At 63.6% G+C, this 53017-nt stretch carries 45 protein-coding genes and 4 pseudogenes; 17 read left to right on the top strand and 32 right to left on the bottom strand.

The window, feature by feature from the left end; all coding sequences use genetic code 11:
- Positions 1-205: 205 nt before the first annotated feature.
- Positions 206-841 (bottom strand): TetR/AcrR family transcriptional regulator, encoded by a 636-nt coding sequence (locus AC5ZGW_RS32765; RefSeq protein WP_130231299.1) that lies wholly within the window; start codon positions 839-841, stop codon positions 206-208.
- A gap of 371 nt (positions 842-1212) precedes the next feature.
- Between AC5ZGW_RS32765 and AC5ZGW_RS32770 the strand changes: the two genes are divergently transcribed.
- The 6 genes from AC5ZGW_RS32770 to AC5ZGW_RS32795 are packed head-to-tail and all read left to right on the top strand — an operon-like array spanning position 1213 to position 7905.
- Positions 1213-2061, top strand: coding sequence for an ABC transporter ATP-binding protein (locus AC5ZGW_RS32770; protein WP_130231297.1), 849 nt, complete (start codon positions 1213-1215; stop codon positions 2059-2061).
- Entirely contained in the window at positions 2058-2864 is an 807-nt protein-coding gene (locus AC5ZGW_RS32775; protein ID WP_130231295.1) for an ABC transporter ATP-binding protein, read from the top strand. The genes AC5ZGW_RS32770 and AC5ZGW_RS32775 overlap by 4 nt, the downstream gene beginning before the upstream one ends.
- The gene (locus AC5ZGW_RS32780; protein WP_130231293.1) at positions 2851-4794 is read left to right on the top strand and encodes an AMP-dependent synthetase/ligase; all 1944 of its coding nucleotides are present in this window, start codon (positions 2851-2853) and stop codon (positions 4792-4794) included. Before AC5ZGW_RS32775 ends, AC5ZGW_RS32780 begins: the two co-directional genes overlap by 14 nt.
- Positions 4794-5666 (top strand): branched-chain amino acid ABC transporter permease, encoded by an 873-nt coding sequence (locus AC5ZGW_RS32785; protein ID WP_130231291.1) that lies wholly within the window; start codon positions 4794-4796, stop codon positions 5664-5666. Before AC5ZGW_RS32780 ends, AC5ZGW_RS32785 begins: the two co-directional genes overlap by 1 nt.
- Positions 5666-6712, top strand: a complete 1047-nt coding sequence (locus AC5ZGW_RS32790; RefSeq protein WP_130231289.1) for a branched-chain amino acid ABC transporter permease — start codon at positions 5666-5668, stop codon at positions 6710-6712. The genes AC5ZGW_RS32785 and AC5ZGW_RS32790 overlap by 1 nt, the downstream gene beginning before the upstream one ends.
- 32 nt (positions 6713-6744) lie before the next feature.
- Positions 6745-7905 (top strand): ABC transporter substrate-binding protein, encoded by a 1161-nt coding sequence (locus AC5ZGW_RS32795; protein WP_474419004.1) that lies wholly within the window; start codon positions 6745-6747, stop codon positions 7903-7905.
- Between the two features lie 23 nt (positions 7906-7928).
- Here AC5ZGW_RS32795 and AC5ZGW_RS32800 read toward each other — a convergent pair whose 3' ends face one another.
- The 7 genes from AC5ZGW_RS32800 to AC5ZGW_RS32830 form a co-directional block, all read right to left on the bottom strand.
- On the bottom strand, positions 7929-9116 hold the full coding sequence (locus AC5ZGW_RS32800; protein WP_130226830.1) for an enoyl-CoA hydratase-related protein: 1188 nt from the start codon (positions 9114-9116) through the stop codon (positions 7929-7931).
- 49 nt (positions 9117-9165) lie between these two features.
- On the bottom strand, positions 9166-10476 hold the full coding sequence (locus AC5ZGW_RS32805) for a TRAP transporter large permease (RefSeq protein WP_130226829.1): 1311 nt from the start codon (positions 10474-10476) through the stop codon (positions 9166-9168).
- Positions 10473-10976 carry a TRAP transporter small permease gene (locus AC5ZGW_RS32810; protein ID WP_130226828.1) on the bottom strand — a complete coding sequence of 168 codons (504 nt, stop codon included), beginning with the start codon at positions 10974-10976 and terminating at the stop codon, positions 10473-10475. The genes AC5ZGW_RS32805 and AC5ZGW_RS32810 overlap by 4 nt, the downstream gene beginning before the upstream one ends.
- Positions 10977-10983: 7 nt before the next feature.
- A complete protein-coding gene (locus AC5ZGW_RS32815) occupies positions 10984-12030 on the bottom strand; it encodes a TRAP transporter substrate-binding protein (protein ID WP_165435287.1) in 1047 nt (348 codons plus the stop codon).
- Between the two features lie 416 nt (positions 12031-12446).
- Positions 12447-14015: an acyl-CoA synthetase gene (locus AC5ZGW_RS32820; protein ID WP_130226826.1), complete on the bottom strand. Its 1569-nt coding sequence runs from the start codon at positions 14013-14015 to the stop codon at positions 12447-12449.
- A gap of 340 nt (positions 14016-14355) precedes the next feature.
- On the bottom strand, positions 14356-14913 hold the full coding sequence (locus AC5ZGW_RS32825; protein WP_245474780.1) for an aromatic-ring-hydroxylating dioxygenase subunit beta: 558 nt from the start codon (positions 14911-14913) through the stop codon (positions 14356-14358).
- Position 14914: 1 nt separating this feature from the next.
- The gene (locus tag AC5ZGW_RS32830; RefSeq protein ID WP_130226825.1) at positions 14915-16171 is read right to left on the bottom strand and encodes an aromatic ring-hydroxylating oxygenase subunit alpha; all 1257 of its coding nucleotides are present in this window, start codon (positions 16169-16171) and stop codon (positions 14915-14917) included.
- Positions 16172-16341: 170 nt separating this feature from the next.
- Between AC5ZGW_RS32830 and AC5ZGW_RS32835 the strand changes: the two genes are divergently transcribed.
- Complete coding sequence (locus tag AC5ZGW_RS32835) at positions 16342-17553, top strand: NAD(P)/FAD-dependent oxidoreductase (protein WP_130226824.1); 1212 nt, start codon at positions 16342-16344, stop codon at positions 17551-17553.
- A gap of 31 nt (positions 17554-17584) precedes the next feature.
- Here the strand turns inward: AC5ZGW_RS32835 and AC5ZGW_RS32840 are convergent, their stop codons facing one another.
- Entirely contained in the window at positions 17585-18289 is a 705-nt protein-coding gene (locus AC5ZGW_RS32840; protein WP_165435286.1) for a TetR/AcrR family transcriptional regulator, read from the bottom strand.
- A 426-nt stretch (positions 18290-18715) separates the two neighbouring features.
- Between AC5ZGW_RS32840 and AC5ZGW_RS32845 the strand changes: the two genes are divergently transcribed.
- Positions 18716-19792, top strand: a complete 1077-nt coding sequence (locus AC5ZGW_RS32845) for an MBL fold metallo-hydrolase (RefSeq protein ID WP_130226822.1) — start codon at positions 18716-18718, stop codon at positions 19790-19792.
- Here AC5ZGW_RS32845 and AC5ZGW_RS32850 read toward each other — a convergent pair whose 3' ends face one another.
- The 15 genes from AC5ZGW_RS32850 to AC5ZGW_RS32920 form a co-directional block, all read right to left on the bottom strand.
- Entirely contained in the window at positions 19793-21013 is a 1221-nt protein-coding gene (locus tag AC5ZGW_RS32850) for a CoA transferase (protein ID WP_130226821.1), read from the bottom strand.
- 1 nt (position 21014) lies between these two features.
- Entirely contained in the window at positions 21015-22619 is a 1605-nt protein-coding gene (locus tag AC5ZGW_RS32855) for an acyl-CoA dehydrogenase family protein (protein ID WP_207231050.1), read from the bottom strand.
- A complete protein-coding gene (locus AC5ZGW_RS32860; RefSeq protein WP_130226820.1) occupies positions 22616-24025 on the bottom strand; it encodes a phytoene desaturase family protein in 1410 nt (469 codons plus the stop codon). The genes AC5ZGW_RS32855 and AC5ZGW_RS32860 overlap by 4 nt, the downstream gene beginning before the upstream one ends.
- A gap of 144 nt (positions 24026-24169) precedes the next feature.
- A complete protein-coding gene (locus AC5ZGW_RS32865) occupies positions 24170-25708 on the bottom strand; it encodes a 3-hydroxyacyl-CoA dehydrogenase (RefSeq protein WP_130226819.1) in 1539 nt (512 codons plus the stop codon).
- Complete coding sequence (locus tag AC5ZGW_RS32870) at positions 25705-26499, bottom strand: enoyl-CoA hydratase/isomerase family protein (protein ID WP_165435285.1); 795 nt, start codon at positions 26497-26499, stop codon at positions 25705-25707. The genes AC5ZGW_RS32865 and AC5ZGW_RS32870 overlap by 4 nt, the downstream gene beginning before the upstream one ends.
- Before the next feature lie 4 nt (positions 26500-26503).
- Positions 26504-27706 carry an acetyl-CoA acetyltransferase gene (locus AC5ZGW_RS32875; protein WP_130226817.1) on the bottom strand — a complete coding sequence of 401 codons (1203 nt, stop codon included), beginning with the start codon at positions 27704-27706 and terminating at the stop codon, positions 26504-26506.
- On the bottom strand, positions 27699-29195 hold the full coding sequence (locus AC5ZGW_RS32880) for a 3-oxoacyl-[acyl-carrier-protein] synthase III C-terminal domain-containing protein (RefSeq protein WP_207231049.1): 1497 nt from the start codon (positions 29193-29195) through the stop codon (positions 27699-27701). Before AC5ZGW_RS32880 ends, AC5ZGW_RS32875 begins: the two co-directional genes overlap by 8 nt.
- Entirely contained in the window at positions 29192-30118 is a 927-nt protein-coding gene (locus AC5ZGW_RS32885) for an alpha/beta hydrolase (protein ID WP_245474779.1), read from the bottom strand. Before AC5ZGW_RS32885 ends, AC5ZGW_RS32880 begins: the two co-directional genes overlap by 4 nt.
- Positions 30115-30855, bottom strand: a complete 741-nt coding sequence (locus AC5ZGW_RS32890; protein WP_130226816.1) for an SDR family NAD(P)-dependent oxidoreductase — start codon at positions 30853-30855, stop codon at positions 30115-30117. The genes AC5ZGW_RS32885 and AC5ZGW_RS32890 overlap by 4 nt, the downstream gene beginning before the upstream one ends.
- A gap of 4 nt (positions 30856-30859) precedes the next feature.
- On the bottom strand, positions 30860-31684 hold the full coding sequence (locus AC5ZGW_RS32895) for an enoyl-CoA hydratase/isomerase family protein (protein WP_130226815.1): 825 nt from the start codon (positions 31682-31684) through the stop codon (positions 30860-30862).
- A gap of 249 nt (positions 31685-31933) precedes the next feature.
- On the bottom strand, positions 31934-33100 hold the full coding sequence (locus tag AC5ZGW_RS32900; protein ID WP_130226814.1) for a CaiB/BaiF CoA transferase family protein: 1167 nt from the start codon (positions 33098-33100) through the stop codon (positions 31934-31936).
- 72 nt (positions 33101-33172) lie between these two features.
- Positions 33173-34327, bottom strand: a complete 1155-nt coding sequence (locus AC5ZGW_RS32905; protein WP_130226813.1) for an acyl-CoA dehydrogenase family protein — start codon at positions 34325-34327, stop codon at positions 33173-33175.
- A gap of 145 nt (positions 34328-34472) precedes the next feature.
- On the bottom strand, positions 34473-34967 hold the full coding sequence (locus tag AC5ZGW_RS32910; protein WP_130226812.1) for a hypothetical protein: 495 nt from the start codon (positions 34965-34967) through the stop codon (positions 34473-34475).
- Positions 34964-36070, bottom strand: a complete 1107-nt coding sequence (locus AC5ZGW_RS32915; RefSeq protein ID WP_130226811.1) for a phosphotransferase family protein — start codon at positions 36068-36070, stop codon at positions 34964-34966. The genes AC5ZGW_RS32910 and AC5ZGW_RS32915 overlap by 4 nt, the downstream gene beginning before the upstream one ends.
- Positions 36040-37593: an acyl-CoA synthetase gene (locus AC5ZGW_RS32920; RefSeq protein WP_130226810.1), complete on the bottom strand. Its 1554-nt coding sequence runs from the start codon at positions 37591-37593 to the stop codon at positions 36040-36042. Before AC5ZGW_RS32920 ends, AC5ZGW_RS32915 begins: the two co-directional genes overlap by 31 nt.
- A 262-nt stretch (positions 37594-37855) precedes the next feature.
- Here AC5ZGW_RS32920 and AC5ZGW_RS32925 point away from each other — a divergent pair, with 262 nt between their 5' ends.
- From AC5ZGW_RS32925 to AC5ZGW_RS32935, 3 genes are all read left to right on the top strand, one after another.
- Entirely contained in the window at positions 37856-39085 is a 1230-nt protein-coding gene (locus AC5ZGW_RS32925) for an ABC transporter substrate-binding protein (RefSeq protein ID WP_130226809.1), read from the top strand.
- A 46-nt stretch (positions 39086-39131) separates the two neighbouring features.
- On the top strand, positions 39132-40247 hold the full coding sequence (locus tag AC5ZGW_RS32930) for an Rv3169 family protein (protein ID WP_130226808.1): 1116 nt from the start codon (positions 39132-39134) through the stop codon (positions 40245-40247).
- A 132-nt stretch (positions 40248-40379) separates the two neighbouring features.
- The gene (locus tag AC5ZGW_RS32935) at positions 40380-41276 is read left to right on the top strand and encodes an acyl-CoA thioesterase (RefSeq protein ID WP_165435284.1); all 897 of its coding nucleotides are present in this window, start codon (positions 40380-40382) and stop codon (positions 41274-41276) included.
- Between the two features lie 968 nt (positions 41277-42244).
- Here the strand turns inward: AC5ZGW_RS32935 and AC5ZGW_RS32940 are convergent.
- The 3 genes from AC5ZGW_RS32940 to AC5ZGW_RS32950 all read right to left on the bottom strand — a co-directional run bounded on the left by AC5ZGW_RS32940 (position 42245) and on the right by AC5ZGW_RS32950 (position 45169).
- A complete protein-coding gene (locus tag AC5ZGW_RS32940) occupies positions 42245-43132 on the bottom strand; it encodes a tripartite tricarboxylate transporter substrate-binding protein (RefSeq protein ID WP_245474781.1) in 888 nt (295 codons plus the stop codon).
- 277 nt (positions 43133-43409) lie between these two features.
- Positions 43410-44522: an isocitrate/isopropylmalate dehydrogenase family protein gene (locus AC5ZGW_RS32945; protein ID WP_130226804.1), complete on the bottom strand. Its 1113-nt coding sequence runs from the start codon at positions 44520-44522 to the stop codon at positions 43410-43412.
- A 23-nt stretch (positions 44523-44545) separates the two neighbouring features.
- Positions 44546-45169: a GntR family transcriptional regulator gene (locus AC5ZGW_RS32950; protein ID WP_245474778.1), complete on the bottom strand. Its 624-nt coding sequence runs from the start codon at positions 45167-45169 to the stop codon at positions 44546-44548.
- A gap of 365 nt (positions 45170-45534) precedes the next feature.
- Here AC5ZGW_RS32950 and AC5ZGW_RS32955 point away from each other — a divergent pair, with 365 nt between their 5' ends.
- The 5 genes and pseudogenes from AC5ZGW_RS32955 to AC5ZGW_RS32975 all read left to right on the top strand — a co-directional run bounded on the left by AC5ZGW_RS32955 (position 45535) and on the right by AC5ZGW_RS32975 (position 49340).
- Positions 45535-46437, top strand: a complete 903-nt coding sequence (locus AC5ZGW_RS32955; RefSeq protein ID WP_165435283.1) for a LysR family transcriptional regulator — start codon at positions 45535-45537, stop codon at positions 46435-46437.
- A 101-nt stretch (positions 46438-46538) separates the two neighbouring features.
- A pseudogene (locus AC5ZGW_RS32960) lies at positions 46539-46790 on the top strand (NAD(P)-binding domain-containing protein); the annotation flags it as partial.
- Between the two features lie 49 nt (positions 46791-46839).
- Positions 46840-47157, top strand: a pseudogene (locus AC5ZGW_RS32965) (NAD-binding protein); the annotation flags it as partial.
- 48 nt (positions 47158-47205) lie between these two features.
- Positions 47206-47985, top strand: a pseudogene (locus AC5ZGW_RS32970) (IlvD/Edd family dehydratase); the annotation flags it as partial.
- Complete coding sequence (locus tag AC5ZGW_RS32975; RefSeq protein ID WP_130226799.1) at positions 47985-49340, top strand: NAD(P)H-dependent oxidoreductase; 1356 nt, start codon at positions 47985-47987, stop codon at positions 49338-49340. The pseudogene AC5ZGW_RS32970 and the gene AC5ZGW_RS32975, both read left to right, overlap by 1 nt.
- Before the next feature lie 278 nt (positions 49341-49618).
- Here AC5ZGW_RS32975 and AC5ZGW_RS32980 read toward each other — a convergent pair.
- Positions 49619-49940, bottom strand: a pseudogene (locus AC5ZGW_RS32980) (ISL3 family transposase); the annotation flags it as partial.
- A 328-nt stretch (positions 49941-50268) separates the two neighbouring features.
- Positions 50269-50685, bottom strand: coding sequence for a hypothetical protein (locus AC5ZGW_RS32985; protein ID WP_130226798.1), 417 nt, complete (start codon positions 50683-50685; stop codon positions 50269-50271).
- A 254-nt stretch (positions 50686-50939) separates the two neighbouring features.
- Here AC5ZGW_RS32985 and AC5ZGW_RS32990 point away from each other — a divergent pair, with 254 nt between their 5' ends.
- On the top strand, positions 50940-51413 hold the full coding sequence (locus AC5ZGW_RS32990) for a TRAP transporter small permease (RefSeq protein ID WP_474418833.1): 474 nt from the start codon (positions 50940-50942) through the stop codon (positions 51411-51413).
- A 45-nt stretch (positions 51414-51458) separates the two neighbouring features.
- Here AC5ZGW_RS32990 and AC5ZGW_RS32995 read toward each other — a convergent pair whose 3' ends face one another.
- The 3 genes from AC5ZGW_RS32995 to AC5ZGW_RS33005 form a co-directional block, all read right to left on the bottom strand.
- On the bottom strand, positions 51459-51653 hold the full coding sequence (locus AC5ZGW_RS32995) for a hypothetical protein (RefSeq protein WP_130226797.1): 195 nt from the start codon (positions 51651-51653) through the stop codon (positions 51459-51461).
- A gap of 70 nt (positions 51654-51723) precedes the next feature.
- Positions 51724-52146: a type II toxin-antitoxin system VapC family toxin gene (locus tag AC5ZGW_RS33000; protein WP_130226796.1), complete on the bottom strand. Its 423-nt coding sequence runs from the start codon at positions 52144-52146 to the stop codon at positions 51724-51726.
- On the bottom strand, positions 52143-52397 hold the full coding sequence (locus AC5ZGW_RS33005; RefSeq protein ID WP_130226832.1) for a FitA-like ribbon-helix-helix domain-containing protein: 255 nt from the start codon (positions 52395-52397) through the stop codon (positions 52143-52145). The genes AC5ZGW_RS33000 and AC5ZGW_RS33005 overlap by 4 nt, the downstream gene beginning before the upstream one ends.
- Positions 52398-53017: the final 620 nt, after the last annotated feature.

The following is a 53017-nucleotide window of genomic DNA, read 5'->3' on the forward strand; positions in this document are numbered from 1 at the left end:
TCAGAACGCATCGATCCTTGAACAAGGACGCGCCGATTTCTCGCCCGGTTCAGCGAACCGGTGCGATCAGTTCACGCGCCATCCTGGGCGGACTTCATCACCACTACGCCCGAGCTTAAGTTTTCGGTACACACACGGCTCGCTTTGAGCATCGGAAAGAAGAGCTTCCAGACGACGATGGGCACCGCCCCGCCGTACGAGGTGCTCACGCGCCTTGCCGAATGGTGTTCTTCTTTAGCGCTTGAGACGTGGGCGCGACAAATCCATACAAGAACAGGTCCACGATCATATCGGCGAATTCGGTCGGAGTTATGCCGCCGGCCGGGTCGAACCAAGTGTGGCTGAAATTCAGGATGCCGAACAGCATCATCGTGTAGATCTTCTTGGTCCGCTTGACGATCTTGCCTTCCTTGTCCAGCCGGATCAGGAGATCGGAGACGATATCGACGATCTGCCGCTCGAGCGACTTGATCATGGCCTGCTCGGATTCGCTCAAGAACGACAGGTCGTTCAGAATCAGCCGCTGCTCGTTCGATGAGCGGGCATTGAGCTCGACGATGGCGCGGATGGCGGCGCGAAACTGATCCAGCGTCGTGGACTTGCTGGCGATCGCGGCTTCGACGTCCGCGATCATCCGCCGGACATGCGCATCGAGGATCGCGAACAGGATCGCTTCCTTGGACTGGAAGTAGTGGTAGAGGGCGCCCCGCGAAAGCCGGCAGGCTTCGGCCAATTCAGCGATCGAGGCACGCATGTAACCCTGCTGAGCAAACAGCTCGCAGGCGGCGGTCAGAATGCCATGCTGGATATCGTCGTAATTCTCAGAGCGAGTCCGCGCCATCGCAACCTTTAGTTCCGTCCGTGAATTTCAGAGGAATCGAAATCAAATTCCCCTACATTTTTGGTTACTTCCGACCCCGGCGAGGCGCAATGATATTCGGCCCCGGAGAGCACGATATCCTGCGAAATCCATCCAAAAATTGTTTGAACGGCCGGTCGGATTATATTATATTGCGAGCCAATAGCAATTTGACCGGCGGATCCCACCGCAGGCGCTGCTTTGGGGAGGGATGTCGTGCGGAAACTCGAGCGAAATGCCATTGCGATCGACGCTGTGGCGGGCGGACCTGACATGGCCGCGCAACCCGCTGGCGGCGGCGATGTTTGCCGGGCGCGGCCTGCCTGCACGCTCTGATCAGGCAGCCTCCGGTCATGACGATCTCCACCCAGGCATTCCCGAGCAGCGATCCGGCCCCATTGGCGCAAGAGGGCCTGCTGGAATTCCGCAACGTCCGCGTCGTCTATGACAACGCGATCGAGGCGGTCCGCGACGTGAGCATCGCGGTGCCGGCCGGCGGCATCGTCGCCCTGCTCGGCTCGAACGGCGCCGGCAAATCGACGCTGCTCAAGGCGATGTCCGGGATCCTGTACACCGAGGAAGGCGAGCTCGAAAACGGCTCGATCAGCTTTCGCGGCGAGAGCGTGGGCCACCTTGCCCCGGACGAGCTCGTCCGGCGCGGCATCGTGCAGGTGCCGGAGGGCCGCCGCGTCTTCCCCGCGCTCACCATCGACGAAAACCTGCAGATGGGAGGGTACACGCGAAGCGCCGCCGAGACCCGCACACAGCGCGAGAAGGTGTTCGCCCTGTTTCCCCGCCTCTACGAGCGACGCGACCAGATCGCGGGCTACATGTCGGGCGGCGAGCAGCAGATGCTGGCGATCGGCCGCGCGCTGATGACAGGCCCGGTGCTGCTGGCGCTCGACGAGCCCTCGCTCGGGCTCGCGCCGCTGATCATTGACCGCATCTACGAGGTGATCGCGAAGCTGCGCAACGAGATGAAGCTGACAGTGCTGCTCGTGGAGCAGAACGCACAGCGCGCGCTCGACATCTGCGACTATGCCTACATTCTCGAAACCGGACGGGTCGTGCTCGACGGCACGCCGCGCAAACTCAGCGCCAACGAAGACGTGCAGGAATTCTATCTCGGCGTGTCGGGCTCCGGCAGGAAAAGCATGCGTGATGTCAAGCACTACAAGCGGCGCAAGAGGTGGCTCTCGTGAGCCCCCTGCTCTCGGTCGAAAACCTCAGCAAGAGCTTCGGCGGACTCAAGGCCGTCGCCGACATCAATCTGTCCGTGATGGCCGGTGAGATCTGCAGCGTGATCGGTCCCAACGGCGCCGGCAAGACGACCCTGTTCAACATGATCAGCGGCGTCCTGCGTCCGAGCGGCGGACGCGTCGTGTTCGACGGCACGGACATGTCCCGCGTATCGCCCTCGCGCTTCGCGGCCATGGGCATCGGCCGCACCTTCCAGAACCTCGCCCTGTTTAAGCACGGCACCGCCGTCGAGAACATCCTCACCGGCCGCCACACCCACCTTCGCTCCACCGTTCTTGATGCCGTGCTCTACTTCGGCCGCACGCGCAACGAGGAGATCGAGGCCCGGCGCTACGTCGAACGGATTATCGAATTCCTCGAGATCGAGCATATCCGCGACGCCGTCGTCGGCACGCTCTCCTACGGGCAGCAGAAGCGCGTCGAGCTCGCCCGCGCGCTGGCCTGCGAGCCGAAACTTCTGCTGCTGGACGAGATGGTGTCCGGCATGAACCAGGAGGAGACCGAGGACATCGCGCGTTTCGTGCTCGATATCCGCGACGAGCTCGGTATCACCGTCGTCATGATCGAGCACGAGATGCGGATCGTGATGGACATCTCCGACCGCGTCCATGTCCTGAATTTCGGCCGCAAGATCGCTGGCGGCACGCCCGACGAGGTGCGGCGCGATCCGGCCGTCGCGGAGGCCTATCTCGGCGGACATCGCTCGCAGGCGCCGGCAAAGGCGGATTCCCATGTCGGTGCTTGATATGCTGCGGACGGTTCATTCGGCGCCATCTATGGATGCAAAGTGCGGTGCCGGCGCCCGCGAGGCAACATCACTCGCAGGACTGGAGCGCGCGCTGCAGAACGCGGCCATCACCATTCCGCAATTGCTGCGCGAGCGCGCAGCGCTGCAGGGCGACGGGCTGGCGCTGCGCGAGAAGGAATACGGTATCTGGAACCGCTATTCCTGGCGCCACTATTACGAAACCGCCCGCGCGGTCGCGCTGGGCCTGCTCTCGCTGGGCATCAAGCCGGGCGACCGGGTGGCGATCGCGGGCGAGGATACGCCGGAATGGTTCTATGCCGACCTCGGCACCCAGATGATCGGCGCCATCGCGGTCGGCATCTATCCGACCAACCCGTGGGTCGAGCTGCAATATATCGTCCGGCACTCCGGCTCCCGCATCGTCGTCACCGGCGACCAGGAGCAGACCGACAAGGTGTTGGAGGCCATGGCGAAGGAGGGCGGCCTGCCCGCGCTCGAGGCGATCATCTGCATCGACATGAAGGGGCTGCGGCACTACCGCCAGGAGCAGCTCGTGTCGTTCGACAAGCTGTGCGAGCTCGGCCGGACCTATGCCGCCGAGCATCCGGAAGCGAACGCGACGCTCGAGCGCCTGATTTCGCAGGGCGCGCCCGACGACACCTGCATCCTGGTCTATACGTCCGGCACCACGGGCCCGCCGAAAGGCGCGATGCTGACCCATCGCAACCTCATCTACTCGGCCTACACCTATGCCGGCGCGGTCGGCATCGCCGACAAGCAATTCGAATCCGTCTGCTACCTGCCGCTCTGCCACGTTGCCGAGCGCTGCTACTCGGAGGTGATGCAGCTCGTGCTCGGCGGCATCGTCAGCTTCGCCGAATCGATCGACACCGTCGCGCTCAACATCCGCGAGATCGGCCCGACCATCTTCGTCGGCGTTCCCCGCATCTATGAAAAGCTGCAGCAGAACTTCCTGTTCAAGCTCGGCGAGAGCGGACCCCTGCGCCAGCGCATCACGCGCGCCTGCCTCGCGCTCGGCCGCACGCTGTCCGACCGCCGCCAGCAGGGGCAGAGCTCCTGGACCGACCGGCTGCTTTACGGCGCGCTCTACCTCCTGATGTTCCGCAACCTGCAGCGGCATCTCGGGCTTGCCTTCAGCCGCCACCGGCTTTGCGCCGGCGCCTCGATCTCGCCGGAGACGCTGCGCTTCTTCGACATCATCGGCCGGCCGGTGTCGCAGGGCTACGGCCTGACCGAATCCGGCGGCGTCGCCTTCATCCAGAACGAGACCCATCACCGCATCGGCGGCTGCGGCGTGCCGATGGTACAGACCGAATGGAAGCTCGATTCCGACGGCGAGATCCTGCTGAAGAATCCCGGCGTGTTCAAAGGCTATTTCCTCGACGAGAAGGCCTCGAGTGCGTCGATCGAGCCGGGCGGATGGCTGCGCACCGGCGACATCGTCGAGGTCATCGACAATGGCGAGATCACGGTGGTCGACCGCAAGAAGGCCATCATCATCACCGCCGGCGGCAAGAACATCGCGCCCTCTGAGATCGAGAACACGCTGAAGGATTCCGAGTTCGTCAAGGAAGCGATCGTGGTCGGCGAAGCCCGCAAGTATCTCGGCGCGATCATCCAGATCGACTACGACAATGTCGGGCGCTGGGCGCGCGATCGCGCCTTGCCCTACACCAATTACAAATCGCTGTCGCAACTGCCGGAGGTGCATGAGCTCGTGGAGCGGATCGTTAGCGAGACCAACAAGCGCTTCGCCCGTGTCGAAAACATCCGTCGCTTCGCTATCCTGGAGAAGGAGCTCGACCACGACGACGGCGAATTGACCGCAACGCAGAAGGTTCGGCGCGCCATGATCGAGAAGAAGTTCGCGCGCGAGCTCACGATCATCTATCCGGCGGAGGGCTGATGCAGTACCTGATCCAGCTTCTGATCTCCGGGCTCGCCATCGGCGCCATCTACGGGCTGATCGCGATGGGTTTTGCGGTGATCTACAAGTCGACCGGGCTCGTCAATTTCGCGCAGGGCGAGATGACGATGATCGTCGCCTATGTCGCCTGGACCATCTCGACCACGATCAGCGGCAACGTCGTCGTGGTCGCGTTCGGCGCGATCGTCGCGGCGGTCCTGCTCGGCCTCGTCATCGAGCGCGTGGTGATGCGGCCGATGCTGGGCGAGCCGGTGTTTTCGACCGTCATGGTGACGATCGGGCTCGCCGTAATCCTGCGCTCGTCGATCAACTTCATCTGGGACGCCTATCCGCACGCGCTCGATCTCGGCGTCGGCCGCGACGTCGTCCGCATCGGCTCCATCGGCGTGCGCACCGGCCAGATCGCCGTGATCGCGACCCTGCTGCTGCTGCTCGCGGGCATTTGGGCCTTCTTCCGCTACTCCAAGTTCGGCGTGGCGATGCGGGCGGTGGCGGCCGACGACCGCACCGCGCTCTTGATGGGCATCAGCGCGCCGCGCGTCCATGGCTTCGCCTGGGCAGCCTCGTCGGCGATCGCCGGCATCGCTGGCGTGTTCTTTGCGATGTCCTACGATCTGTCGCCCGCGATGTTCCAGCTCGGGCTGAAGGCCTTCCCGGCCACCATCCTCGGCGGCCTCGACGCGGTGCTCGGCTCCGGCCTCGGCGGTCTCTTGATCGGCATCACCGAGAACCTCGCCGGCGGCTATGTCAGCTCCGGCATGAAGGAGGTGGCGGGCTTCCTCATGATCATCATCGTGCTGATGATCCGCCCCTTCGGGATCTTCGGCGAACGCGACATCGAGAGGGTCTGATGCGCACCGGCGATTTCAAGCAAACCTATGGCGAGCTCGTCGCGTTGACCGATTCACCGCCGGTGTGGCTGTGGTCGGCCGTGCTGCTGCTCGCGCTCATCCTCGCACCCTACGTCCTCAACACCTACGCGCTGTCCTTCCTGATCATTATCCTGATCACGGTTGTCGGGGCGCTCGGCCTCAACATCCTGACCGGCTATACCGGGCTAATCTCGCTCGGCCATGTCGGCTTCCTCGTCACCGGCGCCTATGCCTACGCGGTCGCCGTGTCGAAATTCGGTCTGCCTCCGGCCGCGGGCTTCGTCGCCGCGGGCGTCGTCCCAGCCATCGCGAGCCTCGTCGTCGGGGCGCCCTCGCTGCGGCTGAAGGGGCTTTATCTGGCAATCACCACGCTCGCCTTTTCCTTCATCATCAACACGCTGATCCTGGAGGCGCGCTGGCTCACCAATGGCGCGCGCGGCATCTCGGTGCAGCGCCCCACCCTGTTCGGCATCAGCTTCGAGAGCGACGCCGCCTTCACCTGGCTCTGCCTCGGCTTTGCCCTGGCCGCCCTGTTCGCCACGCTCAACATCCGGCGCAGCCGTGTCGGGCGGGCCTTCGTCGCGATCCGCGACAACGACACCGCCGCGCGGGTCATGGGCATCAACCTGCATGCCTACAAGCTGCTTGCCTTCGTCACCTCGGCCTTCATCACCGGCCTCGCCGGCGCGCTCTACGGCATCTATCTGTCCTTCGTCAGTGTCGAGGGCTTTCCGTTCCTCCTGAGCATCGAGGCGCTCGCGATCCTCATCGTGGGCGGACTGGGCTCCGCGCTCGGCGCCGTGCTAGGCACCATCCTTATCGTGCTCCTGCCCGAGGCCACGCGGCTGCTCTTCAACCTGTTCAGCGCGCAGATGGACGCCATGTTCACGACCGGCGCGCAGGAGCTGAAGAGCATGCTCTACGGTCTCGTCATCATCCTGTTCCTGCGCTTTCAACCGCGCGGCCTGGTCGGCACCTGGCACGACATAAGACGGTTCTGGGTGCACTGGCCGCTGCGCTACTGAAACAACGACGCAAATCGACGAGGGAGGAAAGCATGATTAAGACATTTGCCGCAGCCATGCTGCTGGCGACCGCCATCCACGCCGGAGCCGTCGGCACCGCCGCGGCCGAGCCGGGCGTCACCGACACCGAGATCCTGATCGGCGACGTCGAGCCCCTGACCGGACCGCCCGCGCTGCTCGGGGTCGCGGCCTCGCTCGGGCACAAGATCGCGATCGCGGAGGCCAACGCGGCGGGCGGCATCAACGGCCGCAAGATCAGATACGTCCTCGAGGATGACGGCTACGTCACCGCACGGACCATCCAGGGCACACGCAAGGTCATCGACGTCGACAAGGTGTTCGCCCTGGTCGGTCTCTCCGGCTCCGGCCAATCCATCGCGGCGATGCCGGTCCTGGAGAAGGCCGGCATCCCGACGGTGATCGACGTGGCGCCGGTGAAGCCGCTCTGGGAGCCGCCGCGCAAGAACGTGTTCATCGTCGGGCAGTCCTACGAGGAAGGCATCAAGCACCTGGTCGCCTTTCTCGCCGACAAGAACCCGGGCAAGAAATGGGGCCTGATCACGCAGGACGACGATTACGGTATCGCCGTGCATGACGGCTTTGACGCCATGGTGAAGCCGAAGAAGCTGAGCGTCGTCTACAGCGGCAGCTACAAGAAGGGTCAGCAGGACTTCTCGTCCGAGATGCTCCAGCTCAAGGACGCCGGTGTCGAAGTGTTCCTGGCTGGCGGCATCATCGCGGAGAACGTGGCGATGATGAAGGAGCTGGAGAAGCTCAACGTCAAGCCGGTCACCGGCATCTTCTGGCCGGGCCGCATCGAGCCCGTGCTGAAGCTGATGGGGCCGGCCGGCGACGGCATCTACGCGGTCGACTATGTCGAGCCCTTCGCGAGCGAGGCCGGCAAGGCGTTCCTCGAAAAGGCCAGGTCGCTGGTGTCAGAGGCGGAGTTCAAAGGCATCAACCGCTACACGATGACCGGTTACGCCGCTGCCAAGGTGCTGATCGCCGCCATCGGACGCTGCGGCAAGGACCCGACCTGGGCCTGCACCGTCACTGAACTGGAGAAGACCTCGAACGTCGAAACCGGCGTGATGGCCCCCGTTAGCTTCGGTCCCGGCGTACGCTTCTCCAACCAGAAGCTGAAGATCATGCAGGCGGATTTCTCCAGCCTCAGCTTCAAGCCGGTCGACTAGGCCACCGGCCGTCGAGACCCCGGTCAGCTTCCCCGGAATTGCGGGCGACGCTTGGCGGCGAAGGCAGCTATCCCTTCCCGCGCGTCGTCCGTTCCGGCAGCGACGACGATCGAATCGACCTCGGCCAGGAGCTGCTCCGCAAGGCCGGTCTCGAACGACTGACGCAGCATGCGGCGCATGGCGCCGAAGGCCCGCGTCGGGCCGGCGGCGAGCTTGGCGGCGATGCCGGCAGCCTCCGCCTCGACCGCCTCGTCGGGAACGAGTCGCAAGACCAGCCCGTAGTCAAGAGCCTCCTGCGCGGAGAGACGGCTGTTGAGCAGGAACAATTCCTGCGCACGTCTCAGCCCGACCATCCGAGGAAGAAACCAGGTGTTGCCGCCGTCCGACGTCAGGCCCAGCGCACCATAGCCGAGCGCGAACCGCGCATCGGCCGCGGCGATAACGATGTCGGCGACATAAAGCAGACCGAGACCGCCGCCGGCCGCGGCGCCGCGAACCGCAGCGACGACCGGGGCATCCATGCTCGTCAGCCGCTCGATCGCCAGATGATACGCGTCGATCATGCGGCGAAGCTTGTGCGGCAGCCGTTCAGGAGGGGTCCCTGCGAACAGGCTGACGTCGCCGCCCATGGTGAAGTTAGACCCATTGCCCGAGATTATGACAGCACGAACACCGGGGGTCTCGACGATCTGTGACACGGCCTCGGCCAGATCCTTGGTCATCTCCTCGTTGATGGCGTTGCCCTGGTCGGGGCGATTGAGGCGCAGCGTCGCGACGCCGTCATTGACATCGAGCAGGACCGTTCGCAATGGGCTGGCGGCATCGCGCCAGCGCGCCGTATCGGTGTATTGCTCAAGCGCGCGGATCCGTCCGTCTTCGAAGGTCAGGAGATGCGCAAAGGCCGCATCGAGGGCGGTGCCGCCCTGCCTACCCTCGCCGCGATAGCGCCCCGTGACGAGCAGGCGGTCCGTTCCGATCTCGAGAAAGCGCTCGGGCTCGGCGCGCGCGGTGAAATGCCGGGCAATTCCTCCCCAGCCATTGCGCCGCATCGTAGATGGGCTCTCGTGCCGGCCGCCGATGCCGAACGGCATGCCTTCGGCGATCTGGCCGACGAACTCGGGATGAAGCAGGGCATCGAGCTGCTCCCGATCGCCCGCGGCGAGGGCCATGTAGAGAGACCGCGCCAGATCCTCGGTTGATCGTGCTTGCATTGGCGACGCCTCCTTCAATTTGACCCACTCTCCGACCGCTACATTCCGTTCACGGCGAGACCGCCGACTTGAACAGCAGGTGCGGCAGCCACAGCGACAATGACGGGAACGCCGTGATCACGACGATCAGCGCCAATATCGCGACGATAAAGGGAATGACGCCCAGCACGAGCTCCATCATCGCGATATCAGGCACGACTGATCGCAGCACGAACAGGTTGACACCGATCGGCGGATGGATGAGGCCGATCTCGATGACGAGCGCGAGCAGGACACCGAACCACACCGGATCGTAGCCGAGTGCCTTGACGATTGGAAAGAAGATCGGAACCGTCAGGAGGATCAGCGACAGGCTCTCCAGCACGCTGCCGAGGAGAATGTAGAGTCCCACCATGAGCATGATGACGCCGAACGGCGGCAGCCGGCTGCCGCCGACAATCCGCAACAGGTCTTCGTGGATCCCGGTGAGATTGACGAACTCGCCGAAGATGCCGGCGCCCAGAATGATCGCAAACAGCATGCCCGAGGTCTTCGCCGTTTCGACCAGGATGGCGTAGATCTGCGCCGGGGTCAGCGACCGGCGGATCAGCGTCAGCGCCATCGCGGAGGACGCGCCGATGCCTGAGGCTTCGACCGCGGTGAACAAGCCGCCGTAGATTCCGCCCATGACGACGGCGAAGATGAGCGCGATCGGCCACAGCGAGCGCACGAGCTTGACGCGATCCTGCTTGGCGACGGGCTCGGCGAGCGGCGCGACCGCCGGATTGCGCCAGACCGACCATTGCACCGCGAGCACATAGGCGAGCATGGCCAGCACGCCGGGCACGATGCCGGCGGCGAACAGCATGCCGATATGCGTCTGCGTCGACACGCCGTAGACCACCATGATGATGCTTGGTGGAAGCAAAACGCCCAGTGTCCCGCCGACCGCGACGGACGCTCCGGAGAGCGAATCGGCGTAGCCGAATGCGCGCATCGAGGGAATGGCGACCCGCCCCATCGTCGCCGAGGTCGCGACGCTCGAGCCGCTCATCGCTGCAAAACCGCCGCAGGCGACGATCGTGGCCATGGCGAGACCGCCCCGACGCCGGCCGATGAACATCTGCGCGGCCTGGAACAGGTCGCCCGAGATTCCCGCCGCAGCGACCAGATTGCCCATCAGCACGAACAGCGGCAGCACGATCAGCGAATAGGACAGCGTGCTGCTGGTGGTGATGGTCGCCACCATGCTCAGCGCGGGCTTCAACCCGTTGAGCGCGACATAGCCGCCAAAGCCGACCACGGACAGCGCGGTCGCGATCGGCACCTGAAACAGGATGAACGAGAAGGCGATGAGGAAGCCCACGAGTGCGGCGATCACGACCGGGTCCCCTCTGCGGCGTGGGGCTGCGTTACGAGCCACAGCGCACGCCTGACAGCGGCGGCGGCGAAACCGACGGCTGTTACCGCGGCGAGCGCGCTCATTCCGGCAAGAACATCCACCAGCGGAATGCCGAGAATCGGCGACGCCTCACCATAGTCCATGGCGCGAAGCACCTGCCTGCCGACGCACCAGGCGATCAGCGCGAAGGCGACGACGCCGAACAGTGCTCCAATGAAACGCTGCAGGCGTTGTCCCACCGGGCCGACCTGGAGGAGGTCGACCGTGATGTGCTTCTCGCGGAAGCCGAGGATCGGGTAGACCAGGAACACCATCGCAGCGACCACGATCTCCAGCACCTCGGTCGCGGCGCTCAGCGGGCGATTGAAGAGATCGCGTCCGACGACGTCGACCAGGACGATCAGCATCAGGGCAAGCAGGCACGCCGCGCTTGCGGCTTCGAGCACCTGCTCGAAGCGTCGGGCAATGGTCGTCAGCATCGCGCGCTCATTTGCTCGCGGCGGCGATGTCGGCGCGCAGGTCGTCGATCAGCTTCTGCGGATCCGCGACGCCCCGCTTGCGCGCCTTCTCGATCCAGGCCGTCTCGACCGGCTTGAGCGCCTGCCTGACCTCGGCGACGAGCTCGGGACTGGCGGTCTCGATCGACTTGCCGCCCTTGCGCATAGCCTCCCAAGTGACCCGGTCGCCATCCAGATAGGCGCGCCCGACGGCACGCGCGAACAGATCGTCCGAGATGCGCGTGATCGCGTCCTGGTTCTCCCTGGAGAGCGCGGCCCATTTGTCCTCGTTGATGCCCAACGTCAGGATGGTATTGTAGAGCGCGCCGGGCACGATCGTCGCGTAGGGCAACGAGTCGATCAGCTTGAAGGAGCCGACGGATTCGGGAACGAGCAGCGTTCCGTCGATCACGCCGGAGGAGAGCAGTTCGTAGAGCTCCGATGCCGGCTTGGAGACGGGAACGGCGCCGAGCAGGTTGAGGCTCTGGGTCACGCCGGGCTGCGGGCTGCGAAGCTTGAGGCCCTTGATGTCGGCGAGCGCACGGATCGGGCGCTTGTTGTTGAAGAGCTGTCCGGTCCCGATGACGAACACGCTGAGTGGATGCACGCCCCTGTATTCGCCGTATTGGGCAAGGTGCGTCCGGTAGAAATTGTTGACGACGGCGGCGTAGAGCTCGGCATTGTCGCACATGAAGGGAAGTTCGGCCACCTCCATCACGTCGAAGCGGCCCGGCGTGTAACCGTTGACGAAGATCGTGATGTCGGCCTGGGCGTCGCGCGCGACGTCGAACTGGGCCGGCACGGAGCCGATCACCTTGGGCAGCATTTCGATCTTGACGCTGCCATTCGTGACCTTCGCGACTTCGGCGATCCAGGGCTCGACCACCTTCTCGCGCATCACGTTCCCGACCGGCAGCCAGTTCGAATATTTGAGCACGGTCGCGGCATGGCCGGGAGCGCCGCCGGCAACCAGCAGGCTCGCAGCCGCCAGCACAAGCACAAGCACAAGCACAACAAGTCGCACGAAATTCGCCAAGACCTTTCCCTCCCCGGTTCTTGTGCGCGACGGCCTTCGCTGAATGAAGGCCGCCGCGACAGGCATCATTTATAATCCGACGCGTTGGTCTATAAATGACATAGCTGTGCCGACGGTGCAAGGCGGATTTTCCGCGCAGCGGCGCAAGCGGAGATTGGCGCTTCTCTTGCGGCGCTCACGCCCGACATAGCTTCGCCTGAGCTTGCGCGCCCGCTCTCCTGCCGCATCCTTCGGGAAGGAGGCCGTTGCTCGTTTCGCAATCGGGAGATGACGCTTGGGATGGCTCGCGGATAGCGGCAATGGCTGGCGCCGCCGCGGACAGTCGGGCTGCGGCGGCACAGCCGCAATCGCGCTGCGCCACGCACATCTGTGTGCCAGCGCAGCGGCCGCCCGCGAAACGGAAGGCCTAGCCGGGATCAGCCGACGTTGCGGCTCTTGCCTTCCCAGTAGGACGCGCGCAGCTCATGCTTCAGGAGCTTGCCGGCACCGGACAGCGGCAGCGCATCGCGAAACTCGACGCTTGCCGGACACTTGTATCCGGCGATGTACTCGCGGCAGTGATCGCGCAATTCGGCGGGGGTCGCCTGCATCCCCTGGCGCAGCACGACCACGGCATGGACCTGCTCGCCCCAGCGCTCGCTCGGAATTCCGATCACGGCACAACTGGCGATGGCCGCGTGACGCGCCAGCGCATTTTCGACCTCAGCCGAGTACACATTCTCGCCACCGGAGACGATCATGTCCTTGAGGCGATCGACGATGAATAGATAGCCTTCGCTGTCGACATATCCCATGTCGCCGGATCGCAGCCAGCCGTCGCGGAACGCGTCGCGCGTTTCCTTCTCGCGATTCCAGTATCCCTGCATGACACCGACGCCACGCGCCACGATCTCGCCGACCGTTCCGACCGGAACCTCCGCGCCGTCAGCGTTGGTGATGCGCATGTCGACGCCCCAGGCCGGACGCCCTGCAGAGCGCAGGCGCGCACGCTCGGCCGGTTTCGAGGAGCGGTGACATGCCGCGGGCAGGATGGTGTACGGACCTCCCGTCTCGGTCATGCCGTAGCCCTGGTAGAAGTCGACGCTCGGTAGCGCTTCGAGAAGCCGGCCGAGCAGGCTCTCGTTGATCGGTGAGGCGCCATAGACGATCTTGCGCAGGCTGCTCGTGTCATACGTCGCGAAATCCGCATGCTCGATCAGCCGCTGCAGCATGGTGGGAACCAGCAGCGTGAAGGTCGTCCGTTCATGCGATATCGCGTGCAGCACCTTGGCGGGATCGAACGATTCGACATAGACGGATCGGCAGCCGCGCACCAGGGCACGGATGAGGATGCACATTCCGGCCTGATGGAAGATCGGCGAGACCGCGAGGATCACCTCGTCATCGGCATAGTTGACGTCAAGCAGATTGCAGATCGCGTTGCCGATAAGCGCATTGTGGCTCAGCATGACGCCTTTCGGGAAGCCCGTCGTTCCGCCCGTATAGAACACGCCAGCGAGGTCCTCACCACCGCGCCGGACGTCGGGTTGCGGTCGCGCATCCTTCATCAGTTGCCCGGCGTGCAGCGTCCCTTCCGGAGCAGTATCGCCCTCGCCCACATAGATGATGGTCCGCAGCGAGCGGCTGCGGGAGCGAAGCTCGCCGCACCAGGACGCAAAGTGATCGTCGACCAGCAGGATGCGCGTGTCGCAATCATCGAGGGAAAAGGCAACCTCGGCGGCACTCCAGCGCGTGTTGGCCGGATTGAGCGCACCCCCGCCCCACCAGACGCCGAGCATATATTCGAGATAGCGGTCGGAGTTGAGAGCGAGCATCGCGACGCGGTCGTTCTGCGCCATTCCCGCATCGCGCAGCACCGCAGCCAGGCGCGCCGTGCGATCCGCGAGCTGGCGCCAGGTCTGGCGACGATCGCCAAAGACGGTCGCCACGGCATCCGGCCCACGGCGCAACTGCCGGTGCAATCCCTCGGTTAACTGAAGCTCCATTTCTTCCCTACTCCCGCAGACATTCAGGTCGTTGGCCTGTGCCGGCCTCTGCGTTGTGATTATCTTATAACAATCCGACACGTCGGATTATTAAGTCAATGAAAAATGGTTGGTCAAGCAGGAGAGGAGCCAGTTGCGAAAGTCCTCGCGACCTCATCGAACTTGCGATCAACCAAAGCGCGCAAGCGCCAACTGCAATCGACAGCGGCAACGCTGTGTCCCGTACCGACCTATCATGCGGCGCGTCATAGAATCGCGCCGCCTTCTTGATTGCCGGGCATCCTGGTCCTGGCAGACCTCCGGAGCAGGATCAAAGCGTGCGCGCCGGAGATCGCCGTTCTCAGATGAGAAAGGAGACCGTGTAGATCGCCTTGTTGTTGTTGACGAGCACGACCTTCTTGTAAGTCATCTTCAACTCGCCCTGCACCCGACGCAGCCTGTAGACGCATCGCGCGGCCCACATCGTGTCACCGCGCAGGTTGGTCTCGAAGATCTGCGAATTGCAGGCGACGCCGATGTCCGCGCCGTCCGCACGCAGCAATTCGACGTTCGCAATGATCCTGGCAAGCTGGGATGGCGGCGTCTGGGAATGACGCCGGCCGGTCTTCAACTGACGAATGCGCAGCGCAATGCGGGAGCGGTTGTCGTAGATGAGCGACATCTCGCGCTCCGGATCGGTGTCCGTGCCGTTGGCAGGAACCCAGTACACGCCGTCGTCGGTCCAGAGGGATTCCCACGCATCATATTCGTGCGTGTCCTGAAGCCTCGCCTCCCGATAGAGAAATTGCGTCACCTCGTGATGCAGATCGTGGTCGAAGGTCGTGGCGTAGGACAATTCCTTGCCCGTCCATTCCTTCAGGATATCGGGCTGGGCGATCGTTTCGGTCATGGCATTCATGTCAGCGCGCTTCCATCAGAGAACGGTAATGCTTCCAGATTTCCCGCGACGGCAGGTCGTCGGTCGAATGGCCGATGAGATAGCCATCCTCGTCGCGCCGCTCGCGATGCTCACCGCGCTTCAGGTAGAGATATTCGGGATTCCTGATCTCGAGCCCGCGCTGGTTGCGCTCGTACATCTCGGTGTCATCCGCGAGCAGGAAACCGGCGGGCCCGACGGAGCCCATGGTCTGCTGCCGCAGCCTACGATTGATCTCCGGCGAGTCCTTGAACTGGATCGCCGTCACGTGCTGGATCGACTCGGTCGCGGACACCGGCTGGATCACGAAAATCTGGATCTCGGCGATGAACAGGTTGGGGAAGATCATGACATGGGGCATGCCGTCGATCATGATCTCCCGGGCGCGCTGCTCGCCATAGGCCGCGTTCATCTGCGCGACGTAGTCGGGCAGCTTGTCGACGGTGGTGCCGAACCAGCTCATCGGCTTGTCGCGGCGGCGGAATTCCGGGCGCGGATCGACTTCGGTGTGGCCATTGCCGAAACCGCGGGTAATGGCGACGGCATCGGCGCCATAGAGCGAGCCGATCGCGCTGTCGGCGACCGAGAAGATCGACGAATGGACGAAGCCTGGATGATAGCCATCGCACTCGTTCTCGAGGATGAACTTCCAGTTGGCGCGGGTGCGGTGATGCAGAAATCCCGCGCTAAGATCGAGCTCGCCGGTCGGTGAGTTGTCGCAGGCCTGATCGAGCGTGCGCGCAGCTCCGCCCAGATGTTCGGCCAGCGTCTGCCCTTCCGTCGCCATGGAGGCGAACACGAAGCCGCGATAGCTCGCCACCCGCGGGACCTTCGAGAGACCAAGCTTGGACTTGTCGGCGCCGTTATAGCCTTCCGGAAACGCGTAGTTCATCAACGTGCCGTCGTTGGCGAACGTCCACGAATGGTAGGGACAGGTGAACGACGTGCGGTTGCCTTTCTCTTGCACACACACCGCATTGCCCCGGTGCGGACAGCGGTTGAGCAGGAGATCGATGTCGCCCTTGCGGTTCCTCACCATCAGGACCGGCATTGGGCCGATCGACTTGGTCACGAAGTCGTTCTTGTTGGGAACCTCGCTTTCGTGGCCGACATAGACCCAGGTCTTGAACCAGATCTTCTCCAGTTCCTCCTTGAAGATCATGTCGTCATAATAGAGCGACCCGTGCACCATGCCGGGCTGGATCAGATCACCCCACCGGGTTCGACGGCTCGTCTCCATTCGCGCGCTCCTCATTGACAGCGGGCCGTTTCTGAGCCCTTTTAAAAAACCGGACAACCGGTTTATAAATCTGGACGACGCGGACTGTCAATCCCAAAGACCGACGCGTAAGACGGGCATCAAGGCAGGCGCGAGCGCCCTTCGCCATCAACCTTGTCGAGGAGATACGATTGAGCAGGATCATCATCGTCGGCGCCGGCCAGGCCGGTTTCGCCGTCGCGGCGCGGTTGCGGAGCAAAGGCTACGACGGCGAAATAGCCCTCATTGGCGACGAGTCGGATCCGCCCTATCAGCGGCCGCCGCTGTCGAAGAAATACCTCACCGGGGAGATGTCGCGCGATCGGCTCTATTTCCGGCCGCTGGACTTCTACGCCGATAACAGGATCGATCTGCGCACGGCGGCCAATGTCGAGGCGATCGATCGCCACGACCGGTCCGTGCGCGTCGAGGGCAAGCGGATGGCTTACGACGTGCTGGTGCTCGCGACCGGCGCGCGGCCGCGACGGCTACCCGCGTCGATGGGGGGCGAGCTCACGAACGTCCACTACGTGCGCACGCTCGCCGACATCGACGCGCTTGCGCCCGAATTTCGGCCCGGGGCGAAGCTGCTGATCGTGGGGGGCGGCTATATCGGGCTCGAGACGGCCGCGGTCGCCGCAAGCCTGGGCCTGACGACGACCGTGATCGAAGCGAGCCCGCGCATTCTCCAGCGTGTCGCCTCACCGGAAACAGCAGCGTTCCTGCGGCAGATGCACTGCGAGCGCGGCGTCCGGCTGATCGAAGGAACCGGGCTGAAGCGTCTGGTCGGTAACGGCCGCGCCGTCACGGCGGAGACCGATGACGATCATCGGCTCGACACCGATTTCGTCGTCGTGGGCATCGGCGTCGTTCCGGAAACACGTCTTGCCGTGGCGGCCGGACTGACGGTCGACAACGGAATCCAGGTCGATGCTCAGGGCCGCACGTCCGACCCTTCGATCTTCGCGGCCGGCGACTGCGCCTCGTTTCCGCACCGTGGCGAGTATCTTCGCCTGGAGAGCGTGCCGCACGCGATCGATCAGGGAAACGCCGTCGCCGACGCCATCATGGGCGCTTCGACGCCCTATACGGCGAAACCATGGTTCTGGTCGGATCAGTACGAGCTCAAGCTGCAGATCGCAGGCCTGAACACCGGCTACGATCGCGTAATCGAACGCGCGGGAACGAGGCCGGGCGCGGCATCATTCTGGTATTTTCGCGGGCCGCAGCTCCTTGCGGTCGACGCCGCCAACGACGCGCAGGCCTATGTGGTGGGCAAGCGATGGATCGACTCCGGCCAATCACCCGAGCCAGGCGATATTGCCGATCCGTCGAAGCCGCTGAAGGAGATCGCCGCGCGTTGAGCCGGCGGCGGAAGCACTTGCAGTCCGCCGGCTAGCTCGCGTCGTCGGCGACGAGCCGCGCGCGCGAACGGCGTCCCGGGCTGCGGGCCTGCTCCGGTTTCTCGGCCAGGAATCCGCGAAGGTACAGTCGCGAGATTCGATCGCAGAGCTCGTCCGGCTTGATCTTGCCGGAGGGCCTGTACCAATAGTCCGTCCAGTTCAGCATGCCGACCAGCAGCATCGCGTACGGCGCGTACACCTCGTCCGGCAGGCCCGGATTGAGCTCGCGGAGCAAAGCGCCGATCGCTGCCGTGACCTTGCGTTCGAGGTTCAGAATCTGCGTCTGCTTTGCCGTCGGCAGGAACTTGACGTCGTTCATTGCGCTGACATGGCGCTGACGCGACCGCGCCGATTTCGTCACGAAGACCTCGACGAAGCGATAGAAGCGCTGCTTCGGCGAGCTGGCCGCCGCGAATGCTGCCTCGACCTCGGCCAGCAGCCGCTCGAGGTGCTCGCGCAGCAGTGCCTGAAGGAGATCGTCTTTGGTCGGGAAGTAGTGATACAGCATCGACTTGGTTGCACCACAAAGCTTTGCGACATCCTGCAGCTTGGCACTGGGATATCCGACCTTGGCAAAGAGCGCTGCCGCGCTGTCCAGGATCGCCTGATACTTCTTGTCGTAATCGTCTGCACGCACCCGCGGCATCTTGATGTTCCTGTCTTCCTCGCGCTCGCCGTTGTCGCGATCGCTCCTCATTGGTGACGATCGTCCTGCGTGCATTCGGTGTGGTCAGCACACAGCTCGCAAAACCGAACATACGGCCTTTCCTGCCCGACGCCTAACGAAGCTGCGCCTGCGCCCGTAAGCGGGCAATTCTACCACGCGTTGAGCCTCACCACCCGCGATCCTGCGCGGATCTGGAATGTTTCATATCACCCGATTCTGCCACATCGCTCCATCATAAACATGCATTGACATAATCCGTCTCGTCGGTCTTATAATTCCTGAAGCTATCAAGCGGCCAGCGGCGAGTTGAGCGTATCGTCGCGACACGAGACGAAAAATCTCGGCCTCCGCACCGGAGGCGGACCGGCTCTGGTATGAAGAAGCCTTGCACGTCAAAGGCTCCATCCGCCGGTCAGTCTCGCCAATCGGCTGGACCAAAACAACAAAGAGCACAGCATGTCGACCGACATCGTCAAGCCGGCGGAAGCTAAATTGCGGTATCCATTTCCTGAGGTGCCTTGTCCCGGAGAGGTGATCGAGGTGCGGCCCGGACTGCTGTGGCTTCGACTCCCGCTGCCTTTCCAGCTCAACCACGTAAACATCTACCTGATCAAGGATGGCGACGGCTGGGTCATCGTGGACACCGGCATCTCGACGAGCGAGGCGAGAGCCGCCTGGGACAGTCTTTTTGCAGGGCCCCTCGCTGGTCTGAAGATCACGAAAATTCTTGTGACGCATTTTCATCCGGACCACATCGGACTTGCCGGCTGGCTGTGCGAGCGCTTTCATGCGCCACTCCTGACCAGCCTCTCCAGCTACATGAGCTGCCGCGTCATTTCGCTCGATCCGCGCGCCTTCGAATCACCGCGCAACCGGCTGTTCTACAAGAGCCACGGCATGGACGATGACGCCGCAGGGATCGTCAGCACCCAGGGCCACGAATATCTGCGGCAGGTCGACCCGCTGCCCGATACGTTCCTGCGGCTGGTGATGGGCGACGCATTGACGCTCGGTGGCAAGACGTTCCGGATCATCACCGGTGACGGCCATGTCGCGGAGCAGGTCATGCTCTATTGCGAACCCGAGAAGACCCTGCTCGCGGCCGATCAGGTGCTTGAGCATATCTCGCCCAATGTGAGCGTTTGGGCCGGTGAGCCCGATGGCGATCCGCTGGGTCACTATCTGCGCAGCCTGCGCATGTTCATCAGCGAGATGCCGGACGACATTCTCGTGCTGCCGGGTCACATGCGCCCGTTCTACGGGCTGCACGCTCGTTCGCAGGAGCTGATCGCGCATCACGAGACCCGCTGCGGCATCATTCTCGACGCCTGCCGCGACGCCGACCGCTCGGTGGCCGAGCTGGTCCCGCTGTTGTTCCACCGCGCCTTGAACCCGCATCAGATGGGCTTTGCCTTCGCCGAGACGCTCGCGCATGCCAACCGCCTCGTCCGGCGCGGCGAGCTCGACATGCTGTCCAAGGAGGAGCGGTTTCTGTTTCGCCTGGCCCGGCCGCGATCTCAGTCAAACACGTAGTCACCACGGACCGTGAACAATCCCGCGGTCATGAAGACGGCCATAGGCCGCGCCGTCGATGCCGAGAACCTCGCCGAGGACTGCTTCGGTATGCTCTCCGAGCGCCGGCGCCGTTCCGGCGGCCCGCGCATCGAACGCATCGAACCGCAGCGCGGAGCGTGGTGACAGCACGCGGCCGACGCCGGACTGGTCGACAGTGTCGAACAGGGGATTTTCGACTGAGCAGGCCGGATCGGTGTGCACCAGTTCATCGATCGTTTGATAGGGAGCCCAGCAGACACCGGCGCGATCGAAGCTTGCGGCGACATCAGCGAAGGAGCGCGCAGCGATCCAGCCGCCGATCGCGGCGCAAAGCTCGCGACGCGCCGGGAAGCGGTCCCCCTCCTTTGCGAGATCGAGCCCGAGCTGCACGCCGATCGCTTCGATCGTCTGGGCAAGACCGGTCGCTTCCACCAGCGAATTCCACTGCTTCAGCGTGAGGCCGATCGCGATCACCCGGCGTCCATCCGCGCATGCGAAATCACGACCGAACGCGCCGAAAAGATCGTTGCCGTAGCGGCCACGGGCGCAACCGAGCTGCGCCTCGGCGATGAATCCGAGGTGTCCCATCACCGAGAGGGCGACGTCTTCCAGCGCCAGCTTGACGTGTTGGCCCTGGCCCGTCCGGCTCCGATGCCGTTCCGCGGCCAAAAGACCGGTCGCAACAAGATGGCCGGTCGCAACGTCCCAGGCGGGGAGAACATGGTTGACCGGGGCGTCGTCGCTCACCGGCCCCGTAACGTAGGGAATGCCGACGCGTGCGTTGACGGTGTAATCGACCGCCGAGCCGCCCTTGTGGTCGCCTTGCAGGGTGACCTGAATGAGATCCGCCCGCCTCTTCTTCAGTTTGTCGTAATCGAGCCAGCCGCGCGGCGGGAAGTTGGTGACGAATAGACCGGCGCCCTCGCCCGGCGCTGATATCAGCGACATCGCGAGTTCACGCCCCTCGGGATCGCCAAGGTTGAGCGCCACGGATCGCTTCGACTTGTTGAGCCCGCACCAGAACAGGCTGACGTCATCGTTGGACATCGGCCAGCGGCTGAAATCCAGTCCGCCGCCGAGGGGATCGATGCGGATGACGTCCGCGCCCATCTGCGCCAGCGTCAGGCCGCCGAGGGGAGCCGCCACGAAGTTGGATGCCTCGACGATGCGCAGATCCGAGAGGATGCCCTGTGCCAGCATGTCAGGCAACTCCGGCGCGCAAGCCAAGCGCCTCTTCGAGCAGGCTTCGCGCGACGACCTTGAGCGCGAGGGTCTCCTCGGCGCCTTCAAAGATCGACAGCACGCGCGCATCGACGAAATAGCGGCTCACCGGCGTTTCCTCGGCGTAGCCCATGCCGCCGTGCAACTGCAACGCCTCGCGCGTGACGATCTCGGCGGTTCGGCAGGCCAGAAGCTTGACCAAGCTCGCCTCCATGCGCCCCTTGCCCTGATCGATCAGCCGGGCCACGGCGTGGGACAGCGTGCGGCAGGCGGCGAACCGCGCTCCCATGCGCGCAAGCTTGGCGCGCGTCAGCGCATAGGACTGCAAGCTCGCACCGAACACCCGGCGATCTCCGGTGTAGCGAATCGCGGCCCGCAAGGCGGCCCGCATCACGCCGCACGCCCGTGCCGATGTCTGAATGCGTCCGCCGACCATGCCCGACATGGTGAAATAGAATCCCCGTCCGATCCCCGCCTCACCGCCGATCATGTTGGCGTCGGGCACGAAGAAGTCCTCGAAACCGAGGTCGAAGGAATGCATGCCGCGATAGCCGATGGTCGAGATCGCGCGACCGAGGAGCCTGCCGCCTGCGGGCTGGCGAACATCGAAAGCGTGCCCGTCATCGGATGGCTTCTCGACCAGCATAAGGCTGAGGCCGCGATGACCGAGCGAACGATCCGGGTTGGTGCGGGCGACCACCATGAGGAGATCAGCCTTGCCGGCAAAGGTACACCAGGTCTTGGCGCCGTTGAGATGCCAGCCGCCATCGACGCGCGTGGCGCGCAAGCCGAGCGAGGCGACGTCGGAGCCGTAGTCGGGTTCGGTGATCGAGATCGCGCAGAGGATCTCGCCACGCGCGATCGGCGGCAGCCAGCGCTCCTTCTGCTCCGGCGTGCCGCCGGCGAGCAGAGCGCGGCACAGAATTTCCGGGCGCGTGATCAGGCTGCCCGCGGCGCCGAGCGAGGCCTCCGAAAGCGCCTCCGTGACGAGAAGCATTCTCTGGGTGTCGTCCTCCGATTGCTGGGCCGTGCCGCCGAATGCCTCGGGAATTGCGAGCCCGAAAGCGCCTATCTCGCGCAACCCGGCGAGGATATCTTCTGGCACCGTCAGGTCGTGGCGATGGATCTTTTCGGCGAGCGGAACGACGACGTCCGCAGCCAGACGGCGGACGCTGTCCTGGACCGCGAGATTGTCCTCCGAGATCAGGGAGCCGCCGAGCTCGCCGTCAGCCTCCGCCACACCAACTCCGACAGCTTCAAGCATCGCCGGAGCCGTTGCGAGACGACGCAGAGCGATGAACCTTCTGTCCGCTCGTAACGCGCCCGTCGGGTCCTGCGCGTCGAGATCGAGACCGATCGTATCGAGCCGCTCCATCGTTGCAACGATCGCGTCGACCACGAACACGAGACCCAGGGCTGTTTCGAAGCCATCGCGCGCCAGATCGAGGGAGGCGAGCACGGCTTCCGCCGCGAGCGTATCCGCCGACGTCCACGCGAGCTCGAACGCTGCGACCTGCCGAATATCGAGGCCCGTCGAGAGGCCTCCCCCGGCCGATTGGCACAGATGCGCGAGAGACCCGGTCACGCGATCGAGCGACCGGCGCCGCGACGCAATGGAGGGCGTCGTCGATCGCGGTCTTCCTCTGTTCGCGGGTCGCGAGAGCGCTCAACGCGGTCATGCCGCCCCGCCTCCAGCAACGCCACCGCCTTCCTGACCGCCTCCCGCGCGGTGTAGGCACAAGCCTGCGTGCCACCATCGCCATAGTCCTTCACGGCGTCGCCGACATGCCAGAGATTGACCAGCGGCGTATCTTGCGGCAGGTCGAACCCGGCGCAGGAGCGTTGAGCCGGCCAGTCATTGCGCATGACGCGGATGGACAGCATCTTCGCGTCGGCAAAATCGGCGAACAGCGAGCGCAGATCAGCGAGCGAGGCCTCGATCTCAGCCATCTCGTCGAAGTCGCCGATCGCAGGCTTGGGAACGGCGTAGGCGACATATTGATACCAGCCGGGCGGCGCGAGCTCCGGGCAGGTTGCCGTCAGCTCGCCCATGTTGCAGAGCCGCTGGGTCGCGCCGAAGGTCACAAGACCGGGCGCGTCGATGAGGCGCTTCTTCGTCGCGAAGTTAATAACGATGTTCGCCGACGAGCGCATCTGCGTGCGCGCCTGGTTGATGTAATCCTCTCCGAACGCCTCGACCCCCGGCAACGCAGCGGTGGCCGCCGGACCGATATTGCTGATGACCGTCCTGGCGCCGACACGAAACCTCGTGCCATCGCGCTCGATGTCGAGCCCGATCACCCTGTCGCCTTCCACCTGCAGCCCGGCGACCGATGCATTGAGCCAGATATCGCCGCCGGCACGCCGGATGCCGTCGCCGAGGTCGTTCCATAGCCCGATCGTGCCGCGTGGGCAAAATCCGAAGCGCTTGAAGGCGCCCTTGACGGCGAAATAGGTCAGGAACGCGCGCGCCGGCAGCTCATCGGCATTCGCGGCAAAGATCGCGGCACAGAGGTTGCGGAAGATCGCGTGCACGGTGGCGTTCGACGTGTAGCTCGACAGCCATTCCGCGGTCGACAGCTTCGCTTCCGGCAGATCGCCGTTGCGTGCGTCAGCAAACTTGGTGCCGATCTTGGCCGCCTGCTTGGTGAAGGCGCCGAGCAGCATGCCCCAGCCGCCCTTGGCGGCATTGATGATCTTGCCGTCCACATAGAAGACCGTGGCCGGCTTCGGCTCGCGCAGATCGAGCGGCACACCCAATAGCGTAAAGCTCTCCTCGAAGACGCCGCCGAGCTCGATCGCGATCGCCCCGATGTTGACGATGTGGCCGTCGATCTCTTCGCTCGAGGCACGACCGCCCAACCGTCCCAGCCGCTCGACCAGCAGCGTCTTGCGACCCGCTGCCACGAGGCGCGCGGCGGCGGTCATGCCGCCGGCACCGGCGCCGATCACGACGGCGTCATAGTGATGAAGGTCGTCATTTGCGCTCATGGCAGGTTTCCTCGGTCGTTTGAATTCATCGTTGGCCACCGTGCGGTTCCGACACCTCGGCACCCGCTCGCCGGCTTCACAGGTTTCGTCAGACCGCAAGTCCTGACGTTCGCAAGCGACCGGCGGGCGCGGCGTGCTGCACGCTCATCGCGGAGCCTCCGGGGTGAGCAGGGAAACTCCGAGCGCCGCGCGTCGCGCGATCCACGGGCTTGGGCGGTATCGCGGATCGCCGGTCGCCTGCAGTTGCCCGTTCAGGATCTGCAGGATTTTGGTGGCACCCATTCGGTCGCCCCAATGCAGGGGCCCGAAGGGATAGCCGAGCCCGATGCGCACAGCCGCCTCCAGATCCTCGACCTCAGCGATCGCGCGCTGCGCGATGTTGGCCGCGATATTGACGATCGTGGCGATGACGCGTTGGGCGATGAAACCGATGCTGTCGCCGATGACGCTGACCGGGACCTCGTCGCTTGCCAGCAGGGCATGCGCGGCGTCACGGACCGCAGGCGTGGTGGTGACCGTCAACATCATGGTCCTGCGCCGGACGAACGGGGTTATCGGATCGACGGCGACCGATCGTGACGGGTCAAGTCCGAGCCGGAGCGCAGCGGACGTGGCGTCCTCTCCAATGGGCTGGACCACGCAAATATCGGCGTCGGACGCGGACAAACGCCGCCTGGCTCCTGTGTTCTGCACGAGGCCTGCGAGTGCGTCACCGTCGGGCGCATCGGGATCGACCCACACGGTCAGACCGCCCGGCAGGGACGGCGCGGACCTGCGCGCGGGCTCGACCTTCTGCCCCTTCTCGTAGCGATACCATCCCTCGCCGGTCTTGCGACCATAGAGTCCGGCCGCGACCCGCGGAGGCACCAGCGACGACGGGCGAAAGCGCGGCTCCTCCTGGAACTGCTCGTAAATCGACGTCATCACCTTGGAGGATACGTCGAGGCCCGTGAGATCGAGCAGCTCGAACGGGCCCATGCGAAAGCCCAGGCTTTCGCGCAGGACGTCGTCGACCTCCGACGGGGTCGCGACCCGCTCCTCGACAATCCGCAATCCCTCGGTGTAGAGGCCGCGGCCTGCATGATTGACCAGGAAGCCGGGCTGGTCGGCGACCACGACGGCCTTGTGCCCGGCGCCTTCGACGATGGCGCGCAAGGTGGCGACGACCAAGGGCGCCGTCCGCACCGCCGCGATAATCTCCGCCACCTTCATCAAGGGAACGGGATTGAAGAAATGGAGACCTGCGACGCGCTCGGGGTGCCGACAGGCTGACGCAATCTCCGCGACGATCAGCGACGAAGTGTTCGTGGCAAGGATGCAGTTGTCCGCGACGATACCCTCCAGCCGCCCGAACAGGTCGCGCTTGACCGCGATATCCTCGATGATGGCCTCGATGACGACGTCGCACCCTGCAAGGTCCGTGAGGGCCGCGCAGGACTTCGCGCGGGCGCGGATGCCGTCCAACGCGTCGGAAGCAAGCCTTCCCTTCGCAACAAGGCTCTCGAGCGTCGCGAACACCGCGGCAACGCCGTGAGCAGCGGCGTCGAGCTTCTCGTCGAAGCAGAGCACGGTATGTCCAGCCTGGGCGAAGAGCTGAACGATCCCGCGCCCCATTGTGCCAGCGCCGACCACGCCGATGTGCAGGGCACCGGTTCGGCGAGGCGCATCTGCTTGCCCACTCATGCGCGCTCCTTTGCCGCAATCCCCAGGAAGTCGGGGGCGCGCTTCGCCATGAAGGCGGCATAGCCTTCGGCGAATTCCGAACCGGTCAAGCACACCGCCTGGTCACGCACCTCGCGCGCCAATTCGTCCTCGAGCGACCGCGACGGATCGGTGAGCCGCTCGCGCGTCCGTCGCAGCGCCTCGATCGGAAGCTGCGAAAGGCGCAACGCCTCGATGATCGCGGCATTCATGATGTCGTCATCCGCTACGAGCTGATCGGCAAGCCCTATGGTGAAAGCTTGCTCGCCGCTCACCGCTGCCGGCGACGTCACGAGCCGCCAGGCAGTTACCTTGCTGACGCGCTGCCGCAAGGTGAAAAGCTGTCCCCAATCCGGCGCAAGCCCGAGCCGGAGGAAGGGAAACAGAATCTGCGTCCGTCGCCCGGCGACGATGTGATCGCCGAGCAGGGCCATGCCGACGGCCGCGCCCGCCACCACGCCCTCGAGCGCACTGACGATCGAGAGGCCGGATTCCGCAAGGGCGCGACAGACGGCATGAACGTGCCGCATGCGTGCCTCCGCCTGCGCGTGGTCGAGATTCGCCATGGTGGGGAGGTCGCCGCCCGCCGAGAAGACGCCGTCAACACCGCCGAGCACCAGCGCGCGGACCGAGGGATCGCCCCGCAGGCCGCCGAGCGCATCGATGAATCCCTGCCGGACGGCGTGATCGATCGCATTGCGCTTGGCGGGCCTATTGATGCGCAAGCGCGCCACCGACGGCGACGGCCTGTCGAGGAGAACGACCTGCTCCACGATCTCAGACTCCCTCGCGGCCGATGATCGAGACCGAGCACACGTTCTGCGACGGCTGGCCGCCGAGATTGTGGATCAGCCCCAGGCTCGGATCGGCGAGCTGACGGGCGCCAGCACGGCCGTTGAGCTGCAGATAGATCTCGTAGAGCATGCGAATGCCGCTCGCGCCGACCGGATGACCGAAGCTCTTCAGTCCGCCGTCGATCTGGCAGGGCACGCGACCGGAGGCATCGAACTCGCCCTCGAGCACATCCCGCACCGCGCATCCTTCGTCCGACAGGAACAGGTCTTCCATCGTGACGAGCTCGGTGATGGAGAAGCAGTCGTGCACCTCGGTCATGCTGATCTGCTCGCGCGGGCGATCGATGCCGGCCTCGATATAGGCCTTCTTGGCCGCGATCCGAGTCGTGTGAAAATAGCTGCCGTCCCAGCCGTTGCCCTGGAGCTCCCATCCGTTGGAGCAGGCGATCTGGAGCGCCTTGAACGTCACCAGATTGCGCTTGCCCATACCACGCGCGATGTCGGGCGTCGTGACGATGACAGCCGCAGCCCCATCGGACACGCCGCAACAATCGAACAAGCCGAGCGGCGCGGCGATGGTCGGTGCCCGCAGGCATTGCTCTTCGGTGATCGTCTTCTGCAGATGTGCTTTCGGATTCTTGGTGCCGTTGTCGTGGCTCTTGACCGAGACGTGGGCGATGGCGCGCTTGAGCGTCTTCGGATCGACGCGGTGCTTGTAGCGGTAGGCGGCGGCGACCTGCGCGAAATTCGCGGGCGCAACCGCGTTCGGATACCATTGCGGAATATACGTTCCGACGGTGGCGACCGGCAGGCCGCCATAGCCGGTATCCTTCAGCTTCTCCACGCCGACCGCGAGGGCGATGTCGCAGGCGCCCGCGGCCACCGCATAGACCGCGGCGCGGATCGCTTCCGAGCCGCCCGCGCAGAAGTTCTCGACGCGCGTCACGCCGATATTCGGCAGCCGCAGCGCGATGCTCATCGGCGTTCCGCCGCGGCCGGTTCCGACGTCGTCCATGTGCGTGGAGAACCAGGCGGCGCCCAATTGATCGGGCGTGATCCCCGCATCCTGCATCGCCTCGCTATAGGCCTCGAGCATCAAGTCCTCGGGGCTCGCCTCCCAGCGCTCCCCGAAACGACTGCATCCCATGCCGAGGATCGCGACCTTGTCTTTGATGCCACTAGCCACGTTTGCCTGCTCCTTCAATTGCCGTTCGTGATCGCGCCCGATGCGTCGCGCGCCGGCGTTGCCTTCCAGAAATACCGCGTGTAGCCGCGGACCGTGTCGACGTCCTTGATCCTGAAGACCATCTCCATCGCCGTTCCGGAATCGACTTCGCCGACGTCGAGATCGGTGAATCCATCAGGATGCGGCCGCCGCCCTCGAAGTCGATCTGACCGTAGTGATGCGGCGGCGACGGATGGTAGGAGAGATATTCCGCCGACCAGCTCAGGATGTGGGCCGCCCGGTCTGCGAGCTTGTAAGGCTCCTGCGTGTCCTGCAGCGGCGCGCCGGGATCATAGGATAGGCGCGATGGCGGAAAGTGGACGCTGCCGGTGACGCGGCACTTGCCGGCTACGAGGCCAAGCAGCGCCGTGCGGTTGCGCCATGCCGTGCTGAGCGCGGTCTTGCGGTCCTGCTCGCCGCGCATTCCGCGCTCGAGCTGGAGCTGGCCGCCGAACGAGAGAAAGCGGGTATAGTTGCGGTCTTCCTTGCCGCGCGAGAGCCAGCTCGAAACGCCGCGCACGGGCCTGAAGCCTGTGATCAGCGGTGTGGTCCGCAGCACGATCGCCTGGGCTCCGCTGCCGAACTGCGTGAGCACGATGATCTGGCCGGGCTGCGCGCGTTCGAGAACATGCGCAAGCATGATGAGCCCGTGCGCCGCGCCGCAGTCGCCGATGCGCTCCATCATGGACGATGCGATTGCGTTACCGCGCACGCCGCAGGCCTTGGCGACCTGCGCATCCATGCGCGAGAACGACGTCGGAAAAATGAAGTGATCGACCTTGTCGGCGGTGACCCCCGCTTCCTTCAAGGCTGCGGCCACCACGCGCGGCACGAGCTTGCTGATGCCCTCTTCGCGGACCCAGCGTTCTTCCCACTGGTAGTCGATCTCCGAGCCTGTTGCACGGAAATGGTCGACGAAATCGACCGACAGCGTCGCGGATCCGACCAGTTCCGCGAGCACATTGTTGCGGCCGATCAGGAGTGCTGCCGCGCCATCGCCATAGTCCAGCTCCTGCGTGCTCGCCGCACGCGTCCTGCGCCGGTCGGCGGCCAGTACGAGGACATCGCCCTTATAAGTGTTGCTGCGCGCGATCGCCTGCGAAATGGCGGAGAGGGCCACGCGCTGCGTTCCCCCGAGATCGGTGGCCTCGACCGTATCGTCGAGCGTCAGCGCGCCGGAAACGATCGCCGAATTCAGCCGCTCCGCGAACGGCGGCGTGTTGGTGGCGAGGAGAACGCAACGAACGTGAGATCGGTCCTCCGATGGTCCCAGACAGTCGCGTGCCGCCGCGACCGCCATGGTGACGCTGTCCTCGTCCCAGTTGGCAAAGGCGCGCTCGCCCTTCTGGCTCGCGAACTGCGGAGCGTACCAGGCGTTCGCCTGAGCTACGGCCTCGCGTGAGAGACGAAGGCGGGGGATGTAGCCCCCGAACGCGGTGATTCCGATCATGGAGGGTTGCTTCCTGTCTGTACGCTCACGAGATGAGTCGCAATGAATTTGCCGCCGGCTGCCACCGCCTCGCGGGCCTCGGGCAAGTGGTCCGGGAATTGCTGGAAGACGTGAATCATGCCGGGCCAGATCTCCGAGCGGACGGAAGCACCGGCCGCGTTGGCGCGTGCCGCAAAGTCCTCGGTGTCGCTGACAAGCGTTTCGCGCGCGCCGACCTGCATCAGCATCGGAGGCAGCGCGCGCATGATCTCCGCGCTCGCAAGCAGGGGTGACAGCCGCGGATCCTCGGTGCTCACGTCGGGTCCGAGCGCGCCGCGCGCCATCGCAAGGATCATCGGACGCTGGTGGATCGGATCGAGCGCGGCGCGCGACTGGTAGCTCTCGCCCGATGCGGTGAGGTCGGTCCATGCCGACATCAGATAGGCTGCGGCCGGAGATGGTTTACCCTGCTGCAGGCGCGCAACTATCGTCCCTAGAGCCAACGCAGCGCCGGCGGAATCTCCCGCCAGCGCGATACGATCGGCGGGAAGGCCCGACTTCTCCAGCCATTCGAGGACCGTGATCGCATCATCGAGCGCGGCCGGCAGCGGATGCTCGGGCGCCAGACGATAGTCCACCGCGAGAACCTGGATTCCGGCCTCCGCCGCCAGTCGCGCGATGATCTCCCTGTGAGACGTCGGCGAGCCAACGCGGAAGCCGCCGCCATGAAGATAGACGACCGCCGCATCGCGGCGGGCCGCAGCGGGTCGAACCCACTCGCAGGCAACCGCATCGGCCTGCACCGGCTCGATCGTCGCGGAGACAGAGGAGCTGAAGAGCTGATCCCAATCGGCACGCATTTGCGAAACGGGCGTGTCACGTCGCCAGCGCGAATAGACGCCGCGCACCCGATCGATGACGTCCTCGACGGGATCGCGGCTCACGCTCCGCACCCCATGCCGCCGGACGCGCCCAGCACCTCGCCCGTCACGTAGCCCGCATCAGCCGATGCAAGGAAGGCGATGACGGCGGCGACTTCCTGCGGCGTGCCGAGGCGCCCGACCAGCGTTGCCGAGGTCATAGCCGTCATCAGCTTCTCTCCGCCGTCCTCGACCGCACGCCGCAGCATCGGCGTGTCGATCGGTCCGGGCGCGACGACATTCGCCGTCACTCCCATGCGTCCGTTCTCACGCGCGATCGAGCGCGTGAAGGCGATGACGCCGCCCTTGGCCGCGGCATAGACAGAGCCGCCCCTGGAGCCCAGCCGGCCGGCTTCGGAGGCCACGTTGACGATGCGCCCGTAACGCGCCTGCTGCATTCCCGGCAGGACCGCATGAGTCGTGTTGAGCACCGCGCCGAGATTGAGCGCGATCAGGCGCGCCCAATCCTTCGGTTCCGTCTGCGTGAAGAAAGCATGCTGATCGGCGCCGGCGCTGTTGACGAGAATATCGAACGGATCGCTGTGCGCGAGCGCGGCTGATACCGCGGCGTGGTCCGTCAGGTCCACCGCGACGAATGTCGCGCCGATGTCGCCGGAGATCCGCGCGCCGTTGGCTGCATCGATGTCCGCGATCAGCACGTCCGCGCCGGTCGCCACAAGCCGAGCGGCCGTCGCCGCGCCGATGCCGCTTGCGCCACCTGCGACCAGAGCCCGCCGCCGCTTGACGTTGTCAGCCGCCATCGCCTCAGCGCCCCGTGAATTTCGGCTTGCGCTTCTCGATGACGGCAGCGAGGCCCTCGCGCGCGTCCGCCATGCCTGAGAGAACCTCCTGTGCCTGGTTCTCCTCAGGCATGGCTGCTTCTACTCCCTCACCGAGGCCGTTCCAGAGCAGACGCTTGGTGTTTGCGAGCGCCGCCGGCGCACCCGCGGCGAGTGTTCGCGCCAGCTCCCATGCCTGATCGAGCAATGCCGCGTCGGGCACCATGCGCGTGATGAGCCCCATCTCGAGCGCCTGCGCCGCGTCAATGACCGGGTTGAGCATCAGGATTTCCATCGCGCGGCGCAGACCGACCAGATGGGTCAGCGTCACGCTGACTCCGGCGTCCGGAACCATGGCCACGCGCGTTGCGCCTGCAATGAATTTTGCCGATTGTGCGGCGACGACGAAGTCGGATGCGCACACCAGACCCATGCCGCCACCGCCGGCCGCATAGCCGTGAACCGCCGACACCACCGGCGCTTTCAATCGGATCAGGCCGGTCGCAACCAGTCGAAGATACGCGGTCGCGACGCGAATATAGGCAGGCAAATCCGTGCCCTTGGCGAGGAAGGCGTGGACGTCGCCGCCGGCGCAGAAGTTCGTGCCCTCACCTGTCACGAGCACGGCGCGCACGCGGTCGTCGCCATGCAGCAGCATGATCACGCGATGAAGCTCGGAGAGAAGCTCGACGTTGAGACCATTGGCCTGGTCCGGTCGATTGAGTTTCACATGGGCAACGCCGTCCTTGTGCAATTCTGCAAGGACGGGACCGTCAGCACTGAGGACGTGGTGCTCTGCAATCTCTGTCATGACGCGGTTCCTCAAACCCTGGACATGGTCGCGGTCGCATGACGACCGGCTGTTATGAATTAATAGTCCGGCCATCCGGTTTATGTCAACGCTGAACGAGACTTCACGGATGGTATTTGGCTTGAGCGAGAAAGCTGCGGCGGTCTCCCGGCTCTCTCGCTCTCAAGATTTCCTCGATCTTTGTCCGGATCAGAACAGACCAACAACCGGCGTCTCAAACTCAGACAACGTTGCGCGGACAAAGCATGCTCAAGTTCCGTCAGTAGGCTGATAGGCTGCGCCGTTTCGCAGGAGATCCTCGATGGCGCCGGTCTCATAGCCGACCTCGCGCAGGATCACGCGCGTGTCGCGGCCCGTTGCCGGGGCTGGAGCAGGCAGCCCTCCCTTGGTGCTTTCAAATCGCGGCCCCGGCGCCGGTTGCGAACCGGCCTCCGTCATCGCGAATGTTGCGCGGGCGACATAGTGCGGATGAAGCGGCGCCTCGTTCATCGAGAGCACGGGCGTTACGCACGCATCCGTCCCCTCGAACCGCGCCACCCATTCGGCACGGGTTTTCGAACGAAACACGGCGGCGAGCTTGTCGCGCAGCGCCGGCCACGCCTCCGCGCGCCACTGGTCCTTGAAGGCGGGATCGCCGATGCCGCAAATATCGAGCAGGCTGCGATAGAATTGCGGCTCGATCGCCCCCACCGCGACGAACTTGCCATCGGCGCATTCGTAGGTGCCGTAGAAATGCGCGGCCCCATCGAGGAAGTTGGCGCCGCGCTGATCGCACCAATAGCCCTTCGCCGCCATGCCGTAGATCGGAGCCATCAGCAGCGCCGCGCCGTCGGCCATCGCCGCGTCGATCACCTGTCCACGTCCGGTCGCCGTCGCTGCGACAATGGCGGCCACCACGCCGAACGCAAGCAGCATTCCTCCGCCGCCGTAGTCCCCGACCAGGTTCAGCGGTGGTGGAGGCGGCCTGTCGTCCGAGCCCATGGCGTGCAGCGCGCCGCTGAGCCCGATGTAGTTGATGTCATGGCCCGCCATATTCGCGTAGGGACCGTGCTGGCCCCAGCCGGTCATCCGTCCATAGACAAGGCGCGGATTGCGGGCGAGGCAGACCTCCGGACCGAGCCCCATGCGTTCGGTCACGCCCGGGCGAAAGCCTTCGATCAGCACGTCGGCGCGTTCGATGAGGCGGAGCGCCGCCTGCACGCCGGCAGGCTGCTTCAGATCGAGCGCAAGCGATTGGCGGCCGCGATCGACGAAGCCGTCGTTGCGGAACAGGCCGTCGGCCGCGCTGCCGCGGACCGGCGGCCGATCGACCCGGATCACACGCGCGCCGGCATCCGCAAGCATCATGCAAGCGAACGGGCCCGGACCTATTCCTGCGAGCTCCACCACGGTCAAGCTAGATAGCGGACCCGACATTCGCCCTCCCTAACCACATTGCGACTTCGCGGACAGGCGTTATAAGACCGCGCCCACTACACGCCGCCCGCCTCACATGCGCTTGGCGACTTCCTCGAGCATGACCTCGGTGGCGCCGCCGCCGATGGTCAGGATGCGCGCATCCCTCACCATCCGCTCGATCGGGGTTCCCGACATGTAGCCGATCCCGCCATGGAGCTGCAGGCAGGTGTGCACCACCTCCTGCAATGTTTCTCCCGCGAGCGCCTTCAGCATGGAAACTTCGCGAACGACGTCCTGGCCTTCGTCGACCATCTGCGCACACTGATAGGTCAGTGCGCGCACGCCGGCCGCCTTCGCCGCCATCCATGACAGCTTGTTGCGCACGACCGGCTGCTCCCACAGGGTCTTGCCGAACGCCTTGCGCTGACGCAGGTAGTCGAGCGTCACCTCGATCGCCTTGGAGCACGCGCCGGACACCAGCCCGCCGATGACGAGACGCTCGTTTTGGAACGTGCTCATGATGTAGTAGAACCCGCGGCCTTCCTCGCCGAGCAACGCGTCATGCGGGACCAGCGCGTCCTGGAAGAACAGTTCCGAAGTGTCCGAGCTCAGCCAGCCATGCTTGCGAAGCTTTCCGGAGATCGAGAAGCCCGGCGTGCCGCGCTCGACGATGAAGAGTGAAAGGCCGCGCGCGCCGCGGGCGTCCGGATCGGTCCGCGCCGCCACGACATAGATGTCGCCGAGCACGCCGTTGGTGATGAAGGTCTTCGAGCCGTTGATCACCCAGCCGGCGTCGGTCCGGGTGGCGCGGGTCTTGAGCCCGGCCACATCGGACCCCGCGTTGGGCTCCGTCACGCAGACGACGCCGACCTTCTCGCCGGCGCAGGCCGCAGGAAGATAGCGCGACTTCTGCGCCTCAGTGCCGCGATGCGCGATGTGAGAGATCGACATGTCCGAATGGACGGTCAGCGAGCTCGCCACGCCGCCGAAGGACGAGCGCGAGAGCTCCTCGGCCAGGATCACCGACGACAGCGCGCCAAGGCCGCCGCCGCCGTACTCGACGGGATGGCGCATGCCGAGCACGCCGAGCGAGCCGAGGTCGCGGAACACCTGCCGGGGAATCTCGCCGGTCTGTTCCCAATCTTCCGCCTCCGGGACGATGCGCTCCTCGACATATCTGCGGATTTGGGATCTCACGAGGACCAGCTCCTCGTCCAGCATCGCAGGTTCGGCAAATTCAAACATGGTCTTCTTCCTCGGGATGCGCAGGCCAGAGCCGATGGCCATTAATAAACCGACGCGTCGGATTTGCAATAGTTCTGGTCCAATGCGGCCCTGTGGCGCAGGCGCGATGCAGGATGCAACCAGACGCGCGGCCGCGACGCTGCTGTCAGGCGCCTTCCTCGCCCGTGGCAATCTGATGCAGCATGGATTTCGGCGTCATCGCGAGCTCGACCTTGAGCTGCTCGCAGATCGATCGGCGCAGGAACAGTTCGATCTCGCGTGCAACTGCGGGATCCGCCGTCCTGGCATCTTCGCTGCTTGCCCAGAACAGGAGCTCGCCCAGGATGCGATCCCCATCGTCACGCAGGGCCTCGACGGCCGCGGAATCGGCTGTGGCGCCTTCCGCGCGCGGCAAAGCCGGGATCGGGGGATGCCTCATCTTGCCCGCCAGCCGTCCGACTTCGGCGAGAGCGGCGTCCTGGACGCGCACCTGTTCCAGCAACGGGCCGGCTTTCCAATCCGCCGTGAGCTTCAGCCCGTTCAGAGCGAAGATGGTGGAGAATATCTGGCCCCGCACGAATTCGTCGCCACTTCTCGGAAGCACGTGGCTTCGCAACGCTTCGATCATGCCGTCAATCAATCGGTCGAAGGATGCACTCATACCGCGGCCTCGAGCGCCCGGTCGAAGGCTCGCACGATCGAAGCCATCTGACTCGCCATCACGGCCATGCGCATGTCGTTGAACTTGTCCACCTCGAAGGCTCGAACGGCGCGCATTTGGATTGCCGCCGCCTGGTACAGGGCGAATGCCTCGTAATATGCTAGGCTTTTCTCGGAAATCTGCACACCGGAGGCACGCTGATAGCGTTCAATCACTTCGTTGCGCTCCACGACGCCATAGAGCTTCCTGCTTCGGCCATTGAACGTAGGCATCAGCGCCCAAGCCAGATCCTCATGAGGATCGCCGAGATGAACAAGTTCCCAATCGAGAATGGCAGTGATCCGCTGCTCGCGCTCAAGGAAATTTCCGATCCTGTAGTCGCCATGCACAATCGTCCGACGTGGCGGCGAGGGACAGTTGTCGAGCAGCCATCGCCCGCCCCAATCGAGCAGCGGATAGTAGCGCGCGGTCGGACGCGCGAGCGACGCGCACCAGCCGGCGATGGCACGGACCTCGTCGCGTTCGCCGCTCTCCGCATGCAAGGACGCAAGCTCGGTCCCGCGCCAGTCGAGTCGGTGCAGTTCGCCCAGGATCGAGATGAATTGGCCTGCGATGTCGCGCCGATGCTCTTCGCTCAGCTTGCTTCCGGCCCAGGGCGCGGGCACATCGCCTTCGACGTGCTCGCAGACGAAGAACGGACAGCCGAGCGCCGTTCCTTCCTGATCGAACGACACAAGCCCGGGAACAGGGACCTGCGTTCCGTTCAGCGATTGCAACGCATGGACCTGAGGCAGCACCGAATAGGGCGCGAACAGGCCGTTCGGTGGCCCGACCCGCAAGATCAGCCGGCGACTGGCTCCCGCTCCTGCCCGAGCACCGAAGCTGTAGGTGATCCAGGAAAAGCCGGACGACTTGCGCTCAAGGCCTTCGATCTCGACCTCGCTGCCCAACTCTTGTCGGAGATGCCGTTCCAGCGCGGACAGCACTGTAGGCTCGTCGAAGACGATGGCCGCTCGGGCGGAATCTTGCGTCGATTGCGCGGTTCGTTCCTTCTGCGTCACGGCGACCTGCATCAATTCACCGACCTCGTATACCCGCGCCATTTTTCCTCACGTAGCGCGGACTTCATGATCTTGCCCGAGCCGGTTAGCGGCAGCGGCTCACGCCTGATTTCGACCGAACGCGGGCATTTGTAGCCGGCAATCAACGTCCGGCAATGCGCAATCACGGTTTCCGCGTCGAGCGTGAGCCCGTCTTTCGGCACGACGATCGCGTGAACAGCCTCGCCCCATTGCGGGTCAGGCACGGCGATGACAGCGCATTCCCTGACATGCTCGTGCTGGAAAATCGCATTCTCGACCTCGCCGGAGTAGACGTTTTCTCCGCCCGAGACGATCATGTCCTTGATGCGGTCGACGATATAGACGAAGCCGTCCTCGTCCATCCAGGCGCCGTCGCCAGTGTGCAACCATCCATTGCGAAGGACGCGCGCAGATTCCGCGGGCTTGCGCCAGTAGCCGAGCATGACGCCGGCGCCGCGGATCGCGATCTCTCCGACGGTCCCGCGCGGCACTTCCTTGCCTGCGTCGTCGACGATGCGGACCTCGACGCCGGGCGCCGCGCGGCCGGCCGATTTCCGCTTCGCCGCCAGGGGCCCCTCGAGCGCGTGATACTCCCAGGGCAGGATGGTCGCCAGAGCAGCGCTTTCGGTCATGCCATAGCCCTGGTGAAAGCGCCAACCCGGCAGCACCTGCATCAGCTTGATGAGAAGCGCGTCCGGCATCGGCGAGGCGCCATATTCGCAATCCTTGACGCTCGAAAGATCATATCGCCCGAACGTAGGATGGTTGAGCAGCATGTTGAGCATCGTCGGCACGAACAGGCAGTAATCCACACGGTGCTCGGCGATCGCCTTCATCGCAAGCTCCGGCTCGAATTTGGGAATGAGGACATGGGTCCCGCCGATCAGTGTCAGGGCGACCATCGGCGAGGCGCCGGCAAGATGGAACATGCCCGCCGAATGAAGATAGCGGGTGTCCTCCTTGAATCGGAGTGCGTAGATCCACACCAGCGATTCATAGATGATGTTGGCATGCGACAGCATGACTCCCTTGGGGAAGCCTGTCGTTCCGCCCGTGTAGAAAATTCCGGCGAGGTCATTGTCGGCGCCAGATGCGTCCTCCATCGGATCCTCGGCTGCGAGCTCGTCGTAGCTCAGCATGTTATTCGGCGGGCGCCCCTCATCCATGAAGACGACGGAGGCGAGCAGCCTTGACTCCTGCAACGCCGTCGCAGTCTCCGCAAATGCGGAATCCACCAGGAGAATTCTAGGCTCGGAATCGTTGAGCGCATAGGCATTTTCGGCAACGGCCCAGCGCGTATTCAGCGGCACTGCGACTGCTCCGGCCCACGCGATAGCATAGAGCGCCTCGATATAGAGATCGCTGTTGAACGCCAGGATGGCGATGCGATCGCCGGGCTCGATCCCCAATCGGCGAAAGCCGGCGGCGGCGCCCGCGACCCGGCGGCAGATCTCCTTCCACGTCCGCGACCTGCCGCCGCAGATGGTGCCGACATTATCTCTGCGCAACTGTGCCGCCGAAGTCAGGGCCTGAGTAAGCTTCATGTTTCCTCCGTCAGGGCGATATTGCTCGCCCGTTTTTCCGTGCGCGATCTTTTGAAAGGTCTGCGCTGTCGCAACGGCACCACGAAATGATCCCGTCGCGCAATTGCGTCCTCCCTCGTCGCGCATCTCCAGAAAAAAGTTGATAAGCCGTCTGGACGGTCTATTATTGCATGACAGCTTCGGCAGGTAAAGCGTCGAGAGAACGCAGGCCGCGGGCCGTCAGATGGTTCATCGAACGTGACGACATGGGATGGAGGAGACGATGCGAAGGCAAAGGGCAATCCTTACATTGACCGCGTGGACACTCGCGCTCTGCTGCAGCATCGGCGCAGCAACTGCGCAGAAGGCCTACGGGCCCGGTGTCAGCGACAGCGAAATCAAGCTTGGTGCCAACGCGCCCTACAGCGGCCCGGCATCGATCTATGCGAGCTTCCCGCGGACCATGCTCGCCTACTTTGCGGTGTTGAACGAGAAAGGCGGAATCAGGGGGCGGCAGATCAATTACGTGACCCGCGATGACGCCTACAGCCCGCCGAAGACGGTCGAGGTGACGAGATCGCTCGTCGAGAACGAGCAGGTCCTCGCCATCATGGCGCCGTTCGGCACGCCCACCAATGCTGCGATCCAGAAATATCTCAATTCGAAGGGCGTTCCCCAGCTCCTCGTGCAGAGCGGCGGCACGCGGTGGAACGACCCGAAGCAATTCCCCTGGACCACGCCCTACTCGCCGACCTACGTCAACGAGTCGCGCATCATCGCGCGTTACATCCTGCAGACCAAACCGGAGGCCAAGGTCGGCGTCCTCATGCAGGCCGACGACATCGGCAAGGACTTCCTGCTCGGCCTGAAGCAAGGGCTTGGCACGAAGGCCGACAAGATGATCGTGAAGGAGGAATCCTATCAATCGACCGAGCCGACGATCGATTCGCAGATCGTCAATCTGAAGGCGTCCGGCGCCGACACGATTCTGATCGCGGCTCAGAACAAGTTCGCCTCAATGGCGATCCGCAAGATCTACGAATTGGGCTGGAAGCCGCAGATCTTCCTCGGCTCGACGGCCAACTCGATCAGCGGCGTGCTGATCCCGGCTGGGCTCGAAGCCTCCACCGGCGTCCTCACCACCACATCCTACAAGACCCCGAACGATCCGAGCTGGGCCAATGACAAGGGAATGACGGACTATCTCGCCTTTACCGCGAAATATCTGCCGGGAATGGATCCCAACGACGTGATTGCCGTGACGGGATACACGACGGCGCAGTTGGGCGCGATCATCATCGAGCGCTGCGGCGACGAACTCACCCGCGAGAACGTGCTGAAGCAGGCGACCAATCTGAAGGGGATCGAGCTGCCGATGCTGTTGCCGGGAATTTCGATCCAGACGACACCCGATGACTATGCCGCGATCACGGAGCGCCAGTTCGCGCGTTTCGACGGCAAGACCTGGGTGCTGTTCGGCGACATTCTCGGCGCAGGACCGGGCAAAGACTGAGCCGGGGCGATCAATTCACGTCGAAATCGAAGCAAGGACAAGAACAATGCTGACAGCCCAGGACGACCTTATTGGCCATCAGACGCCGGCGCCATTCGCAACAGCCAGCGCGGGCGACGTACGCTTCACCGAACGCTATTGGTATACGGCCCATCCGATCGACGGCAGCGAGCTCCTTCTGGACATCGGGCTCGGCTATTATCCGAACCGTCGCGTGATGGACGGCTTCGCCGGCGTGACCATCGGCCGCAAGCAGCACAATTTTCGTGCCTCGCGCCGGCTCGGCACGCGCCCTCTGGAGACGTCGGTCGGAGGCCTGAAGATCGAGATCGTCGAGGGCATGAACCTGCACCGGCTCACGCTCGCCGATAATCCGTCCGGCATCAGCTTCGCGCTCGAATTCAGGGCAAGCTTCCCGCCGGCGCAGGAGAAGCAGAACTATCGCGAGCGCGAGGGCGTCGTCGAGGAGGATCTCGCCCGGGTCTCGCAGTTCGGGCGCTGGCGCGGCTGGATCGCGGTCGACGGCAGGCGCTTTGAGGTAACACCGGAGACCTGGTGGGGGCAGCGCGACCGCTCCTGGGGCCTTCGCTCGGAGATGCGCACCGACGAGACGCGGCCGCCGGTCGCCACACACCGCAATTTCTTCTGGACCTGGTCGATGTTCCAGTTCGAACGATCGGCGCTGTCGGTCTTCGTGAAAGAGCGAGCGCCCGGCAAAGCGCACTACCTCTCGGGCACCGAATTCCGCCGCGAAGCCGACGGCTCGATCTCTCATCGCGACGTGACCGCATTCGAGCACGCTATCGAATGGAATGACGACAAGCTCGGTCAGACCATTGCCGCCGCCGATCTCACCTTCAAGTTCGATCGCGGCGAGCCCCGCCATGTCCGGATGGTCGGCCTGCGGACCCGCTTCTATCTCAAGGCCGGCATGTATGGCGGCCTGAAGGGATGGACGCATGGCGATGATCGCGGCGAGCAGCACGCCGCGCACGATGTGTGGGACCTGGACGATGCCGCAACGCGCGCGACGGCCCGCACCCTGTCAGATCATGTCGTCAGACTCGATAGCGGCGGCGAGACTGGCTTCGGCATCAGCGAGTACGGCGTTGCCACAGGCTATCCGCTCTATCCGGCGCCGCAGAAATTCCCGGCGCTGTGACAAGCAGGCACTTCCGCAGCGCGGCCTATTGAAGCGGCGCGAGCAACCACTTTCTCCCGAGAGAGACTTGGCGAGGACGGCTCTGCCGGCCTTGCCATCTTTTGTTCGATCTCGGTCACAAGGATGATGGCGATGCACGATGAGGCCTACGAGCCGTGGGACGAAGTCAACATCGAGGCCCTGGTTTCGCTCGAACCGACCGGACCGGGTCGCTACCGTAGCTGGTTCGGTGATGGCAATTTGAATGGGCGCTCCTACGGCGGCCAGATCCTCGGGCAGGCGATGATGGCCGCCACGCTGAGCGCTCCGGACGATCGACCCGCATCCCTGCTGCAACTCCTGTTCCTGCGCGGTGCCGATCCCGGCCAGCCGGTCGAGTTCGAGGTCAACTCCCTCCAGGATGGCAAGCGGTTCTCGTCCCGCCATGTCCTTGGCGTCCAGGGTGACGGCCGTCTGGTGCTGGATGCCCATGCGACATTCTGCGCGCCACAGCCCGGGCCGCGACACGCAATCTCATCGTCGGCGTTAGCAGAAGACCCCGAGAGCCTGCCGGAATTGACGACGATTCCCGATGTCCTCATGCGGCAATTGCGGCCGCTCGGCCCCTACTCCCGCCATGTGAAGCCAAGCATGGACTTTCGCATTCCCGACATCGAACGGCAGCTCTCCGAAGCGACCGCGCAATCCCGCCTCAGATTCTGGCTGAGGGGACGGCAACCCCTAACCGCCGGCTCGCGGGCCCAGCAGGCCGTCTTTGCCTATCTCTCCGACTGGTGGCTCAATTTCAGCAGCGTCAGCGGCCACCTGCGCGACCTGCAATCGAAGGAGCCGCTCTATCTCTCGAGCCTCAACCACTGCATCTGGTTTCACCGCGCCTTCTCGCCCGATGGCTGGATGCATTTCGACACAGAGAGTCCCTGCGCCGAGGGAGGGCGCGGATTGTCCATCGCGCGTATCCATGATTTTACCGGAACGATGATTGCGACAACGATCCAGGAAACTCTCATGGTGCATCTAGCGGAGTCCTAAAGGCGAGCGACCCGCACCATCGTCTTCAAGGAGTGAATCTAGCCCACTCGGGGCGAAACGCGGCGCCCCGCCTCAAATACAAAGGATCGGTCGGAGCCAAGCTCCAGCGCAAGATTACGCGCGCGAAGTTTCAGGTGAATCAAGACTTGCGTGCACAAATACCGTTTGACCACTCTCAAACGGTTTTTCTGGCTAGGTCATTGATTTGGCTGGCGCACCAGGGCTCGAACCTGGGACCGGCTGACTATCTTTGATCTTCAGGCGCGCCGGGAGATTGGCGCATTCCAGCCCGAGTCCGGCTGGGCTAAGGACTATAGCTTTTCGCCAGATGGCCAGACCGTCACGCTCGGCTATCACGACGGCGGACGCTTTACGTATCGGACCGATGGGACATTTCTGGATCGCAACTTATGGCTGGCCAGCGGGCTTCATCTGCCCGGCGCGATCATCACCTCGTTCGGTTTCGCCATCGTCGAGGCGCTGGTCCAGTTCCTGGCCAGCGCGCGATGGGGTTTCCCTGCTCTGCTCGCCATCGTGATCCTGGTCCTCATCCGCCGGCCCGGCGGATTGTTCGGCCGGGTCGAAGTGCGGCGTCTGTGAGGTCCATGTGAAACGCGAAGATCTCGCCCATCTCCTGGTCTGTGAATAAGCGCCGAACTTTGACCCCTAAGGGCTTCCAACGTTGACCCTGCACGACATGAATTTTCCGGCGACGGTTCAAAGGTTTCGATATTATCGGCTGGGGTCAACCTTCGGCGCCGATAGGGGTCAAACAGCGCGCCGAATTACAGCGACAGGCAATCGCGAATTTTTCTGGAATAGGCCGCATTCGATCGGCGGCGGTCGGATGCGCGGCGATGATGTTCCGTAGAGGTTGATTTTCTGCTGACCGAACTTCACCGAAACACGCGGGCACCTTGCCATGGCCCCTGGGGCGGGTTCGTCGCAGCGGTGGTTATCAGCAAAACCTAGTCGGCGATGCTGATGCGAGCATCCGTGATGACCTTGGACCAGCGGTCAACTTCGGATGAAACGAGTTCCTTCAAGTAGGCCCGCGATTGATTTTCGCGTGCAGGAACGACGGCTCCCAGCTTCTCGAGACGATTGACCGTGTCCTGATCGGCCATGGCTTTCTTGTATGCGTCCTCCAGCTTGTCGATGATGTGGGCCGGGACGCCCTTCGGTGCGAAAACCGCCGTCCATGCATCTGCCTGATACGCTTTGAGGCCGCCTTCTTCGGACGTGGCGACGTCGGGCAGGACTTTCGACCTCTGCAAGGACGCGACGACGAAAGCCTTCACCGTGCCTGCCGAGACCTGCGGCGCGACCGTGATGACCTGATCGCAGGAGTAGTCGATCGCTCCGGACATGAGATCGGTCATCAATGGACCATTGCCGCGATAGGGCACTTCAGTTGGTTTGCTGCCGACCAGGATGTTGAGTAGGGCGCAAGTCAGATGGGCGTTCGAGCCGACGCCGGAGTGACCAACCTTGAGGTCCGCGCCTTTCTGCTTCATGAGCGCGATGAACTCCGGAAAGGTGGCGGCGGACAAATCTTTTCGAGCGAAAACGACGATCGGTGCGGACGCGGCGAGACCGATCGGTTCGAAGTCCGTACGTGGATCGTATTTGCGCTTCTCGTACAGCGCGAAAGATGAGGCGTGCGTGCCCATGTGCCCCGTGAGCAAGGTGTAGCCGTCGGGCGCTGCCTTCATCACACGGATCGATCCGGTCGTGCCGCCAGCACCGGCCACGTTCTCAATGATAATGGGCTTTCCCAACTGCTTGCTCATGCCTTCCGAGACGATCCGCGCGATCACGTCCGTGGCGCCGCCGGCGGCGAACGGCACGACCATCGTGATCGGCCGAGTGGGGAAGGAGCTCTCAGCGTAGGTCGCCGATGCCATCACTGAAATCAGAACCGAGAATCCGGCGGTCAGAATCGTCCTAACGATCATTTCTACCTCCCTTCTTTTTTGGTTTCGGCGGGGCGCAAATTGATCGCGTCCCCGCCGACCTTGTCAGGTCACACTAGGATAGGTTCTGGCGGTCAGAACGATTTTCTCGACATGGTCGCATTCGTCACCGGCGATGGCTGGTCCCAGTTGGTTGATCCGGCGCTTCCAGCCGACGTCAGGCGACGGCCCGGATCGCCTCGGGCATGGCTGCGATGGTTGCGCGCGTCATCTCGGCGCACCCCGATCCACCCTTGAGTTCGATGGGGACGTTCCCGGCAGCGAAAGCGGCTTCGATGGCGCGCTCGATCAGACGTGCGCGCAACTCCAATCGCTGGTCCTCGTATTTGTCGGCCAGCCAATCCAACATCATTGCGCCCGAGAGGAACATGGCGCACGGGTTCGCCTTGCCCTGTCCGGCGATATCCGGCGCCGTCCCGTGTGCAGGCTGAAACAGTGCATGGTTATCGCCGATGTCCGCCGAGGGAGCCATTCCCATGCCGCCTACAAGCCCGGCAATGAGATCCGACAGAATGTCGCCGAACATGTTCTCGGTGACGATGACATCGACGGTCCAGGGCGCCTTGACAAGCGTGAGCGCCATCGCATCGACGTAGGCATGGTCGCTCGTGACGGCGGTGTGCGATGCCGCAACTTCGTCGAACACCTTCCGAAAGAAGGCCATCGAGCTGAAGACGTTCGCCTTGTCCACGCAGGTGACGCGCGCTGATCCGCGGCGGTCCTTGCGGCGCTTTGCGAGCCGGAAGGCGTATTCGCTGACGCGCGCCGTCCCCTCGCGGGTGATCCGCATCGTATCCAGGGCCTCGCGATCCTCGATGACGGTACCTGTACCGCGTGCGTAAAAGAGGCCCTCAGTCTGTTCGCGGACGAGAACCAGATCGGTTTGGCGCGATCGGTCGTCGCTCAGGATTTGAGGCAAACCCGGAAACCAGCGTATGGGCCTGATCCCGGCATAGAGGTCGAATTCCATGCGCAGGTCGAGTTGCGGAATGATTTCGGTGCCATCGGGCAAGCGCACGTCCGGCCATCCCATCGCACCGAACAAGATCGCGTCGGCCGAGCGGCATGCGTCGATCGTGGATTTCGGCAATGCATCGCCGCTCTCGAGGTAATATTGCGCTCCCGCATTATGCGTCGTGAGCCGAAGTTTAGGGCCCTCGGCGACGTTCTCGGTTGCCGCGAGCAGTTCGATGCAGGCCGCCGCGACCTCGCGTCCGATGCCGTCGCCCGGAAGAACCGCAATATCGAGCGTGTCGTTGTGTGTCGCCATGTCGAACCTCCATGGTGGTGAATTCAAATCTGGTTCAGGCCCACTCGCGCCAGGAGAGCGAGCAACTCGCGGCCCGCGCGTTGCCTGTGAGACCTGTGAACGTTGTGCGCGGCTTCAGGATCACCTCGGCGGATTGCGTCCACGAGTGCAGAATGTTCTTCGGTCGATGCCGTGGGGATCGCGCGCATCCGTAAGGTCACCATGCGTGCCCGGTGAACTCGATCCATGAAGTTCAGGACCACGGCTTCGAGCTTCCGGTTGCCGCAAAGCGCGAGCAGGGCTTTGTGGAAATCCTCGTCGGCGCAAGCCCATGCGTCGAGATCTCCGGCCAAAAGCGCGCGCTCCATCGACGCCGTCGCGGAGACCAACGGGGCGAGGTCCTGCGTCGATAGTGAACGTTGCGCAGCGAGTCCGGCCGCAGTCGCCTCGAGCGAGGTCAGCACCTCATAGATCTCGCGCATGTCATCCGCAGAGACAGGCAGGACGCGCAGTCCGTGACGGGGAACGACGCGTACCAATTCCTCCTGCTGCAGCTTCATCATTGCCTCGCGCACAGGCGTCCGGCTCATCTTCAAGTGATCGGCAATTTCTTGCTCGGTGGCTTGGAATCCGGCGGGCCACGCGTTGTTGAGGATGAGGACGCGCATCGCCTTGTGCGCCGCATCCGAACGACTTGCGCGGGCCCTAGGCGTTGCGACTGTCGCTGAGTTTCCAGAACGAGGAATCCGGGCCCTCACCTTCGGAGCGGACTTGCCGCGGGTCTCGTGTGTTGTCGGCGCACGGCCGCGGCGTCCTGCTGATGTTCGAGACGAAGCCATTCGAGCCATCCGGTGTCTCTTTACCGTCACATTATGCATGCGATAACGTATACGTAACTGGTGAGTCCGGCAAGCCGCTCGAGGCGGTGGCTCCGGTGCCGGTTGAAACGAGGGCAGGTTTCCGCGAGAAAGCATTCGACGGAGCCTCGACGTTACGAGGCGGTCTCCGCGTCCAAGGAAGCGTCTTCGCCCCAATGGCTCATCTCGATCTCATTTCATTGCGGCTGTTCGCTTCCGTGGTTGAGCACCGCAACATTGCTCAGGCCTCTCGCGCGAACAACATCGCTGCGTCGGCCGTCAGCAAGCGGGTGGCCGATCTCGAAGCACGCTTCGGCGTCGCATTGCTGTATCGGCTTCGCGACGGGATCGAGGTCACGCCGGCGGGCGAAGCGCTTTACAGATACGTGCAGAGCATCTCGCGAATTGCCGAGGACATGGATGCCGAACTGAGCGAGTTCTCGTCAGGCGCGAAAGGCCTGGTTCGGCTGTGGGCCAACACCTCGGCGGTGACCCAGTTTCTTCCGGAAGACCTCGCATCCTATGTGGCTCAGTATCCCGAGGTCCGCATCGATCTGCGCGAGGACACCAGCGACAGGATCGTGCAGGCCGTCGGCCAAGGAACGGCGGATATCGGCGTGATATCCGATCAGATAGACCACTCCTCGATCGAGACCCGTTTGTACCGGCGCGACACCTTGATGGTGATCGTGCCAAAGGGGCACGAGCTCGACGGCCGCGACAGCGTCCGCCTCGGTGAAACCGCGTCTTATCAGCATGTCGGGCTGCAGGCGGGCAGTTCGCTGCAGGCGAAGATCCTGACGGAGGCGAAGACTTCGGACATCGACATCCGGATGCGGGTGCAGGTGTTCGGTTTCGACGGCGTCCGCCGGATGGTCGAGGCCGGGCTTGGGGTCGCCGTCCTGCCGGAAGGAGCGGTATTGCCCTATATCGAGAAGGGCGAATTTGCGGCAATGAACCTCAATGAACCGTGGGCGCAACGCTCGCTGCTGGTGGGATATCGCGAATTCCGGTCGCTACCCGTCGTGGCCCGCGCCATGATCGAATGTTTCGCGCCTGGTGAAGTCCCTAGTCCGTAGCCATCGTGATTGGCGTTGGGCGGCGTTCCCATCCAGTGATGCAACGCTTCTTCCGGAAAAGCTAGGTTCGCCCAAAGGCGATCGTCACCGACGGGATAAGCATGATCGAACGAACCAAAATCGGCTTTGTCGGCCTTGGTCAGATGGGGCGCCACGTGGCGCGTAACCTGATGAAAGGCGGAGATCCGACCATCGTTTGCAACCGTAGTCGCGACACCTTCGCGTCATTCGAGAGGGCCGGGGCGAAAACGACCACCAATTATCTCGATCTAGCCTCCTGTTCGGTCGTCTTCCTGTGTCTGCCTGACACTGCGTCCGTTGACGGCATTCTGCTTGGAAGCAACGGCCTTGCGGCGAACCTCGCACTGGGATCGATCGTCATCGACCTCAGCACGAACTCGCATGCCGCCGCTGTTAATTCCATTCCGAATGGCCGCACCCGCCAAAGTCTTGCCGATGGCGGTGAAGCTCGGTCTCGATCCCGACCTCGTCGCCGAAGTCGTCAACGGCAGCACGGGCAAAAGCTACGCGTCGGAGGTCTTCGTGCCGAACATTCCCAAGGGCGAGTTTGAGTCGGGCTATCCAATGAAGGCTGCCTATAAGGACATGATCTGCGCCGCCACGTCGTCGGCCGAGCAGCGCATCCCGCTTCCCGTTCTGGCCGCCGCGACTGCCACCTATCAGCAAGCACTGCAGCAGGGACACGGCAAACTCGATAAGGGCGCGATGATCCTTCCGAACGAAAAGCTCCTGCAGGTCGAATTCCGCATGGAGGATTTTCACGCGGCAGGCGGCGTCGGCGCCGTGTTGCGTGAACCGAAGCCGCTCCTGCATCTGGACACGATCGATATCGAAGGCGTCACTCTTGCGGAGCGCCTCGCGGCGTCGCTGGACTGGATTAATCGCTCGGTCATCCCTAGCGCTGATGATCCCGTCTCCGAGGTCGGCGGCCTGATCGCCCTGAAGAGATCGCTTGCACCGGACGGCGCCATCTTCAAGCGTGCAGCAGCATCGCCGGAGCTGTTCGAAATCGAGGGACGCGCGGTGGTATTCACCGGCCTCGAGGATCTCAGCCGCCGGATCGACGATCCCGATCTCGACGTCAAGGCAGACGATATCCTCGTTCTGCAGAATGCCCGTCCGGAGGGAGCGACCATGCCGGAGGCGGGTTATCTTCCGATCCCCGAGAAACTGGCTCGGCAGGGCGTCAAGGACATGGTCCGCATTTCGGATGCCCGCATGTCCAGAACGGCTTTCGGCACGATCGTGCTGCACGTCGCTCCGGAAGCCGCAATCGGCGGCCGTTTGGGTGCCGTTCGCACGGGAGATTGCATCCGGCTCTCGGTCGCGAACAAGAGGATCGCCCTTCCCGTTGACGACATCGAAATCGCGCAGCCGCTGGCGTCCCATCGTCAGCCGAGCGTTCCGAAACGCGGATACGAAGCGCTATATCGTCGAAGCGTATTGCAGGCCCCTCATGGCTGCGATTTCGATTTCCTCGTTGGGGACGTCGAAGGCGGCCAGGACAATCAATCGGAGACGTGCTGATGAACTTCTTCAAGATGTTGCAGACGCGGGAGGCCAATGGTCGGCCCATCCGCGTGGGTCTCATCGGTGCCGGAAAGTTCGGTTCGATGTACCTTGCCCAGGTACTGAAGACGCCGGGCGTTCATCTCGTCGGCATTGCGGACGTCGCTCCGGCACGTGCGATCGAGAACCTCGCCCGGGTCGGTTGGCCGTCCGAACGCCATGCAGCCAAATCGCTCGACGACGCGCTTGGCAATGGAACGACGCACCTGACGGATGATTGGCGCGCGGTCGTGGCCCGCCCCGAGATCGGGATCATCGTCGAATGCACCGGCAATCCGATTGCGGCGATCGAGCACTGCCTCGTGGCGTTCGAACACGGCAAGGACGTGATCAATGTCACGGTGGAAGCCGATGCGTTCTGCGGGCCGATGCTCGCCAAGCGCGCGAAGGCCTCGAATGTCCTCTACAGCCTCGCCTACGGTGACCAGCCCGCGCTTACCTGTGAACTTGTCGATTGGGCACGCGCATGCGGCTTCCCAGTCGTGGCGGCAGGGCGCGGGCATAAATGGCTGCCTGCCTATCGCAAGTCGACCCCGGAGACGGTTTGGGACCATTGGGGCGTCACCGCGGAGCAGGCGGCGCTCGGCGGCATGAACCCGAAGATGTTCAACGCGTTTCTCGACGGCTCCAAGCCTGCGATCGAAAGCGCGGCGATCGCGAATGCGACCGGTCTTGATGCGGCCGATGACGGGCTGAGCTTCCCTCCGGGATCGGTCGATGACATTGCCGCGCTGATGCGGCCCAAGGCCGAAGGCGGCGTGTTGTCGCGCAAGGGACTCGTCGAGGTCGTGTCCAGCCTTCGCCCGGACGGGACGCCGATCCCCAACGATATCCGAAAGGGCGTCTGGGTGAGCTTCGAGGGCGACACCGAATACATCCGGAGATGCTTCAAGGAATATCAGGTGATCACCGATCCGAGCGGTCGCTACATGAGTTCCTACAAGAAGTGGCACCTGATCGGTCTGGAACTGGGCATCTCGGTTGCGTCGATCGGTCTGCGCCGCGAAGCGACCGGCGTGGCCACGGCCTTCAACGCCGATGCTGTCGCGACGGCCAAGCGCGATCTGAAGGCGGGGGAAGTGTTGGACGGCGAGGGCGGTTACACCGTGTTCGGCAAGCTCGTTCCGGCTCGAAAGTCGCTCGCAAGCGGATATCTGCCGCTGGGCTTGGCCCATGGCATCAAGTTGGTCCGCGACATCCGGTCGGACGAGCCGATCGCCTGGCAGGACGTTTCGTGGGACACGAAGTTGCCAGCGTTTGCTCTCCGCAAAGAACTCGAAGCCACCTTTGCGAGGGCGAGCGCCGCAGAGTAGGCAAAGCCGAAATCTTTCCGGACAATGGATGCCCGAAAGCGGGCCATGACAACCATCACGGCCCGATTGCTGCACATATTCGTGGCGAATGGCGTCGTTGCCGATTCCGTGTGCGGTCGGTATCAATTTTGCCAACGTGGGGTAGCGCGAGGCCTATTTCAAATGGTTGGCCGACCCTGCCAAATAGTGCGCTCCCGGAGGTGGTGATGAGCGCAGCGACAAACTCCACGACATTTCCTGTCATTCGGCTTGCAATACGGGCTCCGACGCAGCTCCGTTCATTCTGCGCCGATCAACCTGGCTTGAAGCAGATCGATTTTCCCGCGGCCGTACATTTGGTGTCTGACGAGCTTGAGGCGCGTGATCTGACCTTCAGTCTGTCCGTTGGACCAGGGCAAAGCGATTGCTGCTCGAACCGCCGCTTCATCTTTCGCGACGCCGCTGGCGAAACGAGACGACGAGGCTGGCGCGGGCGCGCTCGATCCATGGGATGAGGCCCACCTCGATCTTGCGCCGGATCATCAGGTGGAATTCGGCGATGATCTCGCGTGCCTCGACCAGGCTTGGTACGCCGGCCTCGATTGTTATTCGGCGTAGGGTCCGGAGACCGATCGGCGTCTTAAGTGATTGATTGATCTCGCAAGCGTAGGGGTCAATGTTGGGCGCCGCTTCACACCCTGGCGCGTTGACAGGCGAAACGGTACCTGCTGGGCAAAGTGCGTCCCTCAAATTGATCGCCGCTGTCGCCGTTGGGTCTCCCTCACGAATCCGGGGGCCAACACACGTCTGCGCTAGTCTAGTATCCCTCAACCCGAGTACGGCCGGTAGGCCGGGTGATCCTGCTTCAAACGTTGGAGCAAATGCCCGAGGAAAGACGAGACGGCGAATGCATCGCGAAGCTTGCCATGTCCACTTTCGACTTTGAGCTTCACGCTGGAGCCGTCGTCCAGATCGAGGTCAATCGCGCGGAATTCCTGCTTGTCTTGGTATTCGGCGCGGGTCCCGACAATCGATGAATAAGACACGCCCTGGCTATGTCGGCCAGAAACAGCCCATTCTCGCCGACGATGAAGGCGATCTCATCGGAGTCCTCTGCGATCGTCTGCACGCCGAGCACGGCCCCTATGCCGGTGGCGTTAGCCGTCAACCAGCCGTTTGCTTTCTCGACAAGATCCGGCCGCACGGCCGCTGATCGAAAGCCGTAGGAGTTTTTCAGGTACTTTTTGGTGCAGAATTGCACGTGATCGACTGGCATCTGTGGACTCCAGCTGACCGGCAGCACGATGATTTCAGTAGGGCCGATAGTTTCAATCCTAGCGCCGTAACGTAGCTCGAGAACGCGCAAAAGTCTGTCGTTTGTTATTGAGCCCTCGATGCATGAACGAAGCGCTCAATTAAAATGAGTTACGAAGAAAGTTGTGGTCCTGTCCTAGCGCTCCAAGCTGAACGATCGTTTTTCGGTCGACGCATCCTGGAACATGTCGATATACTCGGCATGACGCAAGCCACTATGGCGCCCACGCGACGGTTCGCCAGCCTCGGCCCGAAGCAGTTCTCGTCGACGGGCTCGGCGCGTTGGTCTTGGCTTTGAACGTGATCGTGGTTCTGCTTTCGGTCTTCTACCGATATGCGCTCCACGAACCTATCGAATGGGCCGAAGAGGCCGCTCGCGTCCTTCTGATCGCTGTCACCTTCGTCGGCGCGGCGGCCGCACTGCGGCGCGATCAACTGACCGGCATCGAGGCGAATACGGCAAGGCGTCGGTACCCTCATCACAGTTGTGGTGGCCGCGAGCCTTGTGGTGCTCAGCATTCGGCTCGGCTATGCGGTGAGCGGCCAGGAAAGTCCCGGCGGCTACCCGCAGTGGATGTTCGTCTATCCCGTCACCATCGGCGCAGCGGCAATGACGGTGTTTGCCTTGGGCAAGGCAGCCTCAATTCCCATCCGGATCCTCGTCACGGTGCGGTGCTTTCGGCAGTGGTCTGGCCATGGTCGTTTTGTTTTCAGGCAGTTCGGGCGGGGGACTGGCTCTTGGCGTGTTGGGAGTTTCCGCCTTCACGCAACTCCGCGTAATAGACTTCGCGCAGGAAGATGCGCTGATGCTCAGGGGCGAGAGCATCAAAGTAAGCGAGGTTCTCCTCTTCCTGCCTTCCTGTCTTCCTGCCCATAACGGGTCTTCAGCCAGCCGGCGAGCTCCTGCCTGTAGTTCTTCATCGCCTTGCCCGGCTGACCAGCCAGAGGCTTCGTTGGATCGGCGAGGTTCACAGGGTCGAGATAACGATCACGCACTCCGCCCCAGTTTGCGCCAGCCATGCCCGCAGCCATGACGATAGACGCGCCGGCACGGACGTCGCCGGGAACGTAAGCACCGAGCGAATGGAGGTCAGGCGCTTGTGTTCCAAGGATTGATGACAGAGATGCCTGCTGCATCGAATGCGCTGGCGTCGCGCGTCGCCACGATGAAGTCTCGCGATGCAGCGATCGCTGCGATGTAGCCATCGGGCGTCGGGAAGCCCTTGCCTGCGGCGCGAGCCCTGACTGCCAGATCAGCATACTGGCGTGCGGCGTCAGTATCGAACGGCAAAATCCTGTCCGCGAACAACTCCATCAGGCCGTTAAGCGCCTCAGCCAACCTGTCCTTGCGCTTGCCGGGTGCAAGCGCGTTGATGCCGAAGAGCAACTCGGCGACGGTGACGCTCGATATGTAGATGGTTTCCGCGACTTGTTCATCCAGCCAACGAAGGACATCTGGATTCGGCTGCGGTTTCATCGCCTCCGAGACGACATTCGTATCGAGGACGATCATTCAAAGCTCATCGGCTCGGCAGGTTTCTTCTCGCGACCGCGCGTCAAGGCATCGAGGTCCTCATTCGTAAGCCCGATGCGGCGGCCGAGGTCAGTGAGTGCGGTACCCAATCGGACACGGCGTTCGGGACGGACGGCAGCTTCGAGGATTTCGCGCATCTCGGCCTCGGTACTGCGACCATGATGGGCCGCGCGCACCTTGAGAGCTCGGTGGGTCGCCTCGGAAAGGTTTCGGATTGTGACAGCGGGCACGATGGCACCCCAAAATTGACGATGGCATTGATAGCAATATATATAGTTTGCTATCATTTTGCAAGTCGGACGGGGCGGCGCTTGCGCCGCATCGGTCTTGAAACTGGCGAGTTCCCAATCTCGACTGGTAACAGCGTTGTCGCCGTCACGGGCAAAAAAGGGCGTCACCTCTTTCGTGCACTTGAGCCGGACCCCAGACATCCTGCTCGTCCACTCGTTGTCCTTTCGAGTTTCGGAGCCGGTAGAGCGCAACCGTTCAGTGCAGAAGTTCAGCACGGGGCCGACGCTTTCGACCCCTGTGTGTACCGAAAACCTTATCCGAGTTGATGATGTAATGGAATCGCCTAAGCTGGCGGAATGATCGGGCTGCTTTGTTTCGTACTGGCCGTCTTGGCCTCGCCTCTCAAGTCGAAGAGCCGACTTGAAGCAGAGAATGCGGCGCTCAGACATCAGTTGATTGTCTTTGAGGCGTAAGCTGCGGGGTCGCGTCCGGCTCAGCAACGATGATCGCTGGTTCTTCATTCAGCTGTATCGCTGGTTTCCATCGATCTTGCAGGTCCTCACGATCATCCGGCCCGAGACGGTCGTGCGTTGGCACCGGGCCGGCTTTCGCGGCTATT

This window comes from Bradyrhizobium sp. Crot121 (assembly GCF_059512385.1).

Bases quoted from the DNA above. Each gene is read 5' to 3' on its own strand.
- AC5ZGW_RS32830 (WP_130226825.1), bottom strand. From the start codon at position 16,171: ATGGAGACGAGCCGTCGAACCCGGTGGGGTGATCTGATCCAGCCCGGC.
- AC5ZGW_RS32995 (WP_130226797.1), bottom strand. From the start codon at position 51,653: ATGGCTGGCGCAAACTGGGGCGGAGTGCGTGATCGTTATCTCGACCCT.
- AC5ZGW_RS32820 (WP_130226826.1), bottom strand. From the start codon at position 14,015: ATGGAGCTTCAGTTAACCGAGGGATTGCACCGGCAGTTGCGCCGTGGG.
- AC5ZGW_RS32900 (WP_130226814.1), bottom strand. From the start codon at position 33,100: ATGTCGGGTCCGCTATCTAGCTTGACCGTGGTGGAGCTCGCAGGAATA.
- AC5ZGW_RS32905 (WP_130226813.1), bottom strand. From the start codon at position 34,327: ATGTTTGAATTTGCCGAACCTGCGATGCTGGACGAGGAGCTGGTCCTC.
- AC5ZGW_RS32930 (WP_130226808.1), top strand. From the start codon at position 39,132: ATGCTGACAGCCCAGGACGACCTTATTGGCCATCAGACGCCGGCGCCA.
- AC5ZGW_RS32895 (WP_130226815.1), bottom strand. From the start codon at position 31,684: ATGACAGAGATTGCAGAGCACCACGTCCTCAGTGCTGACGGTCCCGTC.
- AC5ZGW_RS32865 (WP_130226819.1), bottom strand. From the start codon at position 25,708: ATGAGTGGGCAAGCAGATGCGCCTCGCCGAACCGGTGCCCTGCACATC.
- AC5ZGW_RS32795 (WP_474419004.1), top strand. From the start codon at position 6,745: ATGATTAAGACATTTGCCGCAGCCATGCTGCTGGCGACCGCCATCCAC.
- AC5ZGW_RS32860 (WP_130226820.1), bottom strand. From the start codon at position 24,025: ATGAGCGCAAATGACGACCTTCATCACTATGACGCCGTCGTGATCGGC.
- AC5ZGW_RS32935 (WP_165435284.1), top strand. From the start codon at position 40,380: ATGCACGATGAGGCCTACGAGCCGTGGGACGAAGTCAACATCGAGGCC.
- AC5ZGW_RS32790 (WP_130231289.1), top strand. From the start codon at position 5,666: ATGCGCACCGGCGATTTCAAGCAAACCTATGGCGAGCTCGTCGCGTTG.
- AC5ZGW_RS32890 (WP_130226816.1), bottom strand. From the start codon at position 30,855: ATGGCGGCTGACAACGTCAAGCGGCGGCGGGCTCTGGTCGCAGGTGGC.
- AC5ZGW_RS32910 (WP_130226812.1), bottom strand. From the start codon at position 34,967: ATGAGTGCATCCTTCGACCGATTGATTGACGGCATGATCGAAGCGTTG.
- AC5ZGW_RS32770 (WP_130231297.1), top strand. From the start codon at position 1,213: ATGACGATCTCCACCCAGGCATTCCCGAGCAGCGATCCGGCCCCATTG.
- AC5ZGW_RS32920 (WP_130226810.1), bottom strand. From the start codon at position 37,593: ATGAAGCTTACTCAGGCCCTGACTTCGGCGGCACAGTTGCGCAGAGAT.
- AC5ZGW_RS32950 (WP_245474778.1), bottom strand. From the start codon at position 45,169: ATGCGCGTCCTCATCCTCAACAACGCGTGGCCCGCCGGATTCCAAGCC.
- AC5ZGW_RS32780 (WP_130231293.1), top strand. From the start codon at position 2,851: ATGTCGGTGCTTGATATGCTGCGGACGGTTCATTCGGCGCCATCTATG.
- AC5ZGW_RS32845 (WP_130226822.1), top strand. From the start codon at position 18,716: ATGTCGACCGACATCGTCAAGCCGGCGGAAGCTAAATTGCGGTATCCA.
- AC5ZGW_RS32915 (WP_130226811.1), bottom strand. From the start codon at position 36,070: ATGGCGCGGGTATACGAGGTCGGTGAATTGATGCAGGTCGCCGTGACG.
- AC5ZGW_RS32850 (WP_130226821.1), bottom strand. From the start codon at position 21,013: ATGCTGGCACAGGGCATCCTCTCGGATCTGCGCATCGTCGAGGCATCC.
- AC5ZGW_RS32825 (WP_245474780.1), bottom strand. From the start codon at position 14,913: ATGAATGCCATGACCGAAACGATCGCCCAGCCCGATATCCTGAAGGAA.
- AC5ZGW_RS32975 (WP_130226799.1), top strand. From the start codon at position 47,985: ATGAACTTCTTCAAGATGTTGCAGACGCGGGAGGCCAATGGTCGGCCC.
- AC5ZGW_RS32940 (WP_245474781.1), bottom strand. From the start codon at position 43,132: ATGGTCGTGCCGTTCGCCGCCGGCGGCGCCACGGACGTGATCGCGCGG.
- AC5ZGW_RS32955 (WP_165435283.1), top strand. From the start codon at position 45,535: ATGGCTCATCTCGATCTCATTTCATTGCGGCTGTTCGCTTCCGTGGTT.
- AC5ZGW_RS32840 (WP_165435286.1), bottom strand. From the start codon at position 18,289: ATGAGGAGCGATCGCGACAACGGCGAGCGCGAGGAAGACAGGAACATC.
- AC5ZGW_RS32765 (WP_130231299.1), bottom strand. From the start codon at position 841: ATGGCGCGGACTCGCTCTGAGAATTACGACGATATCCAGCATGGCATT.
- AC5ZGW_RS32810 (WP_130226828.1), bottom strand. From the start codon at position 10,976: ATGCTGACGACCATTGCCCGACGCTTCGAGCAGGTGCTCGAAGCCGCA.
- AC5ZGW_RS32925 (WP_130226809.1), top strand. From the start codon at position 37,856: ATGCGAAGGCAAAGGGCAATCCTTACATTGACCGCGTGGACACTCGCG.
- AC5ZGW_RS32800 (WP_130226830.1), bottom strand. From the start codon at position 9,116: ATGCAAGCACGATCAACCGAGGATCTGGCGCGGTCTCTCTACATGGCC.
- AC5ZGW_RS32945 (WP_130226804.1), bottom strand. From the start codon at position 44,522: ATGGCGACACACAACGACACGCTCGATATTGCGGTTCTTCCGGGCGAC.
- AC5ZGW_RS32785 (WP_130231291.1), top strand. From the start codon at position 4,794: ATGCAGTACCTGATCCAGCTTCTGATCTCCGGGCTCGCCATCGGCGCC.
- AC5ZGW_RS32880 (WP_207231049.1), bottom strand. From the start codon at position 29,195: ATGATCGGAATCACCGCGTTCGGGGGCTACATCCCCCGCCTTCGTCTC.
- AC5ZGW_RS33000 (WP_130226796.1), bottom strand. From the start codon at position 52,146: ATGATCGTCCTCGATACGAATGTCGTCTCGGAGGCGATGAAACCGCAG.